The organism is Pseudomonas chlororaphis, assembly GCA_001023535.1.
Taxonomy (GTDB): domain Bacteria; phylum Pseudomonadota; class Gammaproteobacteria; order Pseudomonadales; family Pseudomonadaceae; genus Aquipseudomonas; species Aquipseudomonas chlororaphis_E.
Genome location: CP011020.1, coordinates 4,829,592 through 4,887,262, shown reverse-complemented (window position 1 = coordinate 4,887,262; position 57,671 = coordinate 4,829,592). Strand labels below are relative to the sequence as shown.

49 protein-coding genes and 2 pseudogenes (2 of these 51 cut by a window edge) are annotated in these 57,671 nt (G+C 57.9%); 22 read left to right on the top strand and 29 right to left on the bottom strand.

The genetic code is table 11. The features are described 5' to 3' along the window. Both VM99_21385 and VM99_21380 read right to left on the bottom strand, forming a co-directional pair. Positions 1–566 carry the 5' portion of an AraC family transcriptional regulator gene (locus VM99_21385; GenBank protein AKK00501.1) on the bottom strand. 223 nt of this gene lie to the left of the window's left edge, so the window shows 566 of its 789 coding nt (coding positions 1–566); its start codon is at positions 564–566; its stop codon lies beyond the left edge, outside the window. A gap of 50 nt (positions 567–616) precedes the next feature. Then, positions 617–1,699, bottom strand: coding sequence for an N-ethylmaleimide reductase (locus VM99_21380; protein ID AKK00500.1), 1,083 nt, complete (start codon positions 1,697–1,699; stop codon positions 617–619). A 124-nt stretch (positions 1,700–1,823) separates the two neighbouring features. On the opposite strand from VM99_21380, the gene VM99_21375 reads away from it, so the two are divergent. After that, positions 1,824–2,432: a TetR family transcriptional regulator gene (locus tag VM99_21375; protein ID AKK00499.1), complete on the top strand. Its 609-nt coding sequence runs from the start codon at positions 1,824–1,826 to the stop codon at positions 2,430–2,432. 545 nt (positions 2,433–2,977) lie between these two features. Here VM99_21375 and VM99_21370 read toward each other — a convergent pair. After that, complete coding sequence (locus tag VM99_21370) at positions 2,978–3,949, bottom strand: AraC family transcriptional regulator (GenBank protein ID AKK00498.1); 972 nt, start codon at positions 3,947–3,949, stop codon at positions 2,978–2,980. Positions 3,950–4,045: 96 nt separating this feature from the next. Between VM99_21370 and VM99_21365 the strand changes: the two genes are divergently transcribed. The 3 genes from VM99_21365 (at position 4,046) to VM99_21355 (ending at position 8,395) form a co-directional block, all read left to right on the top strand. Continuing rightward, positions 4,046–5,293, top strand: a complete 1,248-nt coding sequence (locus VM99_21365; protein ID AKK00497.1) for a transporter — start codon at positions 4,046–4,048, stop codon at positions 5,291–5,293. Positions 5,294–5,354: 61 nt separating this feature from the next. After that, positions 5,355–6,680 (top strand): MFS transporter, encoded by a 1,326-nt coding sequence (locus tag VM99_21360; GenBank protein AKK00496.1) that lies wholly within the window; start codon positions 5,355–5,357, stop codon positions 6,678–6,680. A gap of 152 nt (positions 6,681–6,832) precedes the next feature. Continuing rightward, a complete protein-coding gene (locus VM99_21355; GenBank protein ID AKK01816.1) occupies positions 6,833–8,395 on the top strand; it encodes a hypothetical protein in 1,563 nt (520 codons plus the stop codon). 55 nt (positions 8,396–8,450) lie between these two features. Here the strand turns inward: VM99_21355 and VM99_21350 are convergent, their stop codons facing one another. The 5 genes and pseudogenes from VM99_21350 to VM99_21330 form a co-directional block, all read right to left on the bottom strand. Then, positions 8,451–8,858, bottom strand: coding sequence for a hypothetical protein (locus tag VM99_21350; protein AKK00495.1), 408 nt, complete (start codon positions 8,856–8,858; stop codon positions 8,451–8,453). Between the two features lie 101 nt (positions 8,859–8,959). Then, complete coding sequence (locus VM99_21345; GenBank protein ID AKK00494.1) at positions 8,960–9,298, bottom strand: monooxygenase; 339 nt, start codon at positions 9,296–9,298, stop codon at positions 8,960–8,962. Between the two features lie 41 nt (positions 9,299–9,339). Then, positions 9,340–10,314 carry an NADPH:quinone oxidoreductase gene (locus VM99_21340; protein ID AKK00493.1) on the bottom strand — a complete coding sequence of 325 codons (975 nt, stop codon included), beginning with the start codon at positions 10,312–10,314 and terminating at the stop codon, positions 9,340–9,342. A gap of 65 nt (positions 10,315–10,379) precedes the next feature. Then, positions 10,380–10,682 carry an ArsR family transcriptional regulator gene (locus VM99_21335; protein ID AKK00492.1) on the bottom strand — a complete coding sequence of 101 codons (303 nt, stop codon included), beginning with the start codon at positions 10,680–10,682 and terminating at the stop codon, positions 10,380–10,382. A gap of 125 nt (positions 10,683–10,807) precedes the next feature. Further along, a pseudogene (locus VM99_21330) lies at positions 10,808–11,197 on the bottom strand (HxlR family transcriptional regulator). 97 nt (positions 11,198–11,294) lie between these two features. Here VM99_21330 and VM99_21325 point away from each other — a divergent pair. Beyond that, positions 11,295–12,215 carry a 2'-hydroxyisoflavone reductase gene (locus VM99_21325; protein ID AKK00491.1) on the top strand — a complete coding sequence of 307 codons (921 nt, stop codon included), beginning with the start codon at positions 11,295–11,297 and terminating at the stop codon, positions 12,213–12,215. 2,796 nt (positions 12,216–15,011) lie between these two features. Here the strand turns inward: VM99_21325 and VM99_21320 are convergent. From VM99_21320 to VM99_21310, 3 genes are all read right to left on the bottom strand, one after another. After that, positions 15,012–17,477 carry an RNA helicase gene (locus tag VM99_21320; GenBank protein AKK00490.1) on the bottom strand — a complete coding sequence of 822 codons (2,466 nt, stop codon included), beginning with the start codon at positions 17,475–17,477 and terminating at the stop codon, positions 15,012–15,014. Between the two features lies 1 nt (position 17,478). Next, the gene (locus tag VM99_21315; protein ID AKK00489.1) at positions 17,479–18,279 is read right to left on the bottom strand and encodes a hypothetical protein; all 801 of its coding nucleotides are present in this window, start codon (positions 18,277–18,279) and stop codon (positions 17,479–17,481) included. 305 nt (positions 18,280–18,584) lie between these two features. Continuing rightward, positions 18,585–19,064 (bottom strand): hypothetical protein, encoded by a 480-nt coding sequence (locus VM99_21310; GenBank protein AKK00488.1) that lies wholly within the window; start codon positions 19,062–19,064, stop codon positions 18,585–18,587. 560 nt (positions 19,065–19,624) lie between these two features. On the opposite strand from VM99_21310, the gene VM99_21305 reads away from it, so the two are divergent. After that, entirely contained in the window at positions 19,625–20,611 is a 987-nt protein-coding gene (locus VM99_21305; protein AKK00487.1) for a hypothetical protein, read from the top strand. Positions 20,612–20,783: 172 nt separating this feature from the next. On the opposite strand, the gene VM99_21300 is transcribed toward VM99_21305, so the two are convergent. Further along, entirely contained in the window at positions 20,784–24,119 is a 3,336-nt protein-coding gene (locus tag VM99_21300) for a hypothetical protein (protein AKK00486.1), read from the bottom strand. 20 nt (positions 24,120–24,139) lie between these two features. Next, positions 24,140–24,481, bottom strand: a complete 342-nt coding sequence (locus VM99_21295) for a hypothetical protein (GenBank protein AKK00485.1) — start codon at positions 24,479–24,481, stop codon at positions 24,140–24,142. 734 nt (positions 24,482–25,215) lie between these two features. Here VM99_21295 and VM99_21290 point away from each other — a divergent pair. The 4 genes from VM99_21290 to VM99_21275 all read left to right on the top strand — a co-directional run bounded on the left by VM99_21290 (position 25,216) and on the right by VM99_21275 (position 29,235). After that, positions 25,216–27,072, top strand: coding sequence for a hypothetical protein (locus VM99_21290; GenBank protein AKK00484.1), 1,857 nt, complete (start codon positions 25,216–25,218; stop codon positions 27,070–27,072). Further along, a complete protein-coding gene (locus VM99_21285; protein AKK00483.1) occupies positions 27,063–27,356 on the top strand; it encodes a hypothetical protein in 294 nt (97 codons plus the stop codon). Before VM99_21290 ends, VM99_21285 begins: the two co-directional genes overlap by 10 nt. A gap of 9 nt (positions 27,357–27,365) precedes the next feature. Then, the gene (locus VM99_21280; protein ID AKK00482.1) at positions 27,366–27,872 is read left to right on the top strand and encodes a hypothetical protein; all 507 of its coding nucleotides are present in this window, start codon (positions 27,366–27,368) and stop codon (positions 27,870–27,872) included. 247 nt (positions 27,873–28,119) lie between these two features. Next, positions 28,120–29,235 carry a hypothetical protein gene (locus tag VM99_21275; GenBank protein AKK00481.1) on the top strand — a complete coding sequence of 372 codons (1,116 nt, stop codon included), beginning with the start codon at positions 28,120–28,122 and terminating at the stop codon, positions 29,233–29,235. Positions 29,236–29,442: 207 nt separating this feature from the next. Here VM99_21275 and VM99_21270 read toward each other — a convergent pair whose 3' ends face one another. After that, on the bottom strand, positions 29,443–30,729 hold the full coding sequence (locus VM99_21270) for a hypothetical protein (protein ID AKK00480.1): 1,287 nt from the start codon (positions 30,727–30,729) through the stop codon (positions 29,443–29,445). 1,289 nt (positions 30,730–32,018) lie between these two features. Between VM99_21270 and VM99_21265 the strand changes: the two genes are divergently transcribed. Together VM99_21265 and VM99_21260 are read left to right on the top strand one after the other, a co-directional pair. Then, positions 32,019–32,321: a transposase gene (locus tag VM99_21265; protein AKK00479.1), complete on the top strand. Its 303-nt coding sequence runs from the start codon at positions 32,019–32,021 to the stop codon at positions 32,319–32,321. Then, on the top strand, positions 32,318–33,154 hold the full coding sequence (locus VM99_21260; protein ID AKK00478.1) for a transposase: 837 nt from the start codon (positions 32,318–32,320) through the stop codon (positions 33,152–33,154). The genes VM99_21265 and VM99_21260 overlap by 4 nt, the downstream gene beginning before the upstream one ends. Positions 33,155–33,344: 190 nt before the next feature. Here the strand turns inward: VM99_21260 and VM99_21255 are convergent. Continuing rightward, positions 33,345–33,575, bottom strand: a pseudogene (locus VM99_21255) (DNA repair protein). A 210-nt stretch (positions 33,576–33,785) separates the two neighbouring features. Between VM99_21255 and VM99_21250 the strand changes: the two are divergent. Continuing rightward, complete coding sequence (locus VM99_21250; GenBank protein ID AKK00477.1) at positions 33,786–34,190, top strand: membrane protein; 405 nt, start codon at positions 33,786–33,788, stop codon at positions 34,188–34,190. A 91-nt stretch (positions 34,191–34,281) separates the two neighbouring features. Here VM99_21250 and VM99_21245 read toward each other — a convergent pair whose 3' ends face one another. Both VM99_21245 and VM99_21240 read right to left on the bottom strand, forming a co-directional pair. Next, the gene (locus VM99_21245; protein AKK00476.1) at positions 34,282–34,785 is read right to left on the bottom strand and encodes a membrane protein; all 504 of its coding nucleotides are present in this window, start codon (positions 34,783–34,785) and stop codon (positions 34,282–34,284) included. Between the two features lie 125 nt (positions 34,786–34,910). Continuing rightward, on the bottom strand, positions 34,911–36,260 hold the full coding sequence (locus VM99_21240) for a diguanylate cyclase (GenBank protein AKK00475.1): 1,350 nt from the start codon (positions 36,258–36,260) through the stop codon (positions 34,911–34,913). A 326-nt stretch (positions 36,261–36,586) separates the two neighbouring features. On the opposite strand from VM99_21240, the gene VM99_21235 reads away from it, so the two are divergent. Together VM99_21235 and VM99_21230 are read left to right on the top strand one after the other, a co-directional pair. Then, positions 36,587–37,822 (top strand): 2-amino-3-ketobutyrate CoA ligase, encoded by a 1,236-nt coding sequence (locus VM99_21235; protein ID AKK00474.1) that lies wholly within the window; start codon positions 36,587–36,589, stop codon positions 37,820–37,822. Between the two features lie 13 nt (positions 37,823–37,835). Further along, positions 37,836–38,999, top strand: coding sequence for an MFS transporter (locus VM99_21230; protein ID AKK00473.1), 1,164 nt, complete (start codon positions 37,836–37,838; stop codon positions 38,997–38,999). Here VM99_21230 and VM99_21225 read toward each other — a convergent pair. Next, complete coding sequence (locus VM99_21225; GenBank protein ID AKK00472.1) at positions 38,996–40,144, bottom strand: alcohol dehydrogenase; 1,149 nt, start codon at positions 40,142–40,144, stop codon at positions 38,996–38,998. The genes VM99_21230 and VM99_21225 overlap by 4 nt on opposite strands. Before the next feature lie 140 nt (positions 40,145–40,284). Here VM99_21225 and VM99_21220 point away from each other — a divergent pair, with 140 nt between their 5' ends. Further along, positions 40,285–41,304 (top strand): hypothetical protein, encoded by a 1,020-nt coding sequence (locus VM99_21220; GenBank protein ID AKK00471.1) that lies wholly within the window; start codon positions 40,285–40,287, stop codon positions 41,302–41,304. 50 nt (positions 41,305–41,354) lie between these two features. On the opposite strand, the gene VM99_21215 is transcribed toward VM99_21220, so the two are convergent. The 5 genes from VM99_21215 to VM99_21195 form a co-directional block, all read right to left on the bottom strand. Then, positions 41,355–41,936 (bottom strand): glutamine amidotransferase, encoded by a 582-nt coding sequence (locus VM99_21215; protein AKK00470.1) that lies wholly within the window; start codon positions 41,934–41,936, stop codon positions 41,355–41,357. 201 nt (positions 41,937–42,137) lie between these two features. Then, the gene (locus tag VM99_21210) at positions 42,138–43,352 is read right to left on the bottom strand and encodes a methyltransferase (protein AKK00469.1); all 1,215 of its coding nucleotides are present in this window, start codon (positions 43,350–43,352) and stop codon (positions 42,138–42,140) included. Positions 43,353–43,595: 243 nt separating this feature from the next. Next, entirely contained in the window at positions 43,596–44,213 is a 618-nt protein-coding gene (locus VM99_21205; protein ID AKK00468.1) for a membrane protein, read from the bottom strand. 28 nt (positions 44,214–44,241) lie between these two features. Beyond that, positions 44,242–45,012 carry a methanol dehydrogenase gene (locus VM99_21200; protein ID AKK00467.1) on the bottom strand — a complete coding sequence of 257 codons (771 nt, stop codon included), beginning with the start codon at positions 45,010–45,012 and terminating at the stop codon, positions 44,242–44,244. 28 nt (positions 45,013–45,040) lie between these two features. After that, positions 45,041–45,649, bottom strand: a complete 609-nt coding sequence (locus VM99_21195) for a lipoprotein (protein AKK00466.1) — start codon at positions 45,647–45,649, stop codon at positions 45,041–45,043. Between the two features lie 247 nt (positions 45,650–45,896). On the opposite strand from VM99_21195, the gene VM99_21190 reads away from it, so the two are divergent. Further along, positions 45,897–48,188 carry a beta-D-glucoside glucohydrolase gene (locus VM99_21190; protein ID AKK00465.1) on the top strand — a complete coding sequence of 764 codons (2,292 nt, stop codon included), beginning with the start codon at positions 45,897–45,899 and terminating at the stop codon, positions 48,186–48,188. Between the two features lie 132 nt (positions 48,189–48,320). Here VM99_21190 and VM99_21185 read toward each other — a convergent pair whose 3' ends face one another. The 5 genes from VM99_21185 to VM99_21165 all read right to left on the bottom strand — a co-directional run bounded on the left by VM99_21185 (position 48,321) and on the right by VM99_21165 (position 52,828). Beyond that, positions 48,321–49,478, bottom strand: a complete 1,158-nt coding sequence (locus tag VM99_21185; GenBank protein ID AKK00464.1) for a phospholipase — start codon at positions 49,476–49,478, stop codon at positions 48,321–48,323. 1 nt (position 49,479) lies between these two features. After that, positions 49,480–50,070: a hypothetical protein gene (locus tag VM99_21180; GenBank protein ID AKK00463.1), complete on the bottom strand. Its 591-nt coding sequence runs from the start codon at positions 50,068–50,070 to the stop codon at positions 49,480–49,482. Between the two features lie 234 nt (positions 50,071–50,304). Beyond that, the gene (locus VM99_21175) at positions 50,305–50,616 is read right to left on the bottom strand and encodes an amidase (protein AKK00462.1); all 312 of its coding nucleotides are present in this window, start codon (positions 50,614–50,616) and stop codon (positions 50,305–50,307) included. Beyond that, on the bottom strand, positions 50,613–51,707 hold the full coding sequence (locus VM99_21170) for a beta-lactamase (GenBank protein ID AKK00461.1): 1,095 nt from the start codon (positions 51,705–51,707) through the stop codon (positions 50,613–50,615). Before VM99_21170 ends, VM99_21175 begins: the two co-directional genes overlap by 4 nt. Before the next feature lie 236 nt (positions 51,708–51,943). Further along, positions 51,944–52,828: an acyl-CoA dehydrogenase gene (locus VM99_21165; protein AKK00460.1), complete on the bottom strand. Its 885-nt coding sequence runs from the start codon at positions 52,826–52,828 to the stop codon at positions 51,944–51,946. A gap of 147 nt (positions 52,829–52,975) precedes the next feature. On the opposite strand from VM99_21165, the gene VM99_21160 reads away from it, so the two are divergent. After that, positions 52,976–53,731, top strand: coding sequence for a hemolysin (locus VM99_21160; protein AKK00459.1), 756 nt, complete (start codon positions 52,976–52,978; stop codon positions 53,729–53,731). Continuing rightward, positions 53,731–54,522 carry a glycerol acyltransferase gene (locus tag VM99_21155; protein AKK00458.1) on the top strand — a complete coding sequence of 264 codons (792 nt, stop codon included), beginning with the start codon at positions 53,731–53,733 and terminating at the stop codon, positions 54,520–54,522. The genes VM99_21160 and VM99_21155 overlap by 1 nt, the downstream gene beginning before the upstream one ends. A 114-nt stretch (positions 54,523–54,636) precedes the next feature. On the opposite strand, the gene VM99_21150 is transcribed toward VM99_21155, so the two are convergent. Then, entirely contained in the window at positions 54,637–55,221 is a 585-nt protein-coding gene (locus VM99_21150) for an ACP phosphodiesterase (protein AKK00457.1), read from the bottom strand. A gap of 165 nt (positions 55,222–55,386) precedes the next feature. On the opposite strand from VM99_21150, the gene VM99_21145 reads away from it, so the two are divergent. The 3 genes in view from VM99_21145 to VM99_21135 are tightly spaced (at most 32 nt apart) and all read left to right on the top strand, a layout consistent with a single transcriptional unit that may run on beyond the window. Beyond that, the gene (locus VM99_21145) at positions 55,387–55,689 is read left to right on the top strand and encodes an ArsR family transcriptional regulator (protein ID AKK00456.1); all 303 of its coding nucleotides are present in this window, start codon (positions 55,387–55,389) and stop codon (positions 55,687–55,689) included. Positions 55,690–55,707: 18 nt separating this feature from the next. Then, positions 55,708–56,874, top strand: a complete 1,167-nt coding sequence (locus tag VM99_21140) for an arabinose transporter permease (GenBank protein AKK00455.1) — start codon at positions 55,708–55,710, stop codon at positions 56,872–56,874. 32 nt (positions 56,875–56,906) lie between these two features. Next, positions 56,907–57,671: the 5' portion of an NADH:flavin oxidoreductase gene (locus tag VM99_21135; protein AKK00454.1), read on the top strand. 285 nt of this gene lie beyond the right edge of the window; 765 of the gene's 1,050 nt are visible here — the first part of the coding sequence; it begins with the start codon at positions 56,907–56,909; the stop codon falls past the right edge of the window.

Genomic DNA, 57,671 nt, shown 5'->3' with positions numbered 1-57,671 from the left:
TCTGTACGAGTGGCAGCCGGTAATACGGCCTGGACGTATACGCCCTTAGGCGACAACTCCAGATTCAGGCCCTGGGAGAGAAACAGCACAAACGCTTTAGTCGCCCCGTATACCGTCATGCCGAACTCGGGCGCCAAACCTACCACCGAGCCGAGGTTGACGATCGCCCCTTCACCTGACTGCGCGAAACGGGGGGCCGCCGCCGCGGCCAGGCGGGTAAGGGCGACAATATTGAGTGAGATAAGCTTTTCGATACTTTCGGCGCTCTGCTGAACGAACCCACCGGATTGGGCCACGCCCGCATTGTTGATCAACACGCCAATACGTTCGTCCTCGCGCAGACGAGCTTCAATCGCCGCCAGGTCTGCCGTGTCGGTCAGGTCGGCTTGATGCACCTCGACAGCAACGCCGTACTCTCCACGCAACTGAGCGGCCAAGGCATCGAGGCGGACTTTGTCGCGGGCCACCAGTACGAGGTCATGCCCGCGACGAGCAAAACGTTTGGCATAAGTGGCGCCGATGCCTGTTGAAGCGCCGGTAATAAGGACAGTCGCAAGTGTGTTCATTTGCATTTCCTGATTAAAAGATTCTGGCAAGAGAGAGAAAGGACGAAGCTTCAACCGGCGAATGTCGGGTAGTCGGTGTAGCCTTGTGCACCGCCGCCGTAGAGTGTTGCCGGGTTTAACGGTGCCAGAGGCGCGCCGGTTTTCAACCGCTCAACCAGATCCGGGTTACTGATAAAGGGCCGGCCGAAGGCAAAGAGGTCCGCTTTGGCCTCGTTGAGGGTGGCGCTGGCGAACTCCAGGTCGTAACCGTTATTGGCCAGGTAGGTTTGCTTGAACCTGCGGCGCAATGAGGCGTAGTCGAAGGGGGCAATATCACGCGGCCCACCCGTCGCACCTTCGACCACGTGCAGATAGGCAATACCCAGGGCACTGAGCTGGTCAGCGATGTAATCGTATTGCGCTTGGGGATCGCTGCTGGCGACGTCGTTGGCTGGCGATACCGGTGAAACTCTCACCCCAGTGCGACCTGCACCGATCTCATCGGCTACCGCGGTAACGACTTCGATTAAAAGGCGCGCACGGTTTTCGACTGTTCCACCGTACGCATCGGTGCGTTGGTTGGCGCTGTCTTTGATGAACTGATCAAGCAGGTAGCCGTTGGCTCCGTGAATCTCTACACCATCGAAACCTGCGAGCACCGCATTCGCCGCGGCCTGACGGAAGTCATTCACGATGCCGGGTAGCTCACTCAAATCAAGAGCGCGAGGCTCTGAAACGTCGACGAAGCCATTGTTGACAAAGGTTTTGGTCTGAGCGCGCACCGCAGAAGGGGCGACGGGTGCTGCGCCGCCCGGTTGCAGGTCAACGTGGGAGACACGCCCCACATGCCAAAGTTGAACGAAGATGCGACCACCTTGTGCATGCACGGCCTCCGTGACCTTGCGCCATCCCTCGATTTGTTCAGCCGTGTAGAGCCCAGGGGTGTCCTGGTAGCCTTGGGCCTGCGCGGAAATCTGCGTGGCCTCGGTAATGATCAGGCCTGCGGCGGCGCGTTGCGCGTAATAGGTCGCTGTCAGCTCGTTGGGAACCAGACCGGCACCGGCACGGTTGCGAGTCAGCGGCGCCATCACTATGCGGTTAGCCAGCGTCAGATCGCCCAGGGCATAGGGCTCGAAAAGCGTTTTTGAGGTCATTTCTTTCTGCTTCTGGTGGGGAGGTGCTTCCAATGATTATGGTCGAACTCTAAAATGTCAACACTTTGATGTCGGTCGACATCAATGTATATTGCAGCCATGTGTAAGCCATGTTGGATGAACGATGAAAGTCACTAAGCAGCAGGCGCAGGCGAATCGGGCGCACATCGTCGAGACCGCCTCCGCGCTTTTTCGAGAACGCGGCTACGACGGCATCGGTATTGCCGAACTGATGGCTGCCGCCGGGTTTACCCAAGGCGGGTTCTACAAACACTTCAAATCCAAGGCCGATTTGATGGCGGAGTCGTCGTCTTCCGGTATAGCGCAATCCGCGGCGCTGACGGCCGGGGCGTCGGTACCCGAATTTGTGAACGCGTACTTGTCTCGCGAGCACCGTGATGACCGGGCGACCGGATGCACCTTGGCTGCCCTGTGCGCTGATGCCGCTCGAAAAGAGGATGAAGTCAAGGCCGCCTTTGCCGCAGGCATCGAGACCCAGTTGGCGGTGTTGCTCAACGGAGCAGGGGAACTGGACGAGCCCGGCTTAGCCGATGCCCGTGCAAAGTACCTTGCCATCATGGCTCACTCGTTGGGCGCAATTATCCTGTCGCGTGCCTGTCCCGACGATTCGCCGCTGGCCGATGAAATCCTCGCGGCTTGTCGCGATGAAATCCTCAGGGCCGCAGGAGAGGTTGAGCCAGAGGGGGGCCGTCTGGACCTGGCCGGCGCATAGAAGTGATCGGCTTGCCGCAACGGCAAGCCGGGCCGGCATAACTGTGGGCCTTCCTTGTTTGTATGGTTACAAAAGGTTTTGTTTTGTCGGGTGATTCGCCTGTTTCTTCAAATAGTCGATCTGCTGGATAAGTCTGGTGATCGCTGCATCCTTTCAAACGCCCCTTAGCACGTTTGTGCTATAGCCTCGTTCCAGATAGGCATTCTAGACTTCGAGAACGGCGAACGTCGCGAACTCGCTGCCAGGAATATAGCGTTCATTACCTGCAAATACTGACCACACCTGTATTCGAGAGCAGCAAATTGTCGTTCTTGTAACATTTGGACTGATCTGATTTTTCCAGGGAGCTATTGAATGTCTTTACAAAAAAACAATTACTCACAGCAATTGATTACTACGAAGTAAAAGGCAATTGCGGGCTGTGGGGGTCAGGATTAGGAAACACTGGGGCCCTTCATTACTTGGGCATTAACTGAACAACACCCACTGACTCAAGCTGAGCGCTTAGGCAAACAGTCAATGGGCTATATCGATCACCCAACATTTCAAGCCCCCGCAAGTCGCCGCCCTTGACGACTCATCCCCGGCGGCTGCCCGGTGATGCGCTTGAACGCGCGACTGAACGCCGCCTGCGACGTGTACCCCAGCCGCTGGGCTACTTCTTCTATCGGGAGCCGCTCAAGCGTCAGCCACTGGCTTGCCAGCCTCATCCGCAATTCTGTGGCATATCGCAAGGGCGCAATGCCAAGCGTGGCGTGGAAGCGCTCGGCGAATGCCGAGCGCGAGGTGTTGCATTGCTGCGCCAGTTGCGCGACGGTCCAATCGCGCCCCGGGTCCTGGTGCAAGGCCAGCAGTGCCCGGGCCAGGCGCGGATCGCGCAGGGCCGCGACCAATCCCGAGGCGTTGCCACAGGCGCACTCCACCCATCCGCGAACGATCATGGCGGTCACCACATCGGCCAGCCGCGCGAGGATGCCGGCAAAACCGATGCGGGCGGCGCTGACCTCGCGCTCCATCGTTGCCAGGATCGGCATCAGCCCCGGATAACGCTGGCCCCCGGCGTCGATCACCATCAAGCCCGGCATCAGTTTGCCAAGACCGTGAATGCTGCCCAGCTCGAACGCCATGCAGCTGTTGAAAATGATCGTGGGAGAGGCGGTGTCGGACTCGCCGCCGACATCCACCGCGCAGACGGTGTCCCCAAGCGACGCGGCGTCCAGGCTGTCGATGTCCTGGACGGGCACGTCAACGTCGGAGAGCAACTGATGGGCGGCGCCATGGGAGATGAACACGGCGTTCCCTGCAGACAACGCGAAGCAGGTTCCATCCTCCATCCGAAGCACGGCGTTGCCGACTGCAACGAAATGGAACCAGGCATGGCCAGGTTGGGCCGCGAAACCCAGGCCGAAATCAGGTCCGGTCTGGATGCGGCGGTACTGGACGCCGCGCAGACGCATGCCACGCAGCAACTCGTCAATGAGATCGGAAGAAAGGGGAACGGGATCGGACATGGGCATTCCGGAGTTTCGGTCAAAAGATAGAGACGCTGCATCATAGATCATCCATTTTCACGCGCCTAGACTGCGGGTCGCGATGAAATGTGGAGATCTGCAATGACTAAATGTGTATGTGACGCCGTGTTCGACAGCCGTCACGCGGTGGTAGACGAGGCGCCGACGTCACCGGCGTGGATGGCCGTGTTTTCGCTGGCCATGGGGGTATTCGGATTGCTGACCGCCGAATACCTACCGGCCAGCCTGCTGACGCCGATGGCGACTCAGTTGGGGGTTTCAGAAGCCCTCGCCGGGCAGGCGGTGACCGTGACGGCGGTGGTGGCGTTGTTCGCCGGCTTGCTGGTGCCGGGCCTGACCCGCGCCATCGACCGGCGCTGGGTTTTGCTGGGGTTTTCCATGTTGATGATCGCGTCCAACCTGTTGGTCGCTTTTTCCTCGAGCCTGGCCGTCCTGCTGGTGATGCGGGTCTTGCTGGGTATCGCCTTGGGTGGTTTCTGGAGCATGGCGGCGGCCGTGGCGATGCGCTTGGTGCCGGCGGCGCTGTTGCCTCGTGCACTGTCCATCATCTTCAGTGGCATCGCGGTAGGAACAGTGGTCGCGGTTCCCCTGGGTAGCTACCTGGGCGAGCTATACGGCTGGCGCAGCGCATTCATCGCGGCAGCGGCGGTGGGCACGGTGACGCTGGTCTTCCAATCACTCACCTTGCCGCCTCTGGCACCGCGACGGCCCGCACGTCTGCGCACCGTACTCGAGGTCTTGCTGCGCCCGGGCATTGCCTTGGGCATGCTGGGTTGCATATTGGTGCACAGCGGCCACTTTGCCCTGTTCACCTATATCCGGCCGTTCCTGGAAAGCACCACGGGAGTAGGGCCGCTGGGCTTGTCCCTGATGCTGCTCGGTTTCGGTGTGGCGAACTTCATCGGCACCTTGCTGGCCGGTTGGCTGCTTGAGCGCAATCCACGTGGCGTTTTGGTCCTGATGCCGATGCTGGTAGGGCTCGCGGCCCTGGCCCTGGTCATCTTGCCAGCGTCTGTGCCAGGGCAGGCGGTGTTGTTGGCTGTCTGGGGCATGGCCTTCGGCGGTGTGCCGGTCGCGTGGTCGAACTGGGTTGCCCGCGCGGTGCCGGACCAGGCGGAAAGTGCCGGCGGGATGGTCGTCGCTTCGGTGCAGTCCGCCATCGCCGCTGGCGCTGCCGGAGGTGGTGTGATGTTCAGTTTCAGCGGCATCGACGGTGTGTTCATCGCGGCCGCGGTGCTGATGTTTCTGGCGGCGCTGCTGATCGCCCTGCGTGTGCGCGTGGAGGCACCCGCGCCAGGTGCCGCGGCTGGGGCTGCTTTACACCTCTGAGCCAGCCCCTTCGGGGCATCCCCCCGTCTCCCTTGCTGAACCCATGATCTGGAGAAGTGACATGAATAATTCGACGTCCCATCAAGGACGCCTCGCTTCGTTGCGCGCGGCCGGTATAGGCAATGCACTCGAGTGGTTCGACTGGACGTTGTACGCGACGTTCTCGGTCTACCTGTCGCGCAATCTGTTCGACCAGACGGATCCGCGCTCGGCGATGCTCGCGACCCTTGCCGTGTTTGCGGTCGGCTTCGTCGCCCGGCCTATCGGCGGACTGCTGTTCGGTCGTCTGAGCGACCGCCTCGGACGCCGGACCATCATGGTGATCACGATGTTGCTCCTGGCGGTCAGCAGCCTGGGTATCGCGATCATCCCGGCTTACTCAAACGTCGGCTTGTACGCCTCCGCAGGCTTGCTGTTTTTTCGGTTGATGCAAGGCCTCGCCCATGGCGGCGAAACGGGTGTGTCGTATACGTACGTCGCCGAGATCGCGCCCAGCCAGCACCGCGGATTATGGTCCAGCTCGGTGTATGTCGGGGTGACGCTGGGGGTCATGGCAGCAACCGCAGTGGCGGCGGCCCTGACCTGGCTGCTGGGGCCCGAAGCCATGAATGACTATGGCTGGCGCATCGGATTTGCCATCGGTGGGGTGCTCGGCATCTACGCGTTGTTCCTGCGCCGCAGCGCGCAGGAATCCCATGTGTTCGAGCAACAGCAAGGGCAGACTCATGCGTCGCGAACGCTGTCCAGGGGGGAGGTGCTACGCATTGCTCGTAACATCGTGATGCTCGCGGCGGCCGCAAATGTCACCTATTACGCCTGGGTCACCTTCGGTGCCGCGTCGGCCATTGCCCGAGGCATGGATGCGACGGGCGCATACGTAGCGAGCCTGCTCGCGCAGATCATTTGCGTGTGCTGGTTGCCGGTATGCGGAAGATTGTCTGACCGGGTAGGGCGCAAACCCATGGTCATTGCCTGGGGCATTTGCGTGATGCTGCTGACCTACCCGCTGTCGATCATGGTCACCACCGAGCCCTATACGCTGTTCCTGGCCCAACTGCTGGGGCTGAGCGCCTGGGCCCTGATTGCGGCGATCTTTCCGGCGGTTTTGTCGGAGCAGGTGCCGACCCAGGCGCGTGCCCAGGGCGTCGGCTTCGTCTCGTCCGTCTCGGTGGCCGTTTTCGGCGGCACTGCCCCTTATCTGCACAGCTATCTCAACGGCGCCGACCTTGGCTACCTGTACATCGGTTACGTGATGGGGCTGGGCCTGCTCACGGTGGTGGCCGGTTACTTCATCGAGGAAACGGTGGGTATCGATCTCGCCGATATCCAGGCGCCGGGTGCCCGGATGACCACGAGCACGGGAAGGTCGGTCGCGTCCCAGCCATGAATGCCAGGCGTGTCGATCCGCAAAGACCATTGAATACAGGCGATAACTCCATGAATCCACCCGAATCGAAGCACACGGCCGCCCGCGGCGAACGGCCCGGTGCCGACGTAACCCCCCTCCAGACTTCCGGCCCACGCCAGGGCGCCAGGGAGATCTGGGTCGAAGTCCCTGCCGAGGCGGGGCCGCTGGCTGCCTGGTGCTACTCCGACCGGCGCTCCTACAGCCCGGGTGAAACGGTGCATCTGCACTTGTCTTCAAACAGCCCTCAGGTAGCGCTGAGGATCTATCGGGACGGGCCGCTTGCCCGCACCGTGCACAACACCAGCGCTCTCGCTGCCGGTTTTCATCCGCTGCCCGAGCGTGTCTACGAGCAGGGGTGTCAATGGCCGGTGTTTGCGCACTGGGCAATCCCGGCAGACGCCGAGCCCGGCGGCTACGTGGTGGAGGTGCACGATGGCGCCGGTCACGTGCTTGGGCATCACTTGTTCATCGTCAAGGCGGCGCACAAACGCGCTGACGCACTGGTGCTGGTGGCGGCGACCTCTACTTGGGCCGCCTACAACGACTGGGGAGGCGCCAACCATTACTTCGGCATCCACCCCGACACACCGCGCGGGCGCTCACCGCTGTTGTCGGTACAACGACCCTGGGCGCGTGGGCAGGTCTGGCTGCCAGAGGACGCGCCGCGTTCGATCAACGCCTCGCGCCCCCGCAAGCCAGGCCCTGCGCGTTATGAGTTCATCGAGTGGGCCGCTTTGAATGGCTTCAGCAAGTATTACGCGTTGGCGGGCTGGGCCTCTTACGAGCGGCTTTTCATGGTGTGGGCCGAGCAACAGGGCTATACGGTGGACATCCTGACCCAGGATGACTTGCATCACGACCCGCACGCGCTGGAAGGCTACGGCTGTGCTGTCTTCGTGGGGCACGACGAATATTGGACGCAAGAGATGCGCGACCACGTCGACGCCTTTGTCGAGGGTGGCGGCAACGTGGCCCGCTTTGCAGGCAATTTCATGTGGCAGATTCGCCTGGAGAACGGAGGGCTGCGTCAAGTGGCCTATAAGTATGACGCCGCCGAACTCGACCCTTTGGCGGCCATCGATCCCGGCAGGCTAACCGGTGCCTGGGAAGATCCGCGGGTGGGTCGTCCCGGTGCCAAGACGTTCGGCGTGAACGCGTTGCGAGGGATATACGGCGCATTTGGCGGCATGGCCCGGCGCAGCCCGCGCGGCTTCACAGTGTTCAGGCCACAGCACTGGGCGTTCGCCGGCACGGGGCTGGGTTACGCGGATATGTTCGGTGATGAGGCCAACCTCTTTGGCTACGAAGTGGACGGGCTTGAGTACACCTTCGTCAAAGGCCTGCCGGAACCCCTTGGCACCGACGGTGCTCCGCCAGGGTTGCAGATCCTCGCCATGGGCTGGGCCAGCGTCGCCGAGCAGGGCCGACCCCAGGATGCGTATTCGTTCATGCTGGGGGATGGCGACGCTCGGTTTCGTGCTGCGTTGCTGGCGCCCGACCCCAGCGATGCTAGCGTCGGCGAGCATAGCCGGGGGGCTGGCATGGTGGTGTATTTTCAAAAAGGCAACGGTGAAGTTTTCACCGCCGCGACGTGCGAATGGGTGCAGGGGCTGGTGCTGGGTGATGTGTATACCGTCATGATCACCCGGAACGTGCTGAGTCGGTTTTTGCTGGGGAGAACGTGTGCTGGATAGCTGTTTTCAACCATCAACAGGCCGGGGGCCTGGCACGGTCCAGACGGATTCTTATTTACGGCACCTCGAAATTCTCATAGCCCAGGGAAATCGAATCGCTTCTGGGATAGCTGACATACACCATCTCGCCATAGTTGCTGGCGACCAGCACGTAGGGCCATTTGCCGTTGGCCTTTCGCAAATCCTCATACAAAGGCAGGAAGAAGTCTTTGGTCTGACCCTGTGGGTCGTAGGGGACCTCACCGATAAAGATCGGATAGCGCCCGCCGTTGCACAGTTGTATCCGCTCCAGCTTGATGCCGCTTTTCTCCAGCACGGTGCGGGCAGGGTGTTGCCAGGTGGCGAGGTCGACATCCTGGCAATCGTGGGTCTTCTGGGTGTAGAGCTCGGTATCCGGGAGGGCTGGGTACGCCAGGGCCTGGCCGGTCAGGAGCAGTAGAACCAGGGGCAAAAGACGCTGCATGAAGAGGGTCCGAATGAGGGGGAGGGTGATTGTAAGGGCTTTTGCGCGAGATCCAAGGCTTGAACCGTCGCGCAATTGCCTGTTTCCAAAGCCATCATCGATCAGTGCGCACCAGCGTTGAAGAAAAAATCCTCCTGTTCTACGGCCGTAAACGCGGCGCCCTCGATGTGGTAGACGGTGGGCTCTTCAGAAAAATACGGCTCCAGCCCCCTCATAAATAGCCGATGGTCTTCACTCGCTTCGAACCCCGGCGTGTGATCCTCAAGTGAAGCCCAACGCACGATGAGGTTGAATTGGCCGGGATTCTCGATACCTTGCGCGAGCAGGTGGCCGCCGTAGCCTTTAGCACGAGAGAGCAAAGGCGTGACCTCGGCAAAGGCGCGCCTGAACGTATCGATGCGATCCTGGTGTACGGGGAGCAGGGCGATCTCATAAATCATGATGTTCATCCATTGTGATTTGAACGGTTAGTGACAGCCATTCAGGCGATCAGCGATGGCTCGACGGCAATCGCAATTTTCCCTTGGAGGCCGTTGTTCGGGCTTTCCAGCCGGGCATGAGCAAGGGGGATGTCTTCAAGTGAATAAACCGCTCCCACGTGTGGCCGTAGCTGACCTCGGTTGATCAAGGCACTCAACTCATCGAGCTTGCCACGGTTTTGTCGGGTGAAAACGAAGTGGTAGCTGGCGTTCTTGCCCCAGGCCTGGATGAGGTTCTGTGGCTGGGCAATGTCTACGATCGAAACCACGCGGCCCAGTTGAGCCAACACGTCGGGGCTGCGCGACAGCGTGTTGCCGCCGATGGTGTCAAACACCACATCGACGCCTTGGCCGGTCGTTTCGCGGTTGATGACCTCGACGTAATCCTCTTTTTCGTAGTCGATGACCACATCGGCTCCCATGGCACGGGCGAACTCGGCGTTAGCTTCGCGCACGGTGGTGAACACCCTCGCGCCGATGGCCTTTGCCAACTGGATCGCTACATGGCCAACGCCTCCCGCACCGCCATGGATGAGGATGCTTTCACCCACTCTCAGGCCTGCGCGGACGACCAGGGCCTCCCACGCCGTCCCGCCAACCAGGCTCAGGCTCGCCGCCTCAAGGTGGTTCAACGCAGCGGGCTTCTTGCCGATGATGCTTTCGGCGGCGACGTGGTACTCGGCATAGCTGCCGGGACCGTCGAATATCTGCGGGGTGTACCAGACTTCATCCCCCGGCACGAAAGACGTGACGCCAGGCCCGACGCTTTCAACGACGCCAGAGATGTCGTGGCCGGTGATGGTCGGCAGCGCCACCAGGTCGGGGTAGTCGCCGCGCCGGACCTGGTAATCCAACGGATTGATGGAGGTCGCATGCACCCGGACCAGGACGTGTCCGGGCCCCGGCACTGGCTTGGGCAACTCGCGAAGTTCGAACGATTCCGGGCCGCCAAATGAGGTGAGCATCATCGCTTTCATTGCAAAATCCTCTAATCGATAAAATTAGATATCGAGATATTTCGATATCCTGTGATAAAAAAAACCTACAACTCCTTCCCAATCAGCTCGGAGAGGGCGCTGATAGTGGCTTCGTTGCGCTTGTAATAGGTCCACTGACCGATGCGCCTGACCTCGACCAGACCCACCCGTTGCAGCGTTGCAAGATAACCAGACACCGTGGACTGAGACAGGCCGATGCCTTCCTGAATACTGCTGACACAGACACCCACCGTGTGAACGTCACCTTCATCCTGTGGGGGGAAGTTCTTTACGGGGTCCTTCAAGCCTTTCAGGATCTGCAGGCGAGTAGGGTTCGAGAGGGCTTTGAATATGTCGAGTAGTTCCATGCGCCCAGGATATCGAGATTTTTCGATATGTCAATACGCGAATTGCAGGCACATCAGTCAGGCCTGTCGACGGCTGTGACAGCGCCTGTTTCAGGCCGGGCCTGCGGCACACCCGGCCGGTCCGCGGCATCAAAGATCATCCTCGCACGGCGAAAACACTCCGCGTTTTCCAACAGCCAAGTCCACAACGGCACCATTCGGACCAGAAAACTGCGCCCTAGCGAGGTCAGCTCGTAATCGACCCGGGGCGGCGTTTCGCCGTGGTCGAAGCGAGCAATCAGACCGTCACGCTGCAGTTGTCGCAAGCTACGGGTCAGCATCCGCTGGGTGACACCCGGCAGGCGTCGACCAATTTCGGCGTGACGCAACGTGCCTGCCACGCCCAACACATGCACGATACCCAACGACCAGCGATTGCCCGCGTGGGTCAGCACCTCGCGCTTGAGTTCACCGTCCTCGGCACCGAGGGCATCGCACACGGCCTGGGACTGGCGGATGACTTCATCTTCACTCATTTCGTCGTGCGGTATCACGGGTGTGCCTTCTTCAGCGCGTTAACCAGGGCTGGCAGGATGCAGACATTCATTGCCGACCAACATTTGGGAGCTACAGATGCAACCGCACAATCCTGCAAAAAACCAGAAGATTCTCGTCTTAGGCGCTGGCGAGTTGGGCCTGGCGGTGGTTCGCGCACTGGTGCTCAATCCAGCGGCGGAGGTGGCGGTGATGCTGCGTCCGGTCGCACCAGAGGCGATATCCAGCGAGAGACACCAGGCTCTGCGCGAGCTGGAAAGCCTGGGTGTCGAGGTATTGGCGGGGGATGCCGTCAATGACAGCGAAGAGCACCTCGCGGCGAGCTTCAATGCCTTCGATACGCTGGTCAGTTGCCTGGGTTTTGTCGCCGGCCCCGGCACGCAACGAAAACTCACCCGTGCCGCTTTACAGTCCGATATCAAGCGTTACGTGCCATGGCAATTCGGAGTCGACTACGATGCGATCGGCCGAGGCAGCCCGCAGGATCTGTTCAACGAACAACTGGACGTACGCGATTTGCTCCGCGCTCAATCCCGGGTGCAATGGCTGATCATCTCGACTGGCATGTTCACCAGTTTTCTGTTCGAGCCGGGCTTTGGCGTGGTCGATCTGGACAACAACACCGTACGTGCATTGGGCAGTTGGGACACGGCCGTGACGGTAACCACCGCGCACGATATCGGCCGGCTGACAGCGACGATCCTGTTCGATTCAACCTTGCGTAACCAGGTGGTCTATATCGCAGGTGACACGCTCACGTATGGGCAATTGGCCGACACTGTGGAGCGGTTGCTGGGCAGAACACTTGAACGTGTCGAATGGACAGTGCCTGCGTTGGAGGCAGACCTGCGTGCCGAACCTGACGATCAACTGCGCAAATACCGTGCGGTGTTCGCTCAAGGCAGAGGCGTTGCGTGGGATAAAGCACGGACGTACAACGGCGAGCGGCAAATCGAGACGACCAATGTGGTGCGGTGGATTGAACAGAATCTGCTTTGACAGGGGTTGTTTTGTATAGAGGTGGTCTGGAGGTGGAGGGTTTTATGGTCTGAGCAGGTTGAATTTCTGTGGGGTGTGGCGTGGTAGGTGTAATATCTTGTTACGCATAATGTATATTATGTTAAACGTCGTGTGTGCGTGCGTTTATATTGGTTTGTCACCTGTCGGCGTTACGCGGCCGGCCGGGCCTGCTGTAAACGTTGAAACCAAACCGGATATCTGTCGTATCCACCGGAATCCGTGCTAAGTCAAGGCCTTGACCTTGCCTCTTATATTAGATCCTCAAAAGCCTATGAGATTGTCGTTGAAATTTAACCGGAGCCTAAAAGACGTAACGCACTGATTTTTAAGCATAAGCGGATAAGCTCTTAATCCAGCCGTTATTGCCGGAATGAAACCGGAAAAATGAACTGAGTGTTTTTTAAAAATAGCGTAACCCTCTGAAAATTCAGCTTTTCTCCTAATACGTTATTCGAGGATTACAAGCGCGCGGTCGGAACTAAAACGGAAATATGAAAATTTCCTGCGGTATTTACTCTCGCTTCTCATCAAGCCAGGTTCATCGACTTGCTTCGTATTCGTTTCTGGCATAAATAAGGCATCGGATTGGGAAAAGAATGAGCTCATGAAAAAATGCACGCCGATGCCTCGGCCTTTGCTGACTGAAGCGGTTTCATGCGCTCTAGGTCAAAAAAGTTTCAATACCCAAGAAACCCTAATTCGGGAGTACCTTGCAACGTTTCCGCAAAGCTTGGCAGCTTGCGAGAGCTTCGAGTTGTTCACCAACTACATCGATATGTTGTCTAAAACGAATCCGGCTTGGTTAGGCATTGCTCGCTACCTAGAAAGATTTATACTTTGGGTTATGTGCGTCGAGATGAAGTCTCTAGTAGAATTGACCAACCAAGATTTGCGAAAATTTATGGATTTTTGTTCAATGCCCGCTGAAAGTTGGGTGGGCATGCCGCGTGCACGGTTTACATATTACAAAGAGGAACAGCACTTCAATCCACAATGGAGACCATTTGCTAGGCCGATTAAGAATAGGGAAGCTCATTACAAGCTAAACAGGTTTTTTAAGGCTATCTCCCCTGCCCTCGGTCACCAGCTGAGAATTTCTCCCTCAGAATTTTACGGTGAAATGCCTGACCTATTAAATGAGCAAGATTTAATCAGGGCGGAGACATACATTGATTATCTCGATAAACTCCCACGCTCTACAATAGTAGCTGAGCGCAGCCTGTTTGTATTTTCTACGTGCTATTACCTAGGAATTAGCTTTGAAGAGCTATGCGTGGAACGAAACTACTTCTGCATGGCATGTTTTGAATTGACAAATAGCGATAGCGCGATGTTTGTGATGCGGGGAAACTATAAAAACTACAGGGTAGAGATCCCTGCGCCGTTGGTTTCATACTTAAAACGCTATAGGGAATTTCTTAGCTTACCCCCGATTCCATCAAAAACTGAAATTCAGCCAGCTATATCAGATTCGATTCTAAAAAAATGCATGTGGAGATTGCCTCCTATGAGTGATCTGCCTACTTCACCCAGTAATGTGTTAAGACGGGCTGTAGGCTTTAAAACTAAAGATCTAAAGAACGAAATTCTGCATGGCAATAGGCGGGCTGAAGCCTCTCGGCAATATAGACGTTCCTGGGAACGGAAGTGTTCTGTAAACCCTGCCGTGGCTCTCAACCTGGCTGAAACATCTCAAGTACTTTCGGCAGATCGGATCGGTCTGCCTGTGCTGCCGCTATTTGATATGAACAACCATCGGGTATTATTTTTATCAGTTAAAGAGTCGCGTTCGTATGTTGAATGTAATTTTCCACCGCAACTAGTTCGAGGTGGCCTTGAGGCAGTCGAACTGTTGCATATATACTCAAACATCAGCAGTGCACGCTTAAAAATTCTTGCACTGGAAAAGCTACTATTATGGGCGATTTTTTTTGCAGGAAAGCCAATTCTCTCGCTCACATCGGAAGATGCGCAAGAATTTTACAAGTTTTGTCTTCGTCCTCCTTCAGCGTGGTGTTCGAAGAGAGGGCAGGCGCGATTCCTTTCTGAATCCGATAAAATACTTCCTAACCCGAAGTGGGCACCTTTCGCACACATGCAAGAAAATCAGTCTACTTTAGCACTGCGCGCAGCTAGAATTATCGTTTGGTGCAATACTATTTACAAAAGCCTATTGGAGCGAGATTTCGTCAAGGTTAATATTTTTTCTAAGATTTAAGCGATTGCTAGAGGTAGTCGACACCTGAAATCGGATTTTTACTAATCACTATTTCACGAGTCTTTTTCACTCACGCCGAATGTCCCCTGTAGTGTGTATCCGCCTTTAACAGGACGTTTAATTAGCAGTTCACGGCCAGCGAACTAGTTTGAGTTCCTTGAACCGAATCGCCATAGCCATGATAGAGACACCAAACTGATCGGCGAGTGACACGAAATATTTTCCGTTGAAGCGCTGGCACTTGGCCAAGGCTAGCTCACGCTCTAACGAATCCTCTGATGCATACAGCAAGTTGTTCGTATCTGTTGGATCGAGGTGAAAGGCGACTGTATCTATGCAGATAGTCTTTGAGCCGATCCAACAGCTCTTTTTTTGATTTGTACTCAAATGGCCCCAACCAGAACATTCAGAAGTCTCCCTGCCTATGTAAACCCAAATCACAAAAAACTCTCTGGGCAACTCTATCTAGTCAAGCTGAGTAAACGCGCCACAGACGCTGCTGGTAGCCGCCCGACAGACTACCAGTTCAACATCACAGGTACTTTCAAGGGCCTCGATCAGACTGGTTTAAGGTTCATCTTGGCTTCAAAAATCAACAGATCGCTCTCCTCGTTTTTGATCATCATGTTGACGAGACGAGGGCTCACTTCAATTTCTCCGCCGAGCGTCGCACGCACCGTTTCTGGATACCGTTCGAGCATCAGATCCGCCAGGCCATGGCTGTACCCATCGCGTATGAGCTTGATCTTGGTGTCATCAGCAGTGCCGTATTTGATGAGCTTGTAGAAACCAGGATCCAAGGCGCCTACGCCATTCAGTACCTCGACGAATTTAAAGATCTTGTTGTCGAAGAAATCGTCCTCGTCCTTGAGGCGGACAATCGCCAGGTTGATCCGCTCGGTGACATCCTTTTTGGAGATCCTTACCCAATTCTCGAATTTGCTATCGCCATAGGTCGTGTCTCCCCACTTGCCCACAAACACGTGGTCACTACGTTTTTCCTCGACCAGCTTCTTCCAGTAATCGAGCGTAAATCGGATGGTCTGCTTCACGCTGTATTTCTTCAACTTCCAGTCCAGAATCATGGCGTAGAAATTCCGCGCTGGCTCCTGCTTAAGACGCAGCAGATCGCTGTACTCCCGGCCTTCATCAAAGTACTCGACGAAAGACCTCCAGATGGCAACCATCAGCCTGTCGACGGTATTGATGACACCGTTTGCCTCAACGCTCCGCCTGATCATGCTGTCGATGGCATCTTCCTGCTCGAAAACATCGATTTCACTAACACTATTTGCGATGAGGAGCTTGCCTACCTCAGTGGCGACGTACTTGCACTCGCGATCTCGAACCACACCAGGGTGCAGGTTTTCCAGGCGCTCAACGGCGTCCTCGTACCGATCCGATACCTTCCCGTCGACGATCTTGGTCGCCTCCAGCAGCACATTGCTGACGGTGTCCTTGTCGATCTTCGAGACGTTCACGGCCTTCTTGTAGAAATTTTCCAAATCCGCCCGCTTGCTTGTATAACCATCAACGCCTAGCAGGTAGATGCTGGATTCCAGCTTCTTCAGCGCAGCTTGTGCACCAGGTGCAAAGACTTCACTGAAGCGGTTTACACGTCCCACGAGGTTCTTGAACTGGGATGAGGTCAGGTAGCTTTTGCCCTTGGTGAAGTCATAAACAAACAGCCTCTCGATCGGCAGATTTACCCCCTCAAGCAGGGTCGAGTTGCAGACGAGGAATTTCATCTTCTTGGAACTGCTGAACAGGTTCTCTAGGTACAGGCGGATGGTGTCAGGAATCGAACCATGGTGGTACATGACCCCCTTTCGTAAGCAGCTGATCAACTTGTAGCGCCGGTCAAAAAGCTCTTCCAGCTCGTCACACGCGGTCTGAATCAAGGGGCAATCAACGGGTGGCAGCACTGCTGCCAGCTCGACAGCAAAAGATTCAATGCCCTTCTTCTTGTTGCCGTAAACGATATTTTTGGACAGTGCTTCGCCCTGAATGAGCTCGAAGCAGTTTGCGTATTTCCTATCGAACTCCATCGTGTCATTCAGGAAATGGTCGTAAAGCTTGAGCTTCGTCTCACCCTTCCCTACCCTGAAATCCCTAATGTAGAAACGCTCAGACTTGATGTACTCGTCGATCTTGAACCCGCTCGGGATCATGTCTAGGAAGCGCACACGGACATTGAGCTCATCGCAAAGGAAAGGTGTCAGGAACTTGAACGACGTCTCCGGGTTACGAGCTCCCAGGATGCACAGCATGGCGGCGAGTAACTCACTTCTGCGGTCGCTCTGAAGCAGGTTGTGGGCTTCGTCGACGAAGACCATATCGAAGGTCAGCCCGGCGTTCTCGTTCAGGAGCCTGTTGAGTCGCTCCTGAGTCAGGACAAACGCCCTGTTATTCCGTTCCACCGAAAACATCTCGGGGTGGGTCACCACCTTACCCAGCCCGTCGATGTCTGCGTAGATCAAACGCTTCTTCGTCTGGGCCAGCAAGGCCTTTGAGGGCACGAGGATCAGAACCCGCTGCTCCGGATTTTCCTTCACCGATTGGATGATGAGCTCAGATTTGCCGTAGCTGGTCGGAGCAACCACGACTGAGGATTTACGGTACTCCGACTGAACAAATGTCCGCAGGGCGTCCTGTTGTTCAGTCAGCACGATGCCTTGATCGCGGAAGGTATCGACGTAGCTGCCTACGATATTTCGGATGAATGACTCGCTGCGGTGGTCTTCCTTGGAAAAGTAGCTGCTAATCACTGCAGAGACAGGGTGCAGGCCACTGTTGAGTGCCACATCGTACAGCGCCTGGTATTGACCAGACGAGTTCCCGTAGAACAGGATGATGCGGTAGCCAAGGCGCCGAATCTCGGGGGTCTTGTGATTCAGGAGGAGCACTGCGATAGCCAGAAGCTTCACTGTCTCCGTGCCACCCAGTTCGTCTCCCTTTAGGAGTTGGAAATACAAGCCCTTGAACTTGGTGTTGCCCAGCTTCCTGATGGTCAGCTCTTCCATGCTACTGCTCCGCCTCCAGCCTCAAGAACTCTTCCAGCTTTTCCATGGTGCCCTTGTGTAGTGATAGCACCCACACCGTCTTGAACACTGCATCAGCCACAAGCTTGGTGGTGAATTTCGACACGGTCTTCTCGGCGATGGCCTGGGTGACATCGCTGAAAAGGGCAGAGATGAGAAACACATTGTTGTCCGAAGCGGTCGCACCGTTTTCTTCGGCTAAATCACCTTCCAGCTCCAAAATCTCAATGACGGAGTCCCGGTAGTTGGCTTTGTTGTGGATGGCATTTTTCGCGGCATTGATTGCGTTGAGCCAGTGATTGAGCTCCGGCTCAGCTAAGCGCTTCTTGAGATCATCCCGAGCTAGGCGCAACTGCGCGCTGGTGGCCGAGCACGAGGTCTTGTCCACCCCTCTGCCGCCCGACTTGACCTCGGTGATCCAGACGTTGTTGGTTGAAGTCTCGTACAGGAGGAGATCGAACCCCTTCCGGATGCTCTTTTCTTCCATGTTGAAGAATGGAGAGACGACGTCGAAGTCGGGGAAGAGCTTCAGAATGATGACATGGGACAGAAGCTCGCCCAACATGCCGATTCGGGTTTCCCAGGGTTTCTTGGAGTAGCGTTCGTTCCAGAAGTGCTTGATCGTCGCTGGGTATTTGTAGATCGCCCTGTCCTTGCTGGCCTGATCAGCGCCATGGCAGATCCGTGTGAGGTTCTCCCTCAGCGCGAGCTTGAGTTCATCAGAAAAATTCTCGACACAACACAGCGCATATTGGTCTACCTGCTTGAAGCTGACGCCATCCATAACACTTCCCACAAGAGCTGCACCGCAAAATCCTCGGCGGTTGCTACATACAATCAATGATCCCGCCCTGAATCAGGGTAGGCACCAGCCGGGCAGCGGTGCGCGTATGTGAAGGCTATTCGGGGGCGCCCGATAACGGCACTGTGCCAGCGTTGCTGCAAATTAGCGTGATCGATGGGGGAGGTAAACAAAATTGGGGACAATTTTGGTACAAATCGTCGGAGATGACTTCTTTACTGGGCTAATATACAGGGGTTTAGCTGGTGTCGGTGAGCCGCCTCTTGAGCAAGGCGCTGTTTCAACCCTCAGGGCTCACGCACCTTCACCGTCTGAGCACCCAATGCAAAAAAACGATTATCTATCCCTCGAAGTATCGATACGTAGCTTGCTTCGTGACTGATCATCTGTGGATGAATGTTTTCCGTGTTGATAGATCGCATTTTTCCCAGAGCAAAATTTTCTTCCGGGTCGCGAGGATCTGCAGCCTTCTGCCTCCGATCCCAGAAAGCTGAGACCGTGACTAGGCAGCGAATTCGCTCGGCGCGTTTGTTCATATCCATATCTTTACCCGATTCGGGCATGGTGCATCGTTCAGGCTCCGACGGGTCTTCAAGTTTAGGGACTTCTAACTCCTTCAGGTTAAGGATGTTATCGGAGAGGTTTGCTCCAAAGTACCTGGAAACCCTAAATTGGTTTTCGATAAGACGCTGTCGCCAGCCACGGTAAAACTCATCATATTGCTGGACTCTGTCAAGTATGACTGCGCTTTCGTCATTCTTGAACATAGCCCCAGACCACCTATCCCTTGGGGTATGCGAGCGATTATAACTCTGCCGAGCGTCGCATTCCGGTGCCATCATTGTTTAGCACTTACAGGTTCTGCTGTAGTCCGGTCACTAGCGCACATGAGCGCCTTCGAGGATTGAACGGTTTGAAAGATCACGTAGGGAAACAACGTCTAGGCCACAACGCGTTTGGCCAGCCTCGTTTGGGTATAGCGACAGAGCTTACGTAAGGTTTGCACAAAAAAATCCTCCAGGATGCGCAAAATTGCACCGCTTCATCGTCCGCCGCAGCGAGCTCCGGCGCACGCCAAAATACGGCCTGGAAATTCCGGATAATCCGTAGAATTTGTTCGGGGCAGACAGTGGGTAAAAGGTTGCCTGCATGTAGGTTTTGGTTCGAACGAACCATCAGGTTTTTATGACGAACTATCGACCAACAGCTAGGCCCTCGCCTATTCATCCTCCTCATTTTTACGCTATTCGGTTGCAGGCGCAAACGCCCAAGTTTCTACTGTGTACCTACATGAACCGCCCTACCGACCGACCGGAGCCCTCAAATCTTGACCGAACAAACTTTCACAGCCGTGATGCATGTGCTGGACGTTCTCTACAAACTCTGGCCCATAGCATGCGGCATTTTCGTCGTTGGCGCTGTCTGGTGGCGCACACGATCGCTTTTCTTCATCGTTCACCAGCTGTTGAAGTGGCTGGGTCTTGAAGGCAAGTACACGAATGCGGACGACCAAAAGGTTGCCGACGATTATCTCGATCTGAACAAATTCAATCTGAAGACAGGATTTCACCTTCGCTCGGTTAAAGCTAAAGTGAAGTTGCATGACTGGATGCGAGAGCACAATTTGGAATTCGCAGAATTACGACGGGCTGGCGGTTACTTCAACGCCAACCAGTTGAGCTTTGACATTCCAGGTTTGTGGCGGTTATGCCTAGTCCGGGGTGCCTACGTGGTGATGGGAATTTTATTGCTCGCAATCGGCCAATTCGTGGATAAGGACGACTTTGCCCTCCTGCGGATTAATTTCACCGGCACCTGGTTTTGGGCCGGAAACAATGAAGCCCACAGCCCGACATTCGATCTCCCACACATGCTGCGAGGTAAGACTTGGCATCTCCAGCAAGCTGAATGTCGTTATACCGACGATCCTAAAATCGCGATCGACGTGTGGGACAAGGATGCTATCTGTAATCTTGTATTGGGACTTAATGACGAATTCATCGCAGAGTCCATCGATAGCCAAATCAAAACAGCTCAGATTCTGAAAATCGGCAGCTGCGCATGCTTTTTCCTACTTGGTTTTTTTGCTTTTCGCCTCGAACGGGCCAGAGAACTACATGCCCGATTAGAGGCTGCATTGCGGATAAGAGAGGCGCTGTCCACTGGTGAACCGCATCCAGAGCCCCCTCCTTTCCCTATAACCGAACCAATTGGGGGAACAGAGGAACCTAGTGACGGTGTGCTTTCGAAAGCTATAGGGCCAAGCGATACCGCTACCACCCCTCCTTCGCTCGTGCCTGAACGATCTGAATAGAACAACACGCAGTGCTCCGACCCTGGCGACGCTGGTGGAATAGCCACCGTGCGACGCCGGGGTTACCTCAAATACTCAACCTGAGCTCCCGCCAATTTGGAGTAGCAGCAGAAAAGCCGAGATGGGTCACGGAGCCGACTACATGCGAACACGCCAAGACTTTTCGCCGCTATTACTGACCAACCTCAACGGAACTCGAATCCATCACCTGGCTCCATGATCGAAGATTTTCCTTGATGGCCTCGACATCCAGAAAATGTCCTCTTGCAAAGTCCATGAAATGACCAATGACGAAATTCTTGAGTGGTGTGTTGAAGCTGATCGATGAGCCCATGTACATCATCGCTGCGGCCAGCCGATACTCGATAGTGCCCACGTCAAAGGCTGCCAAAAAAAGCTTCATTCCATGGTTAAAAACGTGTGAGGTGTAATTTGTCCAGGGCGTATAGGCTGGCCGCACTGCTTTGTGACTGTTCCCCGAATAAAACCGGCTCGTGAGGTGAGTCAAGATCATGTCCAACAGGAACATCGACTGATCGTTTTTCAGAAAAATCTGATGCCCGTGGTTCTGGATGATCTTGAACAAAATAAACCCGGCCAGTGCATTCGAGTTCGCGGCCAAATGATGGATCTCACCGAATGTGAGCGGCAATGGAAGCGCGCCTAAAGCATAGAGCAAGAGCCCGTGGCGTTTGTGCTCAAAGTCCGACGGTGAGCTGGCCATCGCACGCGCAACGAGTGCATTCGCATTCGCAGTTTTGTATCCCGTCGAATGATGAAGCGAGGCAAACGTTCCATCCATGCAAAGCCACGGAATGTCGTTTGCGAGCGAAAGTTGCATCGCGTCGTACGCCGTAGAGTCGATGCCTTCCTTGATCGAATAGATCTCAAGCTCGGTATCGTGCAGGACGGGATGGACAACAGTTGTGTTGTCCAAAATTACACGTAGGGCCTGCAGGATATGCCCATCACGGGCTCGGATATCTGCTGCGGTGGTGCGAAACAACCTACCCCCTTCAGTCACGCCCAGTGCCATGAAATTTTCTGCACTGATTTCTTCAAGCCATTCGCTGAGGGCCTCCTTGGTAGTAGCCGGCAAAACGAACGAGACACCTACGTTCAATAAATGCTGTGCCAGATCAGTGACGGCTAGATAACCGATACTGTAGGCATCAAGCACAACCGCTTGGGGCTCCGCGTCTCCTTCAGCGAAGAGCCACGACTTAGGAATGGAAACGTCAGTCCAGCAATTCAATGCTCCTTTGAAAGCATTGTCTGGATACAGGGCATGCCCACGCATGAAAAGAGGAACATCGTCGACCTTGGTCGTCAGTTGTTTGTCGCCTCCAAACCCCAATTTCTCTTCCAGAAAAGGCACCATCTCAGCAGTATCCGACGGCATCTTCATCATCGCGAAGCAGTCGCTGCCGTCGTTGTGGATATGCCGAAGCTGGAGTGCGATTCGCAAGCAAGCCACATAGGGCGGTAGGCGCTGCTGAACTTTATAACTAGTCATGCCCAAGTTGGCGCTTTCGCCGATGGGCAATCTCTGAAGCAGCTCCGCCAATTGGCTGGAGGCTTTCAACGTGCACTCATTAGAAGGATGGTGGTCATCGACGATCAGCCTGATCATCGTGCTGTCGTCTTGCTCAAACTGAAAAGCGGCCTTACATATCTCCAGCTCAGGCGAATCCTCAAATTGACTCCAGCCACCGGTGATCAATCCAAAATGGAAATTCACAAGCTCGACCGCGAGCCCCCTAGGATCATCGATAAACCATTCCACCCATCGGGCTTCTGCTCGCTTGAAATCCCCTGTTTTGGTGAGGAAATAGAGTATCGCCGCCACCTCACGCGAATGATCTTGCAGCAGTGAGTCAGGTATCTGTACGTGAAACTCTTTCTGTTCAGATTCATCTCGATAGCGGTTGCGCAAGTAGCAGCCTCGATACCAGCCGTATGGCACCTTGGGCGCAAGCGCAACCATCTGGTCGCTGATCTTCATTGCCGATGCGATGTCACCCAACTGCTCATCTCTCAGCGAGCAAAAGCTCATGATCATGAGAGACGTATCCGCCCCTGCAACCCGGGATACGACGTCGTCAAAGGTCTTGTATTGCTGCGTCTCCAGCAGACACTTCAGGTGCATGACTACAAAGGGCGAAGGCCACAAAGCGTGGCTGGGTATCAGTCGTGAAGTAATGCCAAGCGACTTGTGAGGCAGCTTGGCATCGAACAGTTTTTCAGCGAGCTCGAATATTCGTTCAGGTGCGATACTTGGGATCTTGTCGCCCCAGTCGTTTAGGAAGCGCTCAACCTGATCAGCCAACTCACTTCGTTGCAGCAGGTCGCCCTCCTCTTCAGCACTACGGAATGCGCGAGCGAGAAGTCTCAGGAATGCAACTTCCATTTCTGACGTTTCGCCAATCGGTGTTTCCTTAGATAGCCACACGCCAATCTCAGCCGGGGTCGCGAGATGGATGAAAGGAATCACCTCTACAAGTTTTTGAGTACCTGCTGTTAGAAACTGCCGACACCATGCGGCTCGTTTCTGCGGGCTTTCTTTGGCATCCCAAAGGTCTTGCTGCCATTGGGGAAGGTGCGTGCGGTCTCCGGCGATGGCTTTGAATCGGGCGGCGGTTTCGGGATGGACAGGGTCGAATACTTGGAGATTCTTTTTGAGTAGTTCAAACAGTATTGGCGGAGCCAAGCCTTGATAGGTCTCAAAAATGGGGCATGCCATGTTATAGAGGCGAACGTCGGTACCGTCCGATCGCTCCATGAGTTCAACGACCTGCGCGGTGAGGTCGTCCAGACGTTGTTTCACCTCCGGCGAATTCAGCCAAAGATGCAGTGAGAACAGATGTCCATTCAGGGTGGAAGCGCTCGCCATTACTTGAAGTACATCGGCGTTGTAGGACTTATAATCATCGCTCAGACGCTTCGCCATACGATTTGCCAAATCGCCCAGATCCAGTCGAAGAGCTCCTTCAACGATCCCCGTAAGCTCCCCTTCCGATAGGATGAATTGCTGGCTTGCCGCCTCAAGTAGAATTGAATCGGCGTAGGAGCGCAAGAACGCTTCTTTGGAGTACGGCCCTGGAGCAGGTTCCGCGAGGTAATGCTCTTTTGCCGCCGATTCCCGCTCGGTGCGACGGGCCAGGCGCAGAAGAGCAGCTAAACAGACGTCTTTGACGATAGCGTTTTTGGCTGATGCTGCGATTTTCGAAACCGTTCCCCAAGCGGCGCCCTGCTCTTCGACCTCGACCAGTTCACCATAGATGGAAATGACTTCAACCAACGCTGCTGCTTCATGGTCTTTCTGGGCCATCGCCTTCAGCATCGTCATCTGAATTTTTGCAGTGGCCGGGTCTTTTTTGCGCAGGCTCTCGAACACCATTTCCATGGGAATGAGTAGATCAGACGGGGCCAGCGACTTGATCTCGATGTAGATCTTGTCCCTGACGTTATCACCGCTGCCACTATGGTGCTGCTCAACGCTATTCAAGCGGGCTACCTCAGATCGAATCACTTGACGATTTTGTTACCGGCTACATTGTCACCGCTGCCAGTGTGGGTCTGCGTCACGTTGGTAATAGTGGATGTCGCAACGATCGCTACCTTGGCATTGATCTCGCGAATCAAACCTGTCATTGCAGGCGATTGATCGAGACGCTGCGCAATGGCTATCTCGCTCATCGAATTGTCAATGCCCAGCTTGGTTAGCTCTTCAGCCAAAGCTTGTGCGACGACATCCTCCTTGATCCATTGACCCAAGCGCTCTTTTAGTTTCTCCGCGCTCAGCTTCAGACCGTGTTTAAAGACATCGTAGACAGAGCTTGCGATGATTCCAGTGGTGATGAAGTCCATTTCGGACACTCCTTTGATTGAGTGAATTCACATTCGTGAAGCTGGGAAACCGCTCCATGCCGACCAAGCCTATGCCTATGCCTATGCCTATGCCTATGCCTATGCCTATGCCTATGCCTATGCCTATGCAGCGCACGGTTGGGCTGCGGCTGGGCGAAACGCAAAATCGTGTTTATTTAGCGCTCTGCCGGCCCTATTGGACTGGATCTGTGCCCCACTCTCTAAATGCATTAAGTCTTTTACAGCGAGCGGTGTGGGCGCTAGCACTCGAAGCATCCAATCAATTAGAACTCGTTCATCCAACTGATTGGAAATATCCGATCAACCTTCTGACTGCTTGCTCGATGAGCCCAGGTGCGAATGGTTTGATACAAACGAACCACGAGGCGAAACGCCGGGGCATGCAGTGTCTGTAGAAACTGAGCCCTAGACTGCGCGTAGCCGTCGCTTTGGTCAAACTCACTGCAGATGTCATTTACCAGCTCGCATCGCTCACGCCTAATCAACCTTAGGTATTGTCGACCCAAAAACCACAAATAATACCATTAGGCCATTACGCATGGGGTAAGATCGCGGCCATTGGGTATTCATACAGAATGACGAAGGACGACATGACGGAATCGGCGCATCCGAAGCCTGCTGGTGGTAAGGATCTGGTAGTAAAACGCAAGTCCACTATTACCGAACTGCCTACTGAATCAGATCTCAAAAGTACAGGAGTACCAGGGCTAGCTTTGCGAGCTGGGGCGACGCATAGGTCGAATGAGCACCACCGCTCAAACAAGGGCGACAAAACTAAGCAACTGGATAAGCGGCCGGTTTTTTTGGCCATGCAGGGTGGCGGCGCCAAGGGCATCGTGCATGTGGGTGGCTTGACGGCGCTCGATGACATGAATCTCGATATCAAAGGCGTGGCGGGTACTTCAGCGGGTTCCATCGTCGCGGCGCTTGTTGCTGTCGGTTACAAAGGCAAAGACCTTCTCAATCTAGACGGCGACGGAAATCTATTTGAGACGTTGCCCTCAAAATTAAAGGTAAAAAAACCTACCGACCTTTTCCCGTTTTGGGGCTGGCAAGCTCTAAGATTTTCCAGGTTGGTCATTGCTGCAGGGGGAGGATTGCTCTCGTTGGAGAGCAAACTTCTGAGCTGGCTGTTTCCAAGCAAAAAGCCCGGCGCTATCGAGCATGCTCTTCGTCGATTTTTCGGATTGTTGAGCACAACTACCAAATTGGTATTTTGTGGATACCTCATCCATGAAGGGGTGGAATGGGTCGCGGTTCAAGATCGGGAAACGTTGAAAACCACCATGTGGGTTGCAGTTGGAGTGTTCATTACTCTCGGGTTGGTCGTGTGGAAGGCACTCAAAGGAATCACAACCGTAAACAAAGTCCGTGATTTCATTGATAACGCATTACGAAACAAGATCCCCCTAATGAAGGACACAGATAAAGGTGTGACTTTTGCTGATCTTCGAAGGGCAAAAAAGCCGCCGCTCAAGATTGTGGCTACCAACGTCTACGGTGAGACCTTAGAGTTATTTTGCATAGAGCGTACGCCGGACGTTGCCATTGCCGATGCGGTGGCCGCTTCAATCTGCCTGCCTGTCATTTTCAAACCTTGGCGACTCGTGTTCGAGCGTCACGACACCCACCCACCGACTCCTGTTGAGACGACATTTCTAGACGGCGGATTGGTTTCCAACCTACCTGCCTGGCCGTTTGATCAGGAACGTAAGGACGATCCGGACATCCCTACGATTGCGCTGAGCATCGGAGAGCCTCCCGTTCCAGCGCATAAGCATTGGTTGTTCTCGGTGGTCGGTAGCGTTGTGAACGGTTCACAAGAGGTTCATACCCGCGCGGCAGGAAAAATGTCACAGGTCATCCTACGCACAACATTGGGGATGCTCGACTTCGACAAGTCGGTTCTAGTCCTAAGAGATGAGGCCAAGAAAGCAAGGCAAACAACGCGAAGCACAATCATGCTTGACCTAAGTTTATCGCCTCTCGTCCTGCGAACCTTCGCCGCTTTGGTTCAGAGGGACATGAAGAGGCTGACTGCGGGCCCCCTGGCTTGGGCTGACCCAAATAAAGCGAATGTGCGCGTCAGAGTAGGCCTCGCCGTGGAGCAGTCAGGCTCGTTTGTCACGGCCTATACAGCTGGATACCAACCGGGTGACAAAGACGCCGCGAGCCTCGGCGCCAAAGTGAAATCTCACATTGCGCAATACTGCTGGAACAAAAAAGCGCTGTACTCGAAAATATTCACATCAGCGAACTCCTCAAAGGCGCTGACTGAGCGGCAGATCTGGGGTGATGCCTGCTTCATTATTTGCATCCCTTTGTTTCCAAAAGTCCCTCGGGGGCCGGAGTCACAGCCAGAATCGGTGACACAGCAGCCAAGGGGGTGCGTGGTCGTGATTGAGTCGAACATCCCCGTGATTGCGACGACCGAAGCGCAAAAAAAAGCCTTCAGTACATTCGTGGAAACGGTGCAGAAGCGCGTGCTATATTTAGATCAAGAAGTCGATAAAAATAACAATAAGCGATCGACTGCTGATTTCGCACAGGAGACATACAAATGGCGTTGATGATTATTGATTTCGGTGACGGTGATATTTCTGAGATAGAGATTCCAGAAGTACACACCGATAACAATGTTCCGAATGATCTCCGCCAAATGGGTGATTGGCTAGGCGAGGTTACTCAAGATGCAGCGGACTATCTTTCTGTTGCGAAACAACTTCAACAGTCTGACTGGGTCGAAAGTGATCAGACCCGTCCATTGTTAGAAAAATTACATGACAAGTCTCTCCTTTTTCGGGGCATCCCGTTTGATGGTCACATAAAAGAATTTGACACATGGATAAAGTAACCAGGCGTCATGGCCCGCCTGCCAAAGGGAACTACAGCCCTTTTTGACCCCAGTGAAGACTCAAAAAACGCTCGCGATGCGCACAAGGCCGGAGTGTCCAGTGAAGAAGTGAAAGAGTACTTCGCAAACCTGACGCAGTTAATTATCCGCGAGCGTGATGCCGTACCCCAAGAAACCAAGCAACAACAACTATCCGATTTAAGGAAGGAGCTGTTGGCATTGAGTGCCGAGACCAGTGAACGTACCGCTGAATTTATTACTTACGGCCGCGCCATCACAGAAGCCTATCGCAGTGCCAGTACACATCGCTCCCTCCAGACAGAGTCAATCGCGATGCACGTTCTTAACCTGCAACCCGTGTATCTCGAGGACAATGTCTTCGATTTAAGTAATATAGAAATTAATCAAACTATCAAACTGTACCCTGATTTTTCAGCGAAACGTGAGCCAACAGGGCGAACGAAATACAAAGACATTGGGCGCCTTACTTTCGAAGTGGGTATGACACGTGGCTAGACAGCCATTCACCCAGGAACGTGATCACGTCGGACAGCCATGTTGGATTTAGCGCTCAGCACCGTGCGAGATCGCATGGTAATTCGTCAATCCTTCCACGCGAGCAATTGGGAAATATCCCTTTTAGCGCATCTCACGACGCTTGCGATGCTGATCATAAGCCCGAGTGATGCCAACCAGTATTGCAATCGAGCTGCTCAGGTTTGCCTGAGCCCAATTGAGCGCCCCTCACCGATAAGGACGATTCATGGACGCTAGCAAGAAGCCCTCCCCCCAAATTACCTACTTCATCGATGAGTCTGGAAATACCGGCGACCTGATCACGGCGGGCAATAAACTTGAATTTGGAAACCAACCTTATTTTGGGCTTGGTTGCATAGGTGTGACCGACGTTGATGGGTTTGAGAAAAAGGTTATTAACCTTAAAAACAAGCACAACATTAAATCGAACGACCTAAAATCCACCAAAATTTACAAAAATAAACCGAAATTCATCCTCGACCTCATAAAATTAATCGCCAACGATAAAATCCCGTTCTTCGTGGAGCTTGTCGAAAAGAAGTTTTTTATTGCTACAAATATAAGTTTCTATTTGGTGTGGCCGCCCTATTTCAACATTGACGACCATGAAGCATCAAATAATATGAGAAATTTCTTTGCTCAATTGATCACAAAAAACTCTCCGGACGATGTTTTTAATACGTACTTCAAGGCCTGCATAGAACGAACGAAAGAAAGCTTGATGGCAGCTTTCCAAGCGCTTCTTGATTTTGGGCATTCACAACCAACAGACCCTATTTATCAGGGTTTCGTTAAGTGTGTTAATGAGTCGATCGACGATTTTGAACTCATTATCAAGGAAGAAAAGAGCGTTGAGGGTGCGGTGAAGCGATTTCTACCTTTGCCCGATACAGGAAAAAAAGGGAAAGAATATTGGATCCTTCCGAACTATTCTTCACTGACCAACCTTTACGCTCGTATCAATCATGCTCACAAAGGAAAGGTTGCAAACATACATCTGATACATGACGAGCAGGCGCAGTATGATGAAATATTAGATCTTGCAAAAAAAGCTACTGAAATGTTACGCAATGCTCGCGAAATTTCGCCCATTGCAAACTATAATTTTCTTGAGCAGGCCTCGCTGACTTTTTCCAAGTCGGAAGACAACATCGGCATTCAAGCGGCTGACGTACTTATTGGTTTCCTGGTCAGATACGCGCAAGAGATCCTGTGCGCTAAAACAGATCCTGTCGAGGAGCTGAAAGAAGCCTTCAGAATAATGGCGGAAGCAGAAAATTTTGAAAAAGGCTACGGAGTCAATTACGTATGGTCTCATAACGAGATCGTTTTGCCTGATTAAGACAAACCGTTCATTTCTGGCTGGAATACTGGCGTAGACAGTGGGGTCAAAGAACCCCGAGCCATGTATTCCAGCCCGCCAACATCTGATACTCACCGAACCGCTCACCAGCTTGAAATACCTGAAACCTAAAGTACCTGACAACAAAGTAACGCCACTCGCCAAACCGGAAACCCGAGCCCCCGGACGGCGACACGCATATTCCACCTAAATTTTTGTCACCTTCAATTGATCTTCGCAGGACTGCTGCGTTGCCCGAAAGTCGTATTGGGTGCCCTGTGCCTTCGCCATATCTGAGAACATCTTCGCCCCTTTTGGGTCTTCATTCTTCAGAAGCCTGATCATCTCGCCAGCTTGATTGACGTACTGTCGAGCGAGCTCTCGGTAGGCAGAGAACAGCGTCTGGGAGGAGTTTGCTGTCATTAACACCGTGGAGTTTTGCGGAAAGACCTGGCACAGGGATTTTTTTCGATTCCAGCTATTTAAAATCAAGGCGGCGGCATCGCAATTAAGTAATGGAACCTTCGATCCCGTAAGCTTTGAGGAGCTTCCTGGAACGCCGCATGTCCTTAATTGATGACCTTGGAGTTCCCGCCCCATGATCACGGTCATGTTGATCGCGGGCTTGACAACGATCAACCTCGTATCTTGATCAGAAAGATTTTCGCAGGCGTGCGCTTCATTCATCTGTTCCGTTTTTCTGATGCAGCCAACCAGCGTAGGGAACTCGAACGGCCATTCACGAATGTTGTAACCCTGCTTATGCTCCAGCAAAGCAGCACAGTGTTTATTGAAGTTATTCAGACCCGGCATATAAAGGTATCCCCCCCTACTCTTTGGCACATTCCTTAGCCGCGTCGCCAACGAACAAATGTCCCCGAACTTGCCATCCGGATCAGAGGCCGCATCGGCAATTACAATGTTTCGGACATTCCTTTTGACGAGTGAATAGACCCCTAGATTTTCGCCATTCCCACCATCTATTAATCGAATTAAGGACGATCGGACTCGATCCTGAGTTTCTTTGCTTTTCGAGGCGTCAGTCAAGTACCGCGCGTACCCGCCATCCAGCCAGTAAAGAGGCACAGGGAGCCATCGGTGTAATGTTCTGCGGGAGTCTTTGACGTTATAGTTGGCGATGTCGATTCCCCAGTCCGCCGCAAACGTATGAGCGAGCACACCAATTCCACCGCGAGTGAGGGGCTCCTTATAGACCAGCTGGTTGGCATCTAGGAACGCAGCGGATGAGGCGACCGCATCTAGAACAGTCATGTTGTGCAATGAGGCAGGCGCCGAGACATAACCGTATCGACCCGAGCCATGGCTAACCGCAGTCAATTCAAACATGTCACTGTTGGTTGTGTCATCTTCACCGAACGCCCACCACCCTAATCCGCTTCTAGACTTCGGCGCAGCAGCATTAATAATCCAGAATGGAATTTGCGATTCTTTCTTGATCGCAAGCAAACCAGTCCTGAGTTCCTCAAATGTCATATCAACGGGGTCTGAATCAAATTCGTTCGGCTTGCAATCAGTCGCATAACCATTTTCGTTTTTCGTACAGGGAATTTCAATGGAGTGACCACCTTGCGCCGGTTTTAGAGCGTTGATATCGCTTATCGTAGCCCCATACGCGATCCCAATTCCATCGCGATACGATCGCGCTGTTGGCGAAACTGATATGCCGGTATCAAATATTGTATTGGCGATAAAGCTCAGCGGAACCGCTGCAGCAGTCCCCAAAAATGCTATTGGAGGAATGCCGAAATCTTCTGTTGTTCTTTGTGTCGAACAGATGCCTGGTTTGAACACATCTTGCTGGCAACGTAAAAAAGCTTGGTATTTATTATTTTTATCTGCACCACCGGTTGTGTCATTTGAACTATAAAGCAGGTCATAAGGTTTGCATGCACCGTATTCCTTGATCTCATTCACGACCTTCGGATCCGTATAGTTAGATCCGACCGACATGATACAGTCTCGAAACAAATCTTCGCTGGTCGGGTTTTCCCGATCAGATTTCTCATTGCGAGTGACTGGATAGATTCGATGAGTGTAGTAAAAATAGGCCGCGTAGCTGCCACCAGAGACACTGCTGACGTAGTCCGAAGAATCCAACAAGTGCTGGTCTGCCAGCCCAGCCAATACCCCTATAGCAAAAGACGAAGCTTTCGAGCCTCCACCAGACAGTGCTATCCCCAATGCAGGTCTTTTACCATTAGGATGTGTAAAAGGGCCTTCCAAGGTATCTCGAAGGCGTTGCTCTTCGCCTGAGAACGCCTGCGCCTCTAGTCTCACGGCAGTTTGTTCATCGGACTCATTAACCTCTTCAGGTTCGTTTTTTCCCAATGCCTCTGGCTTAGTGACGCACACCCAGCTCGGGTCAAATTTGGGAAAATGATCTTTATCGGCACTGTTTACAGTACCTGATATTTTCCCTGCCTTTTCCAAAGTGACAGGCGTACAAGATGCTAAAGGAAAGGAAACGCCCCGTTCTTCTGGAGAGGGCTGGTGACTCGTACATCCACTCAATAGACCTAATGCCATGAGCTCAGGGAGAAAAAGTCTTTTCATTGAGCTTCGGTCTGCGCCGCCTCCATCCGTGAGCGTTTGATGAGCACTAAATCACCTAAAAACTCATCGTCTTTGCTAGGTGTAGCAGAGGTCAAAAGGAATGCAACATCAAAGAGCCATTATTTAACGGTGCAACTTTGAACTGGCCTAATGATTTTGGACACTCCAATCGGGCGTTATGATGGCGCCCAAATCTGAGGTGTTTGGCTATGCGTAAATCTTATTCCAGTGAGTTCAAGCTCAAAGCTGCCAGCATGGTGCTGGACGAAGGCCAGTCAGTCCCTGAGGTCTGTGCCAGTCTGGATATTGGCCCTACTGCCTTGCGCCGTTGGGTCGACCAGGTTCGCAAAGAGCGCTTGGGTTCGACCCCGGAAGGGGCCAAGGCGATTACCGCCGATCAGCGAGAGATCCAGCAGCTCAAAGCGTTGCTCAGGCAAAAAGACCTGGACATTGAAATCCTAAAAAAGGCCAGTGCTCTCCTGCTTTTGGACTCCAAAGATCATTCTCGTTGATCAATGAGCTGGACGAGCAGTACGGCGTTAACAATTGCTGTCGGGCGTTTGGAGTCAACCGCAGCAGCTTTTACGCCTGGCGTCAGCGCCAAGGCAAGGTGAAGCCTGAGCGGGAGAAACTTAAAGCCGTGCTGGTCGAACATCACAAGGAATCCAGAGCGTCCGCAGGGTCTCGCACCCTTTCTAAGGAGTTGCAAGCAAAGGGGCATCGCGTCGGGCGACATATGGCTCGCAGCTTGATGCGCGAAGCCGGTGTTGCCAGTCATCAGCGGCGGCGGCACAAGTACAAATCTTCCGGCGTGGAGGCCCTGGTGGCGCCGCACGTGCTCAAGCGCAAGTTTGATGTCACGGCGATCAATCAGGTGTGGTGTGGTGATGTGACGTACATCAAGGTGGGTAAGCGCTGGATGTACTTCGCGGCAGTACTGGATTTGTTTGCTCGCAGGATCGTGGGGTGGTCGTTTTCAATGATTTCCGATGCCACGCTGACCTGCGAAGCGTTGCGGATGGCGGTGCAATTGCGAGGCCGTCCAAAAGAGGTGCTGTTTCATTCTGATCAAGGTTGCCAATACACCAGCCACAAATTCAGGAATGAGATGCGCAAGCATGGACTCCTGCAAAGCATGAGTCGCAAAGGTGAGTGCTGGGACAACGCCCCGATGGAGCGTTTCTTTGGGAGCCTGAAATCAGAGTGGGTGCCAGAAGATGGCTACAGCTCGGAGCATGACGCCCGCGTGGATGTGCAGCGTTATGTGATGCGTTACAACAACGTCAGGCTCCATAGCTACAACGACTATCGGTCGCCGGTAGCTATGGAGAAACTGGCGGCGTGAAACCTTAACTGGTGTCCAGAATTACTTGACCAGTTCACTCGCGCGCCTACACACCTACACAACATTTACACTTCGTTGTCCATTAACGGGTCGATTCCCTTCACCCGCTCCACATTTACTTTCCCTGGATATCCAAGTCCGGGAATGCCTGCAACCCAAAGCGCTGAACCTGTTTTTCCTCAAGCGCACACTCCAGTGACATGAGATGGCCTGAATAAGGCTTCTGCGGTGCGCGCCCCAGCTTGGCGCACGTCTCCAGGTAGTCAGTCACCGCCTCCTTGAACGCCGCTCGAAGCTCGCTGACAGATTCGCCGTGAAACCCGACGACATCCTTGATCCCCGCGATATGGCCTACAAGCAGACCGTCCTCGTCACTGTAGTCAATCCGAGCGGCGTAGCCTTGATAATTCATAACGTTCACGGGGTCACTCCTGTGGATAGCAGACACCTTCCGCTTGGCTTGTAGGCAGAATCCGAGAACTGCACATCACAACACCGGCTGGTTGTTATCAATTGATCGGCCCGGGGCCTCTCGCAAATAAACCTGTGGGAGCGGTGCAAATGTAAGCAGAATTTTCAACGCGTCGTTGCTGTCTCACCAGACAGGTGAATCCCATTAAGGAACACGGCAATGAACTTCGCAAAAATCGCACAGAAGCTGGCTCTATGGGCGGGAAGCCCGAAGACGTTCTTGGGCGCCATTGTATTACTGGCGCTTTGGGCGATCAGCGGCCCCTTTTTCCAGTTCAACGACACCTGGCAGCTGATCATCAACACGTCGACGACGATCATCACCTTCCTGATGGTATTTCTGATTCAGAACACGCAGAACCGCGACACAGACATCTTGCACCTGAAGATCGATGAGTTGTTGCGAGCCACGGCGGAGGCGCAGAACGCGATGCTCGGTCTCGAATCGCTGGACCTCAAGCAACTGGAGGCATTGAGGAAGCACTACCAGACGATGGGCCAGGGCGAGGTCAAGAACCTTGAAGGCCTTGAGCAAAAAAGCAACGTTGACCTGAATCAGTGCTGATACGAAGACGCGAGGGGCGTGATGCCCCTCGCGTCTTCCCGGCCACCGTCAAGGCAATGGATGTCGCCCTCACGTCAAAAGGTGCAGCGGCTCAGCGGCTGGCTTGCAGCGCCCTGGCCATCTCCAGATGGGTTTGCAACTTGGGCAGGGTCTCATCGGCGAAGGCCTTGATCTCAGGCACTTCGGTGGTCTGGGCCTGCTCCTGGATCTGGGTAATGGCCTCCTCCGTGGCCTTGACCTGGCTGGCGGCATAGGCGGCCTCGAACGACTCGCCCTCCTGCACCTGCGGCATCAGGGTCTTGGCCTTGTCAGCCATTTCCTCCCGAGGCGCGACGGGCAAGTCGAGCTTCTTCGCGATCTTCGCCAGGTGTTGGTTGGCGGTGGTACGGTCGTTGATCACCATGATGGTGTAGTCCTTGACCTCCCTGGACTCAGCCTTGCCATGGGCCATGCGGCTGGCCTCGATGTCGGCCATGCCCTTGGCGGAAGCGTCGTTGATGAATTCGGCAGGCGATTGGGCCCAGGCACTGTTGGCACCCAGGCCCATCAACACGACGAGGCTGGTGGTGCGAAAAAAGGTGGCCATCCGGTTCATGGTCGCGCCCTCCTCAATTGAACATTCGGCAGCGGCCCCACCACGGGACCTGCCAGGGTTTCGAAAGGCAAAAGGGCTGAAAAGTTTGATTCAAGTGCCTCGCCGCGACGAACGGCGACCTACGCTCAGTGGCTGAATGCCCGATGGTTCTGACGCTTGGCGGCGTACATCGCCTCGTCGGCATGACGGAACAGCGCCACATCTTCGACCCCATGGTCGGGAAAACAAGCGACCCCGATGCTCGGCTCGATGCTCAGGCAATAGCCGTCCAGCCGCAGCGGCTGACTCAGCACCTGGCGGATTTTTTCCTGCACGCGGTGAGCATCGTCCAACGCTTGGATGCTATGAAGCAGCACCACGAACTCGTCCCCGCCGATGCGCGCCACGGTGTCGACATCCCGTATACAGCCCTTGAGACGGCTGGCCACCGCTTGCAACAACAGGTCGCCTACACCGTGGCCGTAGGTGTCGTTGATCTGTTTGAAGCGATCGAGGTCGATGTACAGCAAGGCCATGCGCCCCGACACGGCACGGGCGCTGGCCAGTGCAGCCTTGAACCGGTCACGCAGCAATTCACGGTTGGGCACCTGGGTCAACTGATCGTATTGCGCCATGTGCTGCAACCGGGCATGCAATTGCTGGCGTTCGATGGCGATGGTGATTTGAGCGCAGACGTATTGCAGCAGGTCCTTGTCCTGCTCGGTGTAGCGCTCGTTGTCCGGGGCACTCTTGACGATCAGCGCCCCGATCGTGCCGTTCTGCGAGTTCAACGGCACACCGAGCCAACAGGGCGCGCCCGGCTGCGCCACGAGGTCGCAGAACCCCGACGGCAGTGAGCTGCAACCGGGCGTCAACAGGATCGGCTGGCCGCTGCGGATCACCTCGGCGCACAAACGCCCGGTCATCGTGCCGGGAAGCTCGGGCTGCTGCTCCAGGTCGTCGACGTGATAGGCGAAGTTCAACTGCGCGCATTGCTCGTCGTACAGCGCCACCGAAAAATTCAACGCCGGCAGCCATTCGCCGATGATCTGGTGGACGCGCTTGAACAGCGCCAACAGGTCCGCCGCCGCATGGGCGGCCTCGGAAATCGCATACAACGCCGCCTGGCGCGACTCTGCCAGCTTGCGCTCGGTGATGTCGCGCGCCACGGCGATCCGCAATTGGTCCACCGGCGACCAGCGCGCCGACCAGAGGATGTGCACCACCCGGCCATCCTTGTGCAGGTAGCGGTTCTCGAAATTGAGCTTGGGCTCCCCGTTCATGATCTCCCGCGCGGCCTCGAGGGTACGCTGGCGATCGGCGGGGTGCACGAGGTCGATCATCGCCTGCCCCATCAATTCCTGCGGGGTATAGCCGAAAATGCGCTCGCAGGCAGCACTGACAAACACGAAGCGCCCCTGGCCATCGACCGCGCACACGGCGTCCAGCATCAGGTCGATGTAACTGGCCAGCGGCGTGTGGCTTCGGGTGTCCATGGTGCTGGAGTCATCCGGGTGAGTGCAGCGGTAAAGGGGCGAAAGTCATGATGAGGATAGCGCAGGTGACCGAGGCGCAAGCCACGCCCCCCCATTAAAGAATAGAGCCCCCCAGCCCGCAGAGCATAACCTGCCGGCACCTCGCACTCGCAAATGGATTTGCCGTCCAGGTTCCTAGGCAAACTCCTACGCAGAAGTCTCCAGTAACACTCAAACATGCCGGAAACGACCGATTCAAAGCCTATGGCCCTGCGCTGTAAAGTCTGGAAACACGGCGACGAAACACGCCACGGACAGCGTCGTGAATCAAGGAATGTGATCGAACCATGAACCAGACTGCACACCCCACCCATCGCTTCACCCACTACCGTAAAGTCATTTCCCTCGCGGATCAGGATTGGCAATGCGCTGAAGCCGGAAAAATCTCAGGGCTCAATGTCGAGGTCAAGACGCCCAATGTCCTGGTCGACCAATATGGCCGTACCCTCCATCACTTCTGCACCACGTCCTACCTGGGGCTGGATTACCACCCGGCCTTGCTGGATGGCGCCATGACCGCCCTGTGGGAAACCGGGACCTTGCGAGTCGCCAACTCCAGGAACCGCTGCAAGCTGGCGATCCTTGCGCAGTACGAGACCCAATTGTCGGAGCTGTTCGGCGCCAGTTGCCTCAGTGCGCTGTCGTGCAGCGCGGCGAGTGCCGGAATTCTGCCGCTGCTGGCCAGCGGTGCCTTCTCGGACAATCGATCGCCCGTCATGGTGTTCGACAAGCTGGCCCATTATTCGATGAATCACATCAAGGCGGCCTGCGCCGATGAAACCCAGGTGCTCACCTGTGCGCACAACGACATGGACTTCATCGAGGACGTGTGCAAGCGCCAGCGCAACGTGGCGTACGTGGCCGACGGCGCCTACAGCATGGGCGGCCTCGCGGACCTGGACAGCCTGATGTACCTCAAGCAACGGTACGGTCTGTTTCTCTACCTGGACGATTCTCATGCGCTGTCGGCCGTCGGGGAGCGCGGCATGGGCCTGGTCCGCTCGCGCCTGCCCGCCTTGGACGAGCGCACTCTGATCGTCGCTTCGCTGGCGAAATCCTTCGGGGCCAGCGGTGGGCTGGCGATGTTCGGCAGCGAACGGCACAAGGCGCTGGTGCAACGCTACGGTGGGCCGAGCAACTGGTCCCAGAGCTTGAACGCGGCAGCCATCGGTGCCGGCATGGCTTCGATTCGCCTGCACCACAGCCGCGAGCTCGGCAGCTTGCAGGAGCGTTTGCAGGCTAATATCCGCCTCTTCGACCGCCTCGTTCGTACCGAACAGCACGGCAGCCCCATGGCGATCCGACTGGTGCCTTGCGGTGAAACCACCCTGGCGAACAGCCTGGCGACCGAACTGGCCGAACGAGGGTACTTCACCTCGGCGGTCTTTTTCCCGGTGGTGCCCCAAGGCAAGGCTGCGATCCGTATTACCCTGCGCGCCGATATGGAGCCAAAGGTGATCAGCGAATTCTGCCAAGGCATCACTCAACTGCTGGCTGCCCACGGACGCGACATCCGCCCATGAAACGAGCCTCCTGATGAACAACCGCACCACCCTGATCGTCACCTGCACGACCGTGTTCCTGGCACAACTGGGCATGAGCATCTATTTGCCGGCCCTGCCTGACATCGCCCAGGCCCTGGGAACCGACGCCTCCCGGGTGTCCTGGGGCCTGGCGGCGTACCTGATCGGCATGGCCCTGCCGATGCTGTGGTGGGGGAGCCTGAGCCAGCGGCTGGGGCGCAAGGTGGTGTTGCTGGCGGCATTGGGGCTCTACGGCCTGAGCAACCTGGCCTTGCCGATGGGCAGCAACGCCGAGGCATTCCTGGCGATGAGGCTGATCCAGGGCATCGGCGCCAGCGGTATCTCGGTGATGGCACGGGTGCTGATTCGCGACAGTTTCAGCGGTGACCTGCTGGCCAAGGCCCTTTCATGGATATCCATCGCCTTCGTGGTGGCCCTCGGCATCGGTCAATACCTGGGCTCGTTGATCCAGGCTGCACTGGGTTGGGAGGCGATTTTCCAAGGGTTGGGCGCCACCAGCCTGGTCATGGCGGCGGCGGTCTCCCGGGCCAGGTTCCCGGTGGTGGCGCCGAGCCAGGACAGCCCATCGGCCTGGCGAATCTACGCCCGGATACTCAGGCACCGTCACTTTTTGCGACCGGCATTGGCCGGCGGGCTGGGTTACGGCGTGATCATTGCCTTCAATACCGCAGCGCCATTGATTCTGCAGGAAGGCTTTGACTGGTCGCCCATCGAATACGGGCTGCTGGGGTGGCCGATCAGCGCGGCGTACCTGCTCGGAGCGCTGACGGTCAATGCTTTCGTGCTGCGTACCGGCCAGCAGCGGATGATGGGCTGGGGCATTGCCCTGGTGTTGGCCGGCAGCACGATCATGTTGGTCAGCAGCCTGGCGCTGAGCCACGTCGCCTTGCTGTTCTGGCTGCCCTATTGTTTTGCGGTGTTCGGCCAGTCGGTCAACTACCCCATCAGCCTGTCCCTGGCCAACCAAGGCTCGCCGGTGGCCGGTGCCTATGCCATGGCGTTGAGCGGGTTCGTGCATCAACTGCTGGCTTCGGTGATCGGTGCCGTGGCCAGCCTGTTGCTGAGCCAACAGGCTTGGCCACTGGCGACGTTGTGCGCCTTGCTGGGTGTGGCGGCGATGGCCTGCGTGAGGTCCAGGCCGCCCCGGGTCGATTAGAACGCGCTGCGGAAAATTTCCTCGATCTGACGCTGGTCCGCTGCTCGGGGGTTGGTCAGGCCGCAGGCGTCTTTCAGCGCATTGGAGGCCAGGACCGGTACGTCATTGAGGCGTACGCCCAATTCACGCAAGCCGGCGGGGATGTCCACATCCTGGGCCAGGCTGCGGATCGCCGCGATGGCGGCCTGTGCGCCCTCTTCCGGGGTGGCACTCGGCGCGTCGAAGCCCATGGCCCGCCCCACGTCAGCCAGGCGAGCGGCGCACACCGTGGCATTGAAACTCTGCACATGCGGCAACAGCACCGCGTTGCACACCCCGTGAGGCAAGTCGTAGAAGCCACCCAGTTGGTGGGCCATGGCGTGCACGAAACCCAGCGAAGCGTTGTTGAACGCCATCCCGGCGAGAAACTGTGCGTAGGCCATGTTCTCCCGCGCCGCCAGATCGCTGCCGTCGCGCACGGCCAGGCGCAGGTTGTTGCTGATCAGGGTGACGGCTTTCAGGGCACAGGCATCGGTGATCGGCGTGGCAGCGGTGGACACGTACGCCTCGACCGCATGGGTCAGCGCATCCATGCCGGTGGCCGCCGTCAGGCCCTTGGGCATCGCGACCATCAGCGCCGGGTCGTTCACCGACATCAATGGCGTCACGTTGCGATCGACGATCGCCATTTTCACGTGGCGCGTCTCGTCGGTGATGATGCAGAAGCGGGTCATCTCGCTGGCCGTGCCGGCGGTGGTGTTGATGGCGATCAGTGGCAGTTGCGGCTTGCTGGAACGGTCCACGCCTTCATAGTCACGGATCTGCCCGCCGTTGGTGGCGCAAAGGGCAATGCCCTTGGCGCAATCGTGGGGCGAACCTCCGCCGAGCGACACGACGAAGTCGCACCCGCTCTCCTTCAGCAGCCCCAGCCCAAGCTCGACGTTGGCAATGCTTGGATTGGGCTTGGCGCCGTCGAAAATCACCGCATCGACGTCCTGGACTGCCAGCAGCTCAGCCACCTTGCCGGCCACGCCGGCCTTCGCCAACCCAGCGTCGGTGACGATCAAGGCCTTGCGAAAACCGTAGTTGCGAATGGCGGTCATCGCCTCGTCGAGGCAACCCAGGCCCATGATGTTCACGGCTGGAATGAAAAAGGTGCTGCTCATGGGACACGCTCCTGGAAGAGACCGGATCGGTAGGGGCATACAGGATTGACCGATCAGTCACGGCGTTCCTTGATCTGGCTCAAGAGTTTGTCGTGATAAAGTCGCGCCCTGCCTTTGCCACGTTTTGGATGAGCTTCGCGATGACCGATTTCCACGAATACGACGCCCGGCTTGAAGATTGGGCGGCCCTGCAGGCCAGCACCGACTTCAGCGGCCTGCTGTTGGGCAATGGTGCCAGCCGCGCGGTGTGGGACGATTTCGGCTACGACTCACTGTTCGAAAACGCCCGCACCGTCGAGGAAAAGCCCCTGAGCCCGTCGGAGTTGAGTGTGTTCGATGCGATGCAGACGCGCAGCTTCGAGCAGGTGCTCGGCGCGCTCAAGACCACCAGCCGGGTCAACAAGGCCCTGGCCGTCAGCTCCGCCGCCCCGCGCAATCGCTATTACGCGATCAAGGAAGCGCTGATCAATACCGTGCACGCGGTGCATATCCCGTGGCGACTGGTGCAGCCTTCCACGCTGGCGACGCTCAATCAGGCGTTGAGCCACTACCGCACGGTGTTCACCACCAACTACGACCTGCTCAATCACTGGGCGATCCAGCACGCGCCGGGCACCCTCACCGACCTGTTCACGGGCAGCGATCACCATTTCGACCTGAGCCAGGCGAGCACCGACAAACCGCGCCTGCTGTACCTGCACGGCGGCCTGCACCTGGTGCGCAACCAGGACGGCATGGCGCGCAGGTTGAGCTCCACCGAAGGCACGTTGCTGGGCAGCTTCGCCATCAACAACACGCTCAAGACCCTCGACGATGTGCCGCTGTTCGTGAATGAAGGCCCGAGCCAGGACAAGCTCAAGACCATCCGCAGCTCCGACTACCTGTCATTCTGCTACGACCAGTTGCTGCATCACGGCGACAACCTGTGCCTGTTCGGCCATGCCCTCGGCGAGCAGGACCGGCACATCGTCGACGCCCTTCGCCTGGCGGCCCCCAAGGTCGTGGCGATCTCGATCTACCCGCGCAGCCAGGCGTTCATCCAGCACCAGAAGCGCCACTACGCCAACGTGTTCCAGGGGTTGGCGGTGGAGCTGCGGTTCTTCGACGCCAAGAGTCATCCCCTGGGCGATCCGAAGCTGGCGGTGCCGGTGGAGGTTTGACCGCCCCCCCCCCATCGTGGCCTAGACGCTGGCGATGCCTGGCGACATGGCTATAACGTGATCGCCGTGCCCAGCAAGGTCAGGAACCCCGCCAGCCAGTTCGGATGTGCCGGCCAGGCCGGAGCGGTCGCCAGGTTGCCCTGGACATGGCCTTGAGTCACCGGAATGTCGATGTAGGTGCCTCCGGCCAGCCGCACTTCCGGGGCGCAGGCCGGGTAAGCACTGCATTCGCGACCTTCGAGGATGCCGGCGGCCGCCAGTAATTGCGCGCCGTGGCAAACCGCCGCGATCGGCTTGCCGGCCAGATCGAAATCCCGCACCAGTTGCAGCACCGTTTCATTCAGGCGCAGGTATTCCGGCGCACGCCCGCCCGGGATCAGCAATGCGTCGTAGTCGGCGGCGGCGACAGTGGCGAAGTCATGGTTGAGGGCAAACAGGTGCCCAGGCTTTTCGCTATAGGTCTGGTCACCTTCGAAATCGTGGATCGCCGTGCGCACCGTCTGCCCGGCGTTCTTGTCCGGGCACACCGCGTGCACGGTATGGCCGACCATCTGCAAGGCCTGGAACGGCACCATCACTTCATAGTCTTCGACGTAATCGCCGACCAGCATCAGGATTTTCTTGGCGGCCATGGTTGAGCTCCTTTGTATGCGAGAAGGGTGAACGCATTAAAGGTAGCCCGGTGGCCCGGCCATGCAGCGCCAACCCGGCATTACCGGACGGGCTGCACGAGGAGAGAGAAATAGGTCTGCTCGCGATGGCGGTGTGTCAGCCCACGGCAATGGGGCTGATGTACCGCTTTCGCGAGCAAGCTCGCTCCCACAGGGGCGGCGTCAGAGGTGTCCATCCGCGCGCAGCAGGGTCTCCAGGCAATGCTCGGTGACGTGATAGAACGCCTTGAGTTCCTGGATCTTGCGCAGCAGTTCGGTCGTATCGATGGGTTCGGCGCGCTTGACCGCCAGGATCATCTTGTTCTTGTTGGTGTGTTCCAGGGAGATGAACTCGAACACCTTGGTTTCGTAGCCACAGGCTTCGAGGAACAGCGCCCGCAGACTGTCGGTGACCATTTCCGCCTGCTGGCCCAGGTGCAGGCCGTATTGCAGCATGGGCTTGAGCAAGGCTGGGCTCTGGATCTGCAGGCGGATCTGTTTGTGGCAGCACGGCGAACACATGATGATCGAGGCGCCGGAGCGAATGCCCATGTGGATCGCGTAGTCGGTGGCGATGTCGCAGGCGTGCAAGGCGATCATCACGTCCACCGCGCTCGGCGCGACGCTGCGCACGTCACCGTGCTGGAAGCTCAGGCCCGGATGCTCCAGGCGCGCCGCCGCTTCGTTGCACAGCTTGACCATGTCTTCGCGCAGCTCGACACCGGTGACCACGCCCTCGGCCTGCAAGGTGTTGCGCAGGTAATCGTGGATGGCGAAGGTCAGGTAGCCCTTGCCCGAGCCGAAATCCGAGACCCGTACCGGCTTGTCCAGGGCCAGGGGCGAAGACGTCAGCGCATGGCTGAACACTTCGATGAACTTGTTGATCTGCTTCCACTTGCGCGACATCGCGGGGATCAGCTCGTGCTTGTGGTTGGTCACACCCAGGTCGGCAAGGAACGGCCGGCTCAGGTCGAGGAAGCGGTTCTTCTCGCGGTTGTGCTCGCCGGACGGCACCTCACGCAACTGCTGGGGCTTGCTCCTGAACAGCGAAGGCTTGCCCTTCTTGCTGTATTCCAGCTGCGCTTCGTCGGTGACCGCCAGCAGGTGCGCATTCTTGAACGACGCCGGCAAGAGCGCAGCAACGGTGTCCACCCCTTCGGCCAATGGGAAATTCTTGGTGATGTCGCGGGTCTTGTAGCGGTAGACGAAGGACAGGCACGGCTGCTCCTTGACCGTCAGCGGCTTGATGATCAACCGCTGGAGGTCCGCTTCATCCCCGACATGCTTGGCCAGTACCAGTTTGATGAAAGCGTTTTGCGCAAGGCTGGTGCGCAACAGCTCGATGAACTGGGCGTGATGATCCGGCGCGGGACGGGCGGGGGTGGCGGTAACGGACATGAACAAGCGGCCTCGGGGCGGGGCGAAACGGGAGTGGTGGGTATTTTAGGGGGGATGGGGTTCGAGGGCACGGGGAATTGGGAAATTAATGTGGCGAGGGGATTTATCCCCGTTGGGCTGCGCAGCAGCCCTCAAAAAAACAGGCGACCAGATCGCTTGGCGTTCCAGCCGTCGGCTCTTTGGGGGGCTTCGCCCCCAGCGGGGATAAATCCCCTCGCCACAACGATGTTCGACAGCAGATCTTCAGCCCAACACCACCAACCGGTTCGGCAATTCATTGCGCGCCTGGGTCACCGGCACGTGTTCCTTGAGCAAGGTGCCGCAGGCTTCGATGCAGTTCACGAAGCCCTGCAACGTCTGGCCCTGGCGCACCTGCTGGGTGAACGTGGCGACGATGGCGTCCCAATGCTTGTTGTCGAGGCGCTTGGAAATGCCCTCGTCCACCAGGATTTCCACGTAGCGCTCGGCCTCGCAGACGAAGATCAACATGCCCGTGCCGCCCACCGTGTGGTGCAGGTTCTGTTCGAGGAACTGCCGGCGCGCCAGGTTGGAGGCGCGCCAATGCCGTACGGAACGGGGGATCAGGTGCGTGGTGATGCGGGGAATGCGAAACACCAGGCACAAGCCGATGAAGCTGAGCCATTGCACCAGCAGCAAACTGTGCATCGCCAGCCAGCCCGTGAGGTAATGCACCACGCCGGGCACCACCAGGGCCAGCAGGCTGGCCCACAGCAGCGGGATGTAGGCATAGTCGTCGGCACGGGCGGCGAGCACCGTGACCAGCTCGGCGTCGGTATCCTGCTCGACCCGGGCAATGGCCTCGGCCACCTTGCGTTGTTCGTGTTCAGTCAGTAATGCCATGGTTAGAAATGCCCGTTCATTATTATTGTCACCAGCCGCCCGACGAACCGCCGCCTCCAAAACTGCCACCGCCCCCGCTGAAGCCTCCGCCGCCCCCTCCGTCGCTGGAGTCACCGCCGCCAAAACCACCACTGGAACCACTGCTACTGGAACCGCTGGAGCTGCCGATGCTTACGGGCAGGATGCCCAGCACCTGGCACACCATCACGGTGATGATAAACAGCATCACCAGCAGGACGAACAGCCACGGGTGCCGCTGGACGAAATCGCCCTCCTGCTGCTCGTCCGTGCTGTACACCGGCGCCGGTTCATCCAGCGGGCTGCCGCCCAGCACCACCAGCATCGCCGACACGCCGTCGCTGATGCCCTTGTTGAAGTTGCCGGTCTTGAACGCCGGGGTGATCACCTGGTTGATGATCACCGAACTCTGGGCGTCGGTCAGGCGGTCCTCCAGGCCGTAGCCCACCTCGATGCGCAGTTTACGGTCATCCCGGGCGACGATCAGCAGGGCGCCGTTGTTTTTATCCTTCTGCCCGATGCCCCAGTGGCGCCCGAGCAGATAGCCGAAGTCCTCGATCCTGGCGCCTTGCAGGTCTGGCACCGTGACGACGACCACCTGCTCGCCGGTCGCCTGCTCATGGGACTTGAGCTGCGCATCCAGTTGCTCGCGCACCGCCGGCTCAAGCAACTGGGCGGTGTCCACCACCCGCCCGGTCAGCGCCGGAAACTTCAACTCGGCCTGGGCCGTGACTGCAAACACCCAGAGCAACAGCACCAGGCCAAATTTCAACACGCGCATTGGAACTCCTGTAGGCGCCGGGTACCGATCAGAACTTCACCTGGGGCGCTTTCTCGGCATCGGGGCTGGTGGCCTCGAAGGTCTGGCGGACCGGCAGGTCGCTGTACATCACGCTGTGCCACAGGCGTCCCGGGAAGGTACGGATCTCGGTGTTGTACTGCTGCACCGCCAGGATGAAGTCGCGACGGGCCACGGCGATGCGGTTCTCGGTGCCTTCGAGTTGCGATTGCAGGGCCAGGAAGTTCTGGTTGGCCTTGAGGTCCGGATAACGTTCGGACACCACCATCAGCCGGCTCAATGCCCCGGACAGTTGATCCTGTGCCTGCTGGAACTGCTTGAGTTTTTCCGGGTTGTCCAGGGTGCTGGCATCGACCTGGATCGACGTGGCCTTGGCCCGGGCCTCGACCACGGCGGTGAGGGTTTCCTGTTCATGCTGGGCGTAGCCCTTGACGGTTTCCACCAGGTTGGGGATCAGGTCGGCACGCCGCTGGTACTGGTTCTGCACCTGGCCCCAGGCGGCCTTGGCCTGTTCGTCCAGGGTCGGGATGTTGTTGATGCCGCAACCGGCCAGCAGCGTGGTGAACAGCATCAGCACCAGCACCTGTAAGCCGCTGCGGTGGTTCAGTCGTAGATTCATCGGGTGAAGCTCTCCCTTGCATGACATTAAAAAACGCGGCCACCTATCGCCTCGGCGTCTAGGGCATAATCTGCCGCCGCACTGGATTCAATCAGGGCGATGGGCTAAAAGATGCGCGGTGCGAAACTAAGTTCAGCCCACCGGGCTCGAAAGTGTGCTGTATTTGACCGAACAACAATAGCCGCTCCTCACATTTTGGCTGACCGGCGTGTGCTCACCGCCCTTTAGGCTTGCGAGAAAACTATTCATGAAGAAGCTGTGTTTGCTGGGCCTGTTTGTCACCCTGGCCAGTCAATCCGTAGTAGCCGACAACCTGCCAGCCCCCATAGAGAACAAGGATGCCTTCATCAGCAACCTGATGAAGCAGATGACCCTCGAAGAGAAGATCGGCCAGTTGCGGCTGATTAGCATCGGCCCGGAAATGCCCCGGGAGATGATCCGCAAGGAAATCGCCGCGGGGAACATCGGCGGCACGTTCAACTCCATCACCCGCGATGAAAACCGTCCGATGCAGGACGCGGCCATGCGCAGCCGGTTGAAGATCCCGATGTTCTTCGCCTATGACGTGATCCACGGCCACCGCACCATTTTCCCGATCCCCCTGGCCCTGGCGTCGAGCTGGGACATGGACGCCATCTACCACTCCGGGCGCATCGCCGCCCAGGAAGCCGCTGCCGACAGCCTGGACATCACCTTCGCGCCGATGGTCGACATCTCCCGCGACCCGCGCTGGGGGCGGACGTCCGAAGGCTTTGGCGAAGACACCTACCTGGTGTCGCGCATCGCCGGGGTGATGGTCAAGGCGTTCCAGGGCAACGGCGCCAACGCCGCCGACAGCATCATGGCCAGCGTCAAGCACTTCGCCCTGTACGGCGCCGTGGAAGGCGGCCGGGACTACAACACCGTGGACATGAGCCCGGTGAAAATGTACCAGGACTACCTGCCCCCCTACCGCGCCGCCATCGATGCCGGCGCCGGCGGGGTAATGGTCGCGCTGAACTCCATCAACGGCATACCGGCCACGGCCAACACCTGGCTGATGCACGACCTGCTGCGCAAGGAGTGGGGCTTCAAGGGCCTGGCCGTGAGCGATCACGGCGCGATCTTCGAACTGATCAAGCACGGCGTCGCCCGGGACGGTCGCGAAGCGGCGAAGCTGGCGATCAAGGCCGGCATCGACATGAGCATGAACGACTCGCTGTATGGCAAGGAATTGCCGGGGCTGCTCAAGTCCGGCGAGATCGAGCAGAGCGACATCGACAACGCGGTGCGTGAAGTGCTGGCTGCCAAGTACGACATGGGCCTGTTCAAGGACCCGTACCTGCGCATCGGCAAGGCCGAGGATGACCCGGCCGACACCTACGCCGAAAGCCGCCTGCACCGCGCCGACGCCCGTGACGTGGCACGCCGCAGCCTGGTGTTGCTGGAGAACCGCAACCAGACCCTGCCCCTGAAAAAGAGCGCGAAAATCGCCTTGGTCGGCCCGCTGGCCAAGGCACCGATCGACATGATGGGCAGTTGGGCCGCCGCCGGGCGCCCTGCGCAGTCGGTCACGCTGTTCGACGGCATGACCCGCGCCCTGGGCGCCGAGTCGAAACTGGTCTACGCCCGTGGCGCCAACATCACCAGCGACAAGAAGGTGCTCGACTACCTGAACTTCCTCAACTTCGATGCCCCGGAAGTGGTGGACGACCCGCGTCCGGCCCAGGTGCTGATCGACGAAGCGGTGAAAGCCGCCAAGGACGCCGATGTGGTGGTGGCCGCGGTGGGTGAATCCCGTGGCATGTCCCACGAGTCCTCAAGCCGCACCGAACTGAACATCCCGGCCAGCCAACGCGAGTTGATCAAGGCCCTGAAAGCCACCGGCAAGCCGCTGGTGCTGGTGTTGATGAACGGCCGTCCGCTGTCGTTGCTGGAAGAACAGCAACAGGCCGATGCGATCCTGGAAACCTGGTTCAGCGGCACCGAGGGCGGCAATGCCATCGCCGACGTGCTGTTTGGCGACTACAACCCATCGGGCAAGCTGCCGATCACTTTCCCACGTTCGGTTGGGCAGATTCCGACCTACTACAACCACCTGAGCATCGGCCGGCCGTTCACACCCGGCAAGCCAGGCAACTACACCTCGCAATACTTCGACGACACCACCGGCCCGCTCTACCCCTTCGGCTACGGCCTGAGCTACACCGAGTTCAGCCTGTCGGACATGGCCCTGTCGTCGACCACGCTGAACAAGACCGGCAAGCTCGACGCCAGCGTGACGGTGGAGAACACCGGCAAGCGTGACGGCGAGACCGTGGTGCAGTTGTACATCCAGGACGTGACGGGCTCGATCATCCGCCCGGTGAAGGAACTGAAGAACTTCCGCAAGGTGATGCTCAAGGCCGGCGAGAAGAAGGTCGTCCACTTCACCATCAGCGAGGATGACCTGAAGTTCTTCAATGCCCAGCTCAAGTACGCCGCCGAACCGGGCAAGTTCAATGTGCAGATCGGCCTGGACTCCCAGGATGTGAAGCAACAGAGTTTTGAGTTGCTCTGATCCCCAGGCAACACAAAACCCATGTGGGAGCGAGCTTGCTCGCGATAGCGGCTTAACATTCAACTCAGATGTCGAACATCAGACCGCCATCGCGAGCAAGCTCGTTCCCACCGTTGTATCTGGGTGTTCAGGCTAGCCTCGCCGATCCAACAGGTTCACCACCAACCGGTCCACCCATCCCCACAGCCGCTGCTTGAACCGCTTCCACAGCGGTCGGCGCCGCCAGGCGTCGAGGCTGACTTGCAGGCTCTGGCTGAAATCGCGCTCGAAACTCGCCGCCACCGCCTGGCTGAGCCCGGGGTCCAGGGCTTCGAGGTTGGCTTCCAGGTTGAAGCGCAGGTTCCAGTGATCGAAGTTACACGAGCCGATGCTGACCCAGTCGTCCACCAGCACCATCTTCAGGTGCAGGAAACAGGGCTGGTACTCAAAGATCTTCACCCCGGCCTTGAGCAATCGCGGGTAGTAACGGTGCCCGGCGTAGCGCACGGAGGGGTGGTCGGTGCGCGGGCCGGTCAACAGCAGGCGCACGTCGATACCCCGGGCCGCTGCCTTGCGCAGGGAGCGCCGGACGTTCCACGTCGGCAGGAAATACGGGGTCGCCATCCAGATGCGTTTCTGGCCGCTGTTCAGCGCCCGGGACAATGATTGCAGGATGTCGCGGTGCTGGCGGGCGTCGGCATACGCCACCCGCCCCATGCCCTCGCCCGCCGGCGGAACACGTGGCAGGCGCGGCAAGCCGAAGTTGGAAGCCGGCTTCCAGGCGCGCCGATGACGGTTGGCGAGCCACTGGCGGTCAAACAGCAACTGCCAGTCGAGCACCAGCGGGCCGACGATTTCCACCATCACCTCGTGCCATTCGCTGCGATCATCCAGGGGGTTCCAGAATTCATCGGTCACGCCGGTGCCGCCCACCACTGCCAAGCGCTGGTCCACCAGCAACAACTTGCGGTGGTCACGGTAGAAATTGCGCACCCAACGCCGCCAGCTCAGGCGGTTGTAGAAACGCAGCTCCACCCCGGCTTCGACCAGGCGATTGCGCAGGCTGAGGGTAAACGCCAGGCTGCCGTAGTCGTCGAACAGGCACCGCACGCGAACACCGCGCTCGGCCGCCTGCACCAGGGCCTGGACCATCGCCTCGGCACAGTGCCCCGCTTCCACCAGGTACAGTTCCAGCTCGACCTGTTCCTGGGCGCGGGCGATTTCCACCAGCATGCGCGGGAAGAATTGCGGCCCGTCGATCAGCAGCTCGAAGCGGTTGCCGTCACGCCAGGGGAAGACCGGGCCGCTCATGTCAGCGCGCCGTAAAGATCAGCACCGCATTGACCGGCACCGAGAGGCTGATGGCCGACAACCCGGCCAGATGGCGCAGTTTTTCCAGGCCCGGCGCCAGTTCGAAATCCGCGGCGTCGAGTACCACCGGCTCCAGGGTCACCACCTGGAAGCGGCGTTCATCCAGGCGAGTGGCCAGCAGCTCGACGTTGTACTCATGCTGCTTGCCATGCAAGTCCACCGTCAGCGGCAGGCGCAGTTCCAGTTGCGCGCCGTTGGCCAGGTCCTGGATGGGTGCCAGGTCGATCTGCGCGGTGGCCGTCGCTTCGGCAAACTGCTTGACCTCGAACAGCTCGGCGCGCATGCGCTCGTCCCGCAGGGGGATGCCGCTGTTGATGGAGTCGAGTTCCACTTCCAGGCGCGCCAGCCCATTGGGCTGGACTTGACCATGAAGCACCAGGAACCGCTGGACCTCGGAGACATTGCCGTTCTTGCTGCTGATGAACGACAGCCGCGACGATTCACCGTCCAGGTACCAGTTGGCCTGGGCCGGCAGCGCGGCGCAGGCCAGTAGCAAGGTAGCGACGGCGTGGGAGAGAGACCGCTTGAACATACACACTCGGCAGACAGATAAACCTGTGGCGAACCTTAACCGGGCCAGGGCCGCTTGCAAACTGTCTGTTGCAACAGTGAACCGGCTATCCACACATTCCGTGGCGAGGGAGCTTGCTCCCGCTGGGCTGCGAGGCAGCCCCAAGATTACGACCGACTGAAGAATTTGCGAGCGCTGCACACTCGAGCGCAAGCAAGTTCCCTCGCCACAAAAGGCAATCGCCAAAGTCAGCTTTCAGGGCTCCAACCGACACCCCTGCCGCTCTCCCAGCCACCGCGCGCTGTGGCTACGACCCAAGCCGCTGACGGTGACGCGTTTGGCCTCGGGGGTTTCCAGGAATGCGCTGATGGGCACCGACTGTTTCACATAGCCACGGCAATAGTCGGCCGGTTGCAGCATCACGTAGCGGCACGAGCAGTACTCCTTGGCGGTGTAGGCGCTGATGATGTCCGGAAAGACCCGCAGCGCCGTTCGCTCGCGCCAGAGCCAACTGGCCAGCGCCACGAACAGAACCGCCAACAGCACGAGCAGCCAGCGCCGCTTCATGGCTGCACCGTTTCGGCGAACGCCGCCATCGCACGCTTGAGCAGTTCGTTGTGGCGATACAAGCCGTCGCGGTCGTCGCCGTAGCGCACGATTACCAACTTCACGCTGGGAATGACGTACAACGCCTGGCCCCAATGGCCCAGCGCGGCGAACGTATCCGGCGGCGCATCGGGCCAAGGATGGATGGCCGGGTCGGCGGCGCGATTGAGCCACCAATGGCCTCCGGGAACCGCTTCATCCTGGCCGGCCTGGAAGTGGACGAAGGGCTCGCGGTTGAACGCGACCCAGGCCTTGGGGATCAGTTGCCGCTCACCCCAGCGTCCGTCGCGCTGCATCAACAGCCCCACCCGCGCCAGGTCCCGTGCCGTGAGGTAGGCATAGGACGAACCGACGAACGTGCCACTGGTATCGCTTTCCCAAGTGGCGCGGCGAATGCCCAGCGGTTCGAACAGGGCCGTCCAGGGGTAATCGGGATAACGCTGCGGCCCGACGATGTTCCTCAGCGCCGCCGCCAGCAGGTTGCTGTCGCCGCTGGAGTAACGGAACGCCTGACCCGGTGGGCTGTAGCGCTCATGCCGTGCGGTGAACGCCGCCATGTCGTGGCGTCCGCGGGTGTACAGCATCGCCACCACCGACGAATTGAGCGGCGCGTATTCGTAGTCCTCCTGCCAGTCCAGGCCGGACGCCCAGTGGAACAGATCCGCCAGGGTCATCGTCGGCTGCTGGTCCAGGGCCGGGTAATACCGGGCGGCCGGGTCCTGCAGATCGAACAGCCGCTCCCCGTAGGCCACGCCGAACAGCGTCGCCAGCAGGCTTTTGCTGATGGACCAGGTCAGGTGCGGGGTGTCGGCGCTGTTCGGCCCGGCGTAACGTTCGTAGACCAGGCGACCGTCGCGGATCACCAGCAGCGCGTCGGTACGGATGCCTTGGCGGGTGGCGTCGTCCCGAGCCGGGAAAGCGTATTGCTCCAGGGCTTCAACCGCCGGCCCACTGGTTGCAGGGCCGGTGGGCCATTGCTCGCCAGGCCAGTCTTCGGCGTGGGCGCTCAGGGTGAGCAGCAGGAGCGGGATCAGCAACCAGCCTTTGGACATGCGTGGGGCTCGCAGGATTGAACCTGCTGATCCTAGTCGAGCTTGATGACAGTTTGAGTGCCAGGGCGGGAGGTGGGAGCGAGCTTGGTCGCGAAAGCGGCGTGTCTGTCATGAAGAGGCTGAATGTGCCGCCGTCTTCGCGGGCAAGCCCGCTCCCACAGAGTCAGGTGGTGCATGCAAAGGCAGCGTACACGCCAAATCTCGGGTGGGTGCTTGCTCGCCCTCACAGGGGTGGGTCACTTAGCCGTGCTGCCCAACGCCTTGGCCAACCGCTTGGCCCGCGCGCCCGCCGCCATGTCCATCACTGCTTTATCCCGCGTCCACATCTCGCGCCAGGGCGTCGGCCCGGCGGCCAGTGCGGCATTCAATTCCCCCTCCAGCCCCTGGAACTGAGCGAACAAGCCACCCAGCAGTACATGCCCGGCGGCGCTGGAAGGGTTGTGCCGGCTCACCTCCGCGCACCCGGCGAGCAGCGCCAGCAAGCGTAGTTGCAGCGCCTGGGGCCAGTCGCACTCTTGCCCCACGCCATACAGCCAGGCAGTCATGGCGCTGAGTACGTAAAGGTCTTCCAGGGTGCGGAACGGTTTCACATAGGCATCCCAGCCATCGCCCGCGAGCAATTCGCACAACGCGCCCTCAAGGCGTACGCGACCATGGCTGATGTCGGGCATCAGGGGCATGGCCGGGAGTGTTTCCAGGTGCACGCCAGGCTCGCCGGGGTAGACCACCGCCAGGCTCAGCCGCGGCGTTTGCCCCGGTGCTTCGCTGCGAGCGGCGATGAGCAGCCACTCGGCGGCGTCGCCGGCGGTGACGAAGTCCTTGCGCCCGCTCAGGCGCAAGTCGTCGAGGCGGGTGTGCAGGTCGGCCGGGCGCAGGCTGCGCTGCTCGGTGGCACACAGCGCGCCCAGGCCCTGGGGCGCACTGGGCCAGAGCGCGCGCAACGCCGCCTGATAGCCCACCAGGAACGCCAGCCCCGGCGTCGCCATCAACCGTGCGCCGGCCACCGCCAGTTCGAACGGCGTCACCGGTCCCAATCGCTGCTGCAAGGTCGCGTAACCCTCGGCCAGGTCCGGGTGGGCGGGCAGGCGTTCACTGCGTTCGATCAGGTTTTGCCAGGGCATGGGCGGCTCCTCGAAGGCTGTCATATAAGCATCACCAAAGCTTCATGGCGATGACACCGGGGCTACATAGCCTGACTTTGCACAACATGGCTGCATAAAGAAAGTTGATTGGCTGCAACCTTAAGACGGCCAGCACGGAGATTCGCTATGACCCAGATCGCCCGCATCAGCGACACCGGCAATGAACGCCGCCTGCAAGCCGAACGCCTGATCGGCGCCCAGGCCTTGCAAGAAGCCCAGGCCCTGCGCTTCAACGTCTTCAGTGGCGAATTCAACGCCAAGCTCAAAGGCGCGGAAATGGGTCTGGACATGGACGACTATGATGTTCACTGCGCCCACATCGGCGTACGCGACCTGAACACCGGCCGCCTCGTGGCGACCACCCGCCTGCTCGACCACCAGGCCGCCAGCAGCCTGGGCCGGTTCTACAGCGAAGAAGAATTCAGTCTCCATGGCCTGGTCCACCTCAAGGGCCCGATCCTGGAAATCGGCCGCACCTGCGTCGACCCGGCCTACCGCAACGGCGGCACCATCGCCGTGCTCTGGGGCGAGCTGGCCGAAGTTTTGAACGAAGGCGGCTACAGCTACCTGATGGGCTGCGCGAGCATTCCGATGCAAGATGGCGGCATCCAGGCCCAGGCAATCATGCAGCGCCTGCGCGAACGCTACCTGTGCACCGAACACCTGCAAGCCGTACCGAAAAAACCGCTGCCGACCCTCGACGTGCCGTCCAACGTCATCGCCGAGATGCCCCCGCTGCTGAAGGCCTACATGCGCCTGGGTGCGAAAATCTGCGGCGAGCCTTGCTGGGACGAGGATTTCCAAGTGGCCGACGTGTTCATCCTGCTCAAGCGCGACGAACTCTGCCCGCGCTACGCCCGCCACTTCAAGGCAGCCGTGTGATGAGCCGGTTGCGCGTGTACGCGCGGATCGCGCGGGTGTTGCTGGTGGTGACACTGGGCCTTTGCATGGCGAGCATTTTCGGCCTGTTCGAACGCCTGGGGATTGCCAACTCCATGGTGCGGCGCCAGCGTTGGTCGCGTTTTTTCATGGCACGGCTGAGCAATGCCCTGCCCTTTTCCGTCACCGTCCATGGGCAACTGCCGCAACGGCCGATGCTGTGGGTCAGCAACCACGTGTCCTGGACCGACATCCCGCTGCTGGGCATGCTCACGCCGCTGTCGTTCCTGTCCAAGGCCGAAGTGCGTACCTGGCCGGTCGCCGGATGGCTGGCCGCCAAGGCCGGTAGCCTGTTCATCCGTCGCGGCTCGGGCGACAGCCAGTTGATCCGCAAGCAAATGAGCCGTCATCTGGAGCAGGACCACCCGCTGCTGATGTTTCCGGAGGGCACCACCACCGATGGCCGTTCGTTGCGCACCTTCCATGGTCGCTTGCTCTCGGCGGCCATCGATGCGGACGTGGCGTTGCAGCCGGTGGCGATCCGTTACCTGCGCAATGGCGAGCCTGATTCGCTGGCGCCGTTCATTGGCGACGACGACCTGTTGTCGCACCTGATGCGGTTGTTCGCCAACGACCGGGGCGACGTGCACATCCATCTGCTGCAACCCATCGCCTGCCACGGCCAGGAGCGTGCGGCCCTGGCGTTCCAGGCGCAGCAAGCGGTGCACAAGGCGTTGTTCGGCGCCGTGCCCGAAAAGCAGCCAGTGCCAATGCGCCCCGCCATCGCGGCCTGATCCGAATCGCTGTACAGATCCCTTGTGGGAGCGGGCTTGCTCGCGAAGACGGCAGTACACTCAACACAGAGGTTGACTGATCCACCGCCTTCGCGAGCAAGCCCGCTCCCACATTTAGTTATTCGGTGTGACCTGGCTCTGGGCAAAGTCCTGAAGCTGTGGATAAAACAACCGGAAATCCTCGCTCAACGGCTCATAGAGCCTGGTCAGCTCCTCCATCGCCCCGGCCAGTTCCTCGGGGCGGGTCAGGCGTCGGGAAATACCGCGCAGTACCTGCTCGAGTACGTCGAACGCCTGATAAGAACCCAGCCAATCATTCGCCGCCATGTGTGGCGCAATCTGTGCCAGCCGCCCCGGCAACTGCGGTTCGGTAGAAAGCACCTGGTACACCCGTGACGTGAACGCCCCCAGCGGCCCCTCGCCGTACGACGCCCAGTCCCGGGCCAGGCAGTGATCGAAGAACACGTCGAGCACGATGCCGGCATAGCGTCGGCGCACGGTGGAAAAACGCGACAGGGCGCCATCCACCAGCGGATGGCGGTCGGTGTACATGTCGATGCGCCGGTGCAGGGCAATGGCCGCTTCGATCTGCGGCGTGTATTGGCCCTGCAGCGGTCCCTTGACGAAGTCGCCGTAGAGGCTGCCGAGCAGTTGTTCGCGGCCCGAGCCGCCGAGGTGCAGGTGTGCGAGATAGTTCATGGTCGGCAGCTTAGCACCGTCGCGCCCATATCGTTATAACCCGATATAGCGATTTATTCGGTCTTCAGAACAAATACATATTGGTATATCGCGAAGCAACGATTTAAGGTTCGCTTCATCGCGATATAGCGTTTTATCCACTTGAGCCCATTACGAACCGCCACCATGACCCTCGACCTCGACGAAATAATAAAAGCCCTGGCACACCCAGTACGGCGAGACATCCTCAACTGGCTAAAAGACCCCAAGGTCCAGTTCCCCGAGCAGTTGCACAACCACGAATTCGGTATCTGCGCCGGCCAGATCGACCAGCGCTGCGGCCTCTCGCAGTCCACGGTCTCGGCGCACCTGGCGGTGTTGCAACGGGCGGGGCTGATTACCAGCCAGAAGGTCGGTCAGTGGCATTTCTTCAAGCGCAACGAGGAACTGATCCAGCAGTTCCTCCAGCAAATGAGCCAAGAGCTCTGACCTGACAAGGACCCCGACATGCCCCTCTCGCTCCTCATCCTGGCCCTGAGTGCCTTCGCCATCGGCACCACCGAGTTCGTCATCATGGGCCTGCTGCCCGATGTGGCGGCCGACCTGGGTGTCTCGATACCTGGCGCCGGCTGGCTGGTGACCGGCTACGCCCTGGGCGTGGCCATTGGTGCGCCGTTCATGGCCCTCGCCACCGCACGGCTGCCACGCAAGGCCGCCCTCGTGGCGCTGATGGGCATTTTCATCATCGGCAACCTGCTCTGCGCCATCGCCAGCGACTACAACGTGCTGATGTTCGCCCGGGTCATCACTGCCCTGTGCCACGGCGCGTTCTTCGGCATCGGCTCGGTGGTGGCCGCCGGCCTGGTGGCGCCCAACAAACGCGCCTCGGCCGTCGCGTTGATGTTCACCGGCCTGACCCTGGCCAACGTACTGGGCGTGCCCCTGGGCACCGCGCTGGGCCAGGAAGCCGGCTGGCGTTCGACGTTCTGGGCGGTGACCGCCATTGGTGTGGTGGCATTGATCGGCCTGGTGCGTTTCCTGCCGGCCAAGCGCGATGAAGAAAAACTCGACATGCGCTCGGAACTGGTCGCCCTCAAGGGGGCCGGCCTGTGGTTGTCCCTGAGCATGACCGCGTTGTTTTCCGCCTCGGTGTTCACCCTGTTCACCTACGTCGCGCCGCTGCTGGGAGAGGTCACCGGCGTATCGCCCCGTGGCGTGACCTGGACCCTGGTGCTGATCGGCCTGGGCCTGACCCTGGGCAACATCATCGGCGGCAAGCTGGCGGACAAGAGCCTGGTGAACACGCTGATGGGTGTCTTTATCACCATGGCCGTGGTGTCGACGGTGCTGAGCTGGACCAGCGTCGCGCTGATCCCCACCGAGATCACGCTGTTCCTCTGGGCCACCGCCTGCTTCGCCGCCGTGCCCGCCTTGCAAGTCAATGTGGTGACCTTCGGCAAGGCCGCGCCGAACCTGGTTTCCACCCTGAACATAGGCGCCTTCAACATCGGCAACGCCCTGGGCGCCTGGGTTGGCGGCAGCGTCATCGACCACGGCCTGGGCCTGACCACCGTTCCACTGGCCGCCGGCGCGCTCGCCGTGCTGGCGCTGCTGGTCACCCTGATCACTTTCCGCCAGGGCGCTAACCCCGACCTGGCTCCGGCAACGCGTTGACTTTTACCCCTTCCATTTCGAGGTTGTAATCCATGGCAACTATTTTCGACCCCATCAAACTCGGCGACATCGAGCTGAAAAACCGCATCATCATGGCCCCGCTCACCCGCTGCCGCGCCGACGCAGGCCGCGTCCCCAATGCACTGATGGCCGAGTACTACGTACAACGGGCCTCCGCCGGCCTGATCCTCAGCGAAGCGACCTCCGTCACGCCGATGGGCGTGGGTTACCCGGACACCCCCGGCATCTGGTCCAACGACCAGGTGCGTGGCTGGGCCAACGTGACCAAGGCCATCCACGGCGCCGGCGGCAAGATCTTCCTGCAACTGTGGCACGTCGGCCGGATCTCCCACCCGTCGTACCTGAACGGCGAAACCCCGGTAGCCCCCAGCGCCATCCAGCCCAAGGGCCATGTGAGCCTGGTGCGCCCACTGGCGGACTACCCGACGCCACGCGCCCTGGAAACCGCTGAGATCGCCGACATCGTCGACGCCTACCGCGTCGGTGCCGAGAACGCCAAGGCTGCCGGTTTCGACGGTGTGGAAATCCACGGCGCCAACGGCTACCTGCTCGACCAGTTCCTGCAAAGCAGCACCAACCAGCGCACCGACCAATACGGCGGCTCCCTGGAAAACCGTGCCCGCCTGCTGCTGGAAGTGACCGATGCCGCCATCGAAGTCTGGGGCGCCGGCCGGGTTGGCGTGCACCTGGCACCTCGGGCCGACTCCCATGACATGGGCGACGAAAATCGCCTGGAAACCTTCAGCTACGTCGCTCGCGAGTTGGGCAAGCGCGGC

What these genes read in the sequence shown, in the direction of transcription:
- VM99_21380 (AKK00500.1), bottom strand. Translation starts at nt 1,699, where the DNA reads ATGACCTCAAAAACGCTTTTCGAGCCCTATGCCCTGGGCGATCTGACG.
- VM99_21375 (AKK00499.1), top strand. Translation starts at nt 1,824, where the DNA reads ATGAAAGTCACTAAGCAGCAGGCGCAGGCGAATCGGGCGCACATCGTC.
- VM99_21370 (AKK00498.1), bottom strand. Translation starts at nt 3,949, where the DNA reads ATGCCCATGTCCGATCCCGTTCCCCTTTCTTCCGATCTCATTGACGAG.
- VM99_21365 (AKK00497.1), top strand. Translation starts at nt 4,046, where the DNA reads ATGACTAAATGTGTATGTGACGCCGTGTTCGACAGCCGTCACGCGGTG.
- VM99_21360 (AKK00496.1), top strand. Translation starts at nt 5,355, where the DNA reads ATGAATAATTCGACGTCCCATCAAGGACGCCTCGCTTCGTTGCGCGCG.
- VM99_21350 (AKK00495.1), bottom strand. Translation starts at nt 8,858, where the DNA reads ATGCAGCGTCTTTTGCCCCTGGTTCTACTGCTCCTGACCGGCCAGGCC.
- VM99_21345 (AKK00494.1), bottom strand. Translation starts at nt 9,298, where the DNA reads ATGATTTATGAGATCGCCCTGCTCCCCGTACACCAGGATCGCATCGAT.
- VM99_21340 (AKK00493.1), bottom strand. Translation starts at nt 10,314, where the DNA reads ATGAAAGCGATGATGCTCACCTCATTTGGCGGCCCGGAATCGTTCGAA.
- VM99_21335 (AKK00492.1), bottom strand. Translation starts at nt 10,682, where the DNA reads ATGGAACTACTCGACATATTCAAAGCCCTCTCGAACCCTACTCGCCTG.
- VM99_21325 (AKK00491.1), top strand. Translation starts at nt 11,295, where the DNA reads ATGCAACCGCACAATCCTGCAAAAAACCAGAAGATTCTCGTCTTAGGC.
- VM99_21320 (AKK00490.1), bottom strand. Translation starts at nt 17,477, where the DNA reads ATGGAAGAGCTGACCATCAGGAAGCTGGGCAACACCAAGTTCAAGGGC.
- VM99_21315 (AKK00489.1), bottom strand. Translation starts at nt 18,279, where the DNA reads ATGGATGGCGTCAGCTTCAAGCAGGTAGACCAATATGCGCTGTGTTGT.
- VM99_21310 (AKK00488.1), bottom strand. Translation starts at nt 19,064, where the DNA reads ATGTTCAAGAATGACGAAAGCGCAGTCATACTTGACAGAGTCCAGCAA.
- VM99_21295 (AKK00485.1), bottom strand. Translation starts at nt 24,481, where the DNA reads ATGGACTTCATCACCACTGGAATCATCGCAAGCTCTGTCTACGATGTC.
- VM99_21285 (AKK00483.1), top strand. Translation starts at nt 27,063, where the DNA reads ATGGCGTTGATGATTATTGATTTCGGTGACGGTGATATTTCTGAGATA.
- VM99_21280 (AKK00482.1), top strand. Translation starts at nt 27,366, where the DNA reads ATGGCCCGCCTGCCAAAGGGAACTACAGCCCTTTTTGACCCCAGTGAA.
- VM99_21275 (AKK00481.1), top strand. Translation starts at nt 28,120, where the DNA reads ATGGACGCTAGCAAGAAGCCCTCCCCCCAAATTACCTACTTCATCGAT.
- VM99_21270 (AKK00480.1), bottom strand. Translation starts at nt 30,729, where the DNA reads ATGACATTTGAGGAACTCAGGACTGGTTTGCTTGCGATCAAGAAAGAA.
- VM99_21265 (AKK00479.1), top strand. Translation starts at nt 32,019, where the DNA reads ATGCGTAAATCTTATTCCAGTGAGTTCAAGCTCAAAGCTGCCAGCATG.
- VM99_21250 (AKK00477.1), top strand. Translation starts at nt 33,786, where the DNA reads ATGAACTTCGCAAAAATCGCACAGAAGCTGGCTCTATGGGCGGGAAGC.
- VM99_21245 (AKK00476.1), bottom strand. Translation starts at nt 34,785, where the DNA reads ATGAACCGGATGGCCACCTTTTTTCGCACCACCAGCCTCGTCGTGTTG.
- VM99_21240 (AKK00475.1), bottom strand. Translation starts at nt 36,260, where the DNA reads ATGGACACCCGAAGCCACACGCCGCTGGCCAGTTACATCGACCTGATG.
- VM99_21235 (AKK00474.1), top strand. Translation starts at nt 36,587, where the DNA reads ATGAACCAGACTGCACACCCCACCCATCGCTTCACCCACTACCGTAAA.
- VM99_21230 (AKK00473.1), top strand. Translation starts at nt 37,836, where the DNA reads ATGAACAACCGCACCACCCTGATCGTCACCTGCACGACCGTGTTCCTG.
- VM99_21225 (AKK00472.1), bottom strand. Translation starts at nt 40,144, where the DNA reads ATGAGCAGCACCTTTTTCATTCCAGCCGTGAACATCATGGGCCTGGGT.
- VM99_21220 (AKK00471.1), top strand. Translation starts at nt 40,285, where the DNA reads ATGACCGATTTCCACGAATACGACGCCCGGCTTGAAGATTGGGCGGCC.
- VM99_21215 (AKK00470.1), bottom strand. Translation starts at nt 41,936, where the DNA reads ATGGCCGCCAAGAAAATCCTGATGCTGGTCGGCGATTACGTCGAAGAC.
- VM99_21210 (AKK00469.1), bottom strand. Translation starts at nt 43,352, where the DNA reads ATGTCCGTTACCGCCACCCCCGCCCGTCCCGCGCCGGATCATCACGCC.
- VM99_21205 (AKK00468.1), bottom strand. Translation starts at nt 44,213, where the DNA reads ATGGCATTACTGACTGAACACGAACAACGCAAGGTGGCCGAGGCCATT.
- VM99_21200 (AKK00467.1), bottom strand. Translation starts at nt 45,012, where the DNA reads ATGCGCGTGTTGAAATTTGGCCTGGTGCTGTTGCTCTGGGTGTTTGCA.
- VM99_21195 (AKK00466.1), bottom strand. Translation starts at nt 45,649, where the DNA reads ATGAATCTACGACTGAACCACCGCAGCGGCTTACAGGTGCTGGTGCTG.
- VM99_21190 (AKK00465.1), top strand. Translation starts at nt 45,897, where the DNA reads ATGAAGAAGCTGTGTTTGCTGGGCCTGTTTGTCACCCTGGCCAGTCAA.
- VM99_21185 (AKK00464.1), bottom strand. Translation starts at nt 49,478, where the DNA reads ATGAGCGGCCCGGTCTTCCCCTGGCGTGACGGCAACCGCTTCGAGCTG.
- VM99_21180 (AKK00463.1), bottom strand. Translation starts at nt 50,070, where the DNA reads ATGTTCAAGCGGTCTCTCTCCCACGCCGTCGCTACCTTGCTACTGGCC.
- VM99_21175 (AKK00462.1), bottom strand. Translation starts at nt 50,616, where the DNA reads ATGAAGCGGCGCTGGCTGCTCGTGCTGTTGGCGGTTCTGTTCGTGGCG.
- VM99_21170 (AKK00461.1), bottom strand. Translation starts at nt 51,707, where the DNA reads ATGTCCAAAGGCTGGTTGCTGATCCCGCTCCTGCTGCTCACCCTGAGC.
- VM99_21165 (AKK00460.1), bottom strand. Translation starts at nt 52,828, where the DNA reads ATGCCCTGGCAAAACCTGATCGAACGCAGTGAACGCCTGCCCGCCCAC.
- VM99_21160 (AKK00459.1), top strand. Translation starts at nt 52,976, where the DNA reads ATGACCCAGATCGCCCGCATCAGCGACACCGGCAATGAACGCCGCCTG.
- VM99_21155 (AKK00458.1), top strand. Translation starts at nt 53,731, where the DNA reads ATGAGCCGGTTGCGCGTGTACGCGCGGATCGCGCGGGTGTTGCTGGTG.
- VM99_21150 (AKK00457.1), bottom strand. Translation starts at nt 55,221, where the DNA reads ATGAACTATCTCGCACACCTGCACCTCGGCGGCTCGGGCCGCGAACAA.
- VM99_21145 (AKK00456.1), top strand. Translation starts at nt 55,387, where the DNA reads ATGACCCTCGACCTCGACGAAATAATAAAAGCCCTGGCACACCCAGTA.
- VM99_21140 (AKK00455.1), top strand. Translation starts at nt 55,708, where the DNA reads ATGCCCCTCTCGCTCCTCATCCTGGCCCTGAGTGCCTTCGCCATCGGC.